Source organism: Pseudomonas sp. LBUM1656 (genome assembly GCF_059716065.1).
In genome coordinates this window covers 4,688,262-4,744,868 of sequence record NZ_CP166800.1, presented here as the reverse complement: position 1 = coordinate 4,744,868, position 56,607 = coordinate 4,688,262, and the positions used below count along the sequence as shown (strand labels likewise).

Annotated in this window: 51 protein-coding genes, 4 tRNA genes and 1 pseudogene (2 of these 56 running past the window's edge); 39 read left to right on the top strand and 17 right to left on the bottom strand. The window is 60.4% G+C overall.

Features of this window, described 5'->3' with window-relative positions; translation table 11 throughout:
• Together ACA072_RS21375 and ACA072_RS21370 are read right to left on the bottom strand one after the other, a co-directional pair.
• Positions 1–789, bottom strand: partial view of an ABC transporter substrate-binding protein gene (locus ACA072_RS21375; protein WP_497620412.1) — the 5' portion only. 144 nt of this gene lie to the left of the window's left edge; 789 of the gene's 933 nt are visible here — the first part of the coding sequence; the start codon lies at positions 787–789; its stop codon lies off the left edge, out of view.
• Positions 790–2,913, bottom strand: a complete 2,124-nt coding sequence (locus tag ACA072_RS21370; protein WP_497620410.1) for a TonB-dependent receptor plug domain-containing protein — start codon at positions 2,911–2,913, stop codon at positions 790–792. It abuts the gene before it with no gap.
• 196 nt (positions 2,914–3,109) lie between these two features.
• Between ACA072_RS21370 and ACA072_RS21365 the strand changes: the two genes are divergently transcribed.
• From ACA072_RS21365 to ACA072_RS21320, 10 genes are all read left to right on the top strand, one after another.
• Positions 3,110–4,135, top strand: coding sequence for an NAD(P)H-dependent glycerol-3-phosphate dehydrogenase (locus ACA072_RS21365; RefSeq protein ID WP_497620408.1), 1,026 nt, complete (start codon positions 3,110–3,112; stop codon positions 4,133–4,135).
• Positions 4,136–4,167: 32 nt separating this feature from the next.
• On the top strand, positions 4,168–4,515 hold the full coding sequence (locus tag ACA072_RS21360; protein WP_010457073.1) for a DUF4389 domain-containing protein: 348 nt from the start codon (positions 4,168–4,170) through the stop codon (positions 4,513–4,515).
• Entirely contained in the window at positions 4,512–4,964 is a 453-nt protein-coding gene (sixA, locus tag ACA072_RS21355; protein WP_497620406.1) for a phosphohistidine phosphatase SixA, read from the top strand. The genes ACA072_RS21360 and sixA overlap by 4 nt, the downstream gene beginning before the upstream one ends.
• Positions 4,965–5,173: 209 nt before the next feature.
• On the top strand, positions 5,174–6,841 hold the full coding sequence (locus ACA072_RS21350) for an AMP-binding protein (protein ID WP_497620404.1): 1,668 nt from the start codon (positions 5,174–5,176) through the stop codon (positions 6,839–6,841).
• 32 nt (positions 6,842–6,873) lie between these two features.
• On the top strand, positions 6,874–7,317 hold the full coding sequence (locus ACA072_RS21345; RefSeq protein WP_497620402.1) for a hotdog fold thioesterase: 444 nt from the start codon (positions 6,874–6,876) through the stop codon (positions 7,315–7,317).
• 336 nt (positions 7,318–7,653) lie between these two features.
• Positions 7,654–8,460 (top strand): alpha/beta fold hydrolase, encoded by an 807-nt coding sequence (locus ACA072_RS21340; protein ID WP_497620401.1) that lies wholly within the window; start codon positions 7,654–7,656, stop codon positions 8,458–8,460.
• Positions 8,457–9,311 (top strand): alpha/beta hydrolase, encoded by an 855-nt coding sequence (locus tag ACA072_RS21335; protein ID WP_497620400.1) that lies wholly within the window; start codon positions 8,457–8,459, stop codon positions 9,309–9,311. The genes ACA072_RS21340 and ACA072_RS21335 overlap by 4 nt, the downstream gene beginning before the upstream one ends.
• 50 nt (positions 9,312–9,361) lie before the next feature.
• Entirely contained in the window at positions 9,362–10,021 is a 660-nt protein-coding gene (locus tag ACA072_RS21330) for a glutathione S-transferase family protein (protein WP_497620399.1), read from the top strand.
• An 8-nt stretch (positions 10,022–10,029) separates the two neighbouring features.
• On the top strand, positions 10,030–10,836 hold the full coding sequence (locus ACA072_RS21325; RefSeq protein ID WP_497620397.1) for a DUF4892 domain-containing protein: 807 nt from the start codon (positions 10,030–10,032) through the stop codon (positions 10,834–10,836).
• Between the two features lie 68 nt (positions 10,837–10,904).
• Positions 10,905–11,960 (top strand): AI-2E family transporter, encoded by a 1,056-nt coding sequence (locus ACA072_RS21320; RefSeq protein ID WP_461975868.1) that lies wholly within the window; start codon positions 10,905–10,907, stop codon positions 11,958–11,960.
• A gap of 152 nt (positions 11,961–12,112) precedes the next feature.
• Here the strand turns inward: ACA072_RS21320 and xopAW are convergent, their stop codons facing one another.
• From xopAW to ACA072_RS21305, 3 genes are all read right to left on the bottom strand, one after another.
• Positions 12,113–12,949: a XopAW family type III secretion system calcium-binding effector gene (gene xopAW / locus ACA072_RS21315; RefSeq protein ID WP_497620394.1), complete on the bottom strand. Its 837-nt coding sequence runs from the start codon at positions 12,947–12,949 to the stop codon at positions 12,113–12,115.
• A gap of 139 nt (positions 12,950–13,088) precedes the next feature.
• A complete protein-coding gene (locus ACA072_RS21310) occupies positions 13,089–14,138 on the bottom strand; it encodes a sensor histidine kinase (protein WP_497620392.1) in 1,050 nt (349 codons plus the stop codon).
• A complete protein-coding gene (locus ACA072_RS21305) occupies positions 14,138–14,896 on the bottom strand; it encodes a response regulator (RefSeq protein WP_077749216.1) in 759 nt (252 codons plus the stop codon). The genes ACA072_RS21310 and ACA072_RS21305 overlap by 1 nt, the downstream gene beginning before the upstream one ends.
• Before the next feature lie 293 nt (positions 14,897–15,189).
• On the opposite strand from ACA072_RS21305, the gene pyrF reads away from it, so the two are divergent.
• Entirely contained in the window at positions 15,190–15,888 is a 699-nt protein-coding gene (pyrF, locus tag ACA072_RS21300; RefSeq protein WP_497620390.1) for an orotidine-5'-phosphate decarboxylase, read from the top strand.
• Between the two features lie 168 nt (positions 15,889–16,056).
• On the opposite strand, the gene ACA072_RS21295 is transcribed toward pyrF, so the two are convergent.
• On the bottom strand, positions 16,057–17,061 hold the full coding sequence (locus ACA072_RS21295; RefSeq protein ID WP_497620388.1) for an NADP-dependent oxidoreductase: 1,005 nt from the start codon (positions 17,059–17,061) through the stop codon (positions 16,057–16,059).
• A gap of 236 nt (positions 17,062–17,297) precedes the next feature.
• On the opposite strand from ACA072_RS21295, the gene ACA072_RS21290 reads away from it, so the two are divergent.
• The 4 genes and pseudogenes from ACA072_RS21290 (at position 17,298) to ACA072_RS21275 (ending at position 21,708) form a co-directional block, all read left to right on the top strand.
• The gene (locus ACA072_RS21290; RefSeq protein ID WP_497620386.1) at positions 17,298–18,059 is read left to right on the top strand and encodes an SDR family oxidoreductase; all 762 of its coding nucleotides are present in this window, start codon (positions 17,298–17,300) and stop codon (positions 18,057–18,059) included.
• 184 nt (positions 18,060–18,243) lie between these two features.
• A complete protein-coding gene (locus tag ACA072_RS21285) occupies positions 18,244–19,635 on the top strand; it encodes an aminotransferase-like domain-containing protein (protein WP_497620384.1) in 1,392 nt (463 codons plus the stop codon).
• Between the two features lie 108 nt (positions 19,636–19,743).
• A pseudogene (locus ACA072_RS21280) lies at positions 19,744–20,847 on the top strand (HAMP domain-containing protein); the annotation flags it as partial.
• Positions 20,827–21,708, top strand: a complete 882-nt coding sequence (locus ACA072_RS21275; RefSeq protein ID WP_497625026.1) for a methyl-accepting chemotaxis protein — start codon at positions 20,827–20,829, stop codon at positions 21,706–21,708. The pseudogene ACA072_RS21280 and the gene ACA072_RS21275, both read left to right, overlap by 21 nt.
• A gap of 649 nt (positions 21,709–22,357) precedes the next feature.
• On the opposite strand, the gene ACA072_RS21270 is transcribed toward ACA072_RS21275, so the two are convergent.
• Positions 22,358–23,128, bottom strand: a complete 771-nt coding sequence (locus tag ACA072_RS21270; protein ID WP_497620382.1) for a hypothetical protein — start codon at positions 23,126–23,128, stop codon at positions 22,358–22,360.
• 378 nt (positions 23,129–23,506) lie between these two features.
• On the opposite strand from ACA072_RS21270, the gene ACA072_RS21265 reads away from it, so the two are divergent.
• The 4 genes from ACA072_RS21265 to ACA072_RS21250 all read left to right on the top strand — a co-directional run bounded on the left by ACA072_RS21265 (position 23,507) and on the right by ACA072_RS21250 (position 23,921).
• Positions 23,507–23,582: transfer RNA gene (locus ACA072_RS21265), tRNA-Glu, on the top strand.
• Between the two features lie 3 nt (positions 23,583–23,585).
• A tRNA-Gly gene (locus ACA072_RS21260) sits at positions 23,586–23,661 on the top strand.
• Between the two features lie 105 nt (positions 23,662–23,766).
• A tRNA-Glu gene (locus tag ACA072_RS21255) sits at positions 23,767–23,842 on the top strand.
• 3 nt (positions 23,843–23,845) lie between these two features.
• Positions 23,846–23,921 (top strand) — tRNA-Gly (locus ACA072_RS21250).
• Between the two features lie 147 nt (positions 23,922–24,068).
• Here ACA072_RS21250 and ACA072_RS21245 read toward each other — a convergent pair.
• From ACA072_RS21245 to ACA072_RS21230, 4 genes are all read right to left on the bottom strand, one after another.
• A complete protein-coding gene (locus tag ACA072_RS21245) occupies positions 24,069–25,808 on the bottom strand; it encodes a dipeptidase (protein WP_497620380.1) in 1,740 nt (579 codons plus the stop codon).
• A gap of 196 nt (positions 25,809–26,004) precedes the next feature.
• Complete coding sequence (locus ACA072_RS21240; RefSeq protein ID WP_497620379.1) at positions 26,005–26,643, bottom strand: LysE family translocator; 639 nt, start codon at positions 26,641–26,643, stop codon at positions 26,005–26,007.
• Between the two features lies 1 nt (position 26,644).
• A complete protein-coding gene (locus tag ACA072_RS21235; protein ID WP_497620377.1) occupies positions 26,645–27,415 on the bottom strand; it encodes a 2OG-Fe(II)-dependent halogenase WelO5 family protein in 771 nt (256 codons plus the stop codon).
• 93 nt (positions 27,416–27,508) lie between these two features.
• Positions 27,509–28,135, bottom strand: a complete 627-nt coding sequence (locus ACA072_RS21230; protein WP_497620375.1) for an alanyl-tRNA editing protein — start codon at positions 28,133–28,135, stop codon at positions 27,509–27,511.
• A 90-nt stretch (positions 28,136–28,225) separates the two neighbouring features.
• Here ACA072_RS21230 and ACA072_RS21225 point away from each other — a divergent pair, with 90 nt between their 5' ends.
• A complete protein-coding gene (locus ACA072_RS21225; protein WP_497620373.1) occupies positions 28,226–29,215 on the top strand; it encodes a LysR family transcriptional regulator in 990 nt (329 codons plus the stop codon).
• Between the two features lie 190 nt (positions 29,216–29,405).
• Here the strand turns inward: ACA072_RS21225 and ACA072_RS21220 are convergent, their stop codons facing one another.
• Positions 29,406–29,813, bottom strand: a complete 408-nt coding sequence (locus ACA072_RS21220) for a PA2817 family protein (RefSeq protein WP_027924016.1) — start codon at positions 29,811–29,813, stop codon at positions 29,406–29,408.
• 65 nt (positions 29,814–29,878) lie between these two features.
• Entirely contained in the window at positions 29,879–32,326 is a 2,448-nt protein-coding gene (locus ACA072_RS21215; RefSeq protein WP_497620371.1) for an acyl-CoA dehydrogenase, read from the bottom strand.
• Positions 32,327–32,574: 248 nt separating this feature from the next.
• On the opposite strand from ACA072_RS21215, the gene ACA072_RS21210 reads away from it, so the two are divergent.
• The 4 genes from ACA072_RS21210 to ACA072_RS21195 all read left to right on the top strand — a co-directional run bounded on the left by ACA072_RS21210 (position 32,575) and on the right by ACA072_RS21195 (position 35,743).
• Positions 32,575–33,234, top strand: coding sequence for a transglutaminase-like domain-containing protein (locus ACA072_RS21210; protein WP_497620369.1), 660 nt, complete (start codon positions 32,575–32,577; stop codon positions 33,232–33,234).
• 43 nt (positions 33,235–33,277) lie between these two features.
• Positions 33,278–33,901, top strand: coding sequence for a glutathione S-transferase family protein (locus ACA072_RS21205; RefSeq protein WP_497620368.1), 624 nt, complete (start codon positions 33,278–33,280; stop codon positions 33,899–33,901).
• Positions 33,902–34,034: 133 nt separating this feature from the next.
• Complete coding sequence (locus ACA072_RS21200) at positions 34,035–34,967, top strand: ABC transporter ATP-binding protein (protein ID WP_497620366.1); 933 nt, start codon at positions 34,035–34,037, stop codon at positions 34,965–34,967.
• The gene (locus ACA072_RS21195) at positions 34,964–35,743 is read left to right on the top strand and encodes an ABC transporter permease (protein WP_497620364.1); all 780 of its coding nucleotides are present in this window, start codon (positions 34,964–34,966) and stop codon (positions 35,741–35,743) included. The genes ACA072_RS21200 and ACA072_RS21195 overlap by 4 nt, the downstream gene beginning before the upstream one ends.
• 61 nt (positions 35,744–35,804) lie before the next feature.
• Here the strand turns inward: ACA072_RS21195 and ACA072_RS21190 are convergent, their stop codons facing one another.
• Both ACA072_RS21190 and ACA072_RS21185 read right to left on the bottom strand, forming a co-directional pair.
• Positions 35,805–37,106: a transposase gene (locus tag ACA072_RS21190; RefSeq protein ID WP_497618676.1), complete on the bottom strand. Its 1,302-nt coding sequence runs from the start codon at positions 37,104–37,106 to the stop codon at positions 35,805–35,807.
• A gap of 120 nt (positions 37,107–37,226) precedes the next feature.
• A complete protein-coding gene (locus ACA072_RS21185) occupies positions 37,227–37,745 on the bottom strand; it encodes a DUF2062 domain-containing protein (RefSeq protein ID WP_497620362.1) in 519 nt (172 codons plus the stop codon).
• A 135-nt stretch (positions 37,746–37,880) separates the two neighbouring features.
• Here ACA072_RS21185 and ACA072_RS21180 point away from each other — a divergent pair, with 135 nt between their 5' ends.
• From ACA072_RS21180 to ACA072_RS21125, 12 genes are all read left to right on the top strand, one after another.
• Entirely contained in the window at positions 37,881–40,115 is a 2,235-nt protein-coding gene (locus ACA072_RS21180; protein WP_497620360.1) for a DNA internalization-related competence protein ComEC/Rec2, read from the top strand.
• A 98-nt stretch (positions 40,116–40,213) separates the two neighbouring features.
• Positions 40,214–40,849, top strand: a complete 636-nt coding sequence (pocA, locus tag ACA072_RS21175) for a flagellar polar localization protein PocA (RefSeq protein ID WP_162556235.1) — start codon at positions 40,214–40,216, stop codon at positions 40,847–40,849.
• Positions 40,846–41,277: a flagellar polar localization protein PocB gene (gene pocB / locus ACA072_RS21170; RefSeq protein WP_109633873.1), complete on the top strand. Its 432-nt coding sequence runs from the start codon at positions 40,846–40,848 to the stop codon at positions 41,275–41,277. Before pocA ends, pocB begins: the two co-directional genes overlap by 4 nt.
• A complete protein-coding gene (gene lpxK, locus ACA072_RS21165; protein ID WP_497620358.1) occupies positions 41,277–42,287 on the top strand; it encodes a tetraacyldisaccharide 4'-kinase in 1,011 nt (336 codons plus the stop codon). Before pocB ends, lpxK begins: the two co-directional genes overlap by 1 nt.
• 25 nt (positions 42,288–42,312) lie before the next feature.
• Positions 42,313–42,498 (top strand): Trm112 family protein, encoded by a 186-nt coding sequence (locus ACA072_RS21160; protein WP_010461887.1) that lies wholly within the window; start codon positions 42,313–42,315, stop codon positions 42,496–42,498.
• Positions 42,495–43,259, top strand: a complete 765-nt coding sequence (gene kdsB / locus ACA072_RS21155) for a 3-deoxy-manno-octulosonate cytidylyltransferase (RefSeq protein ID WP_497620356.1) — start codon at positions 42,495–42,497, stop codon at positions 43,257–43,259. The genes ACA072_RS21160 and kdsB overlap by 4 nt, the downstream gene beginning before the upstream one ends.
• Complete coding sequence (locus tag ACA072_RS21150; protein WP_497620354.1) at positions 43,259–43,723, top strand: low molecular weight protein-tyrosine-phosphatase; 465 nt, start codon at positions 43,259–43,261, stop codon at positions 43,721–43,723. Before kdsB ends, ACA072_RS21150 begins: the two co-directional genes overlap by 1 nt.
• Positions 43,720–44,739 (top strand): UDP-N-acetylmuramate dehydrogenase, encoded by a 1,020-nt coding sequence (murB, locus tag ACA072_RS21145; RefSeq protein WP_497620353.1) that lies wholly within the window; start codon positions 43,720–43,722, stop codon positions 44,737–44,739. Before ACA072_RS21150 ends, murB begins: the two co-directional genes overlap by 4 nt.
• Positions 44,740–44,983: 244 nt before the next feature.
• Complete coding sequence (locus ACA072_RS21140; RefSeq protein ID WP_497620352.1) at positions 44,984–45,454, top strand: (2Fe-2S)-binding protein; 471 nt, start codon at positions 44,984–44,986, stop codon at positions 45,452–45,454.
• Entirely contained in the window at positions 45,451–47,772 is a 2,322-nt protein-coding gene (locus ACA072_RS21135) for a xanthine dehydrogenase family protein molybdopterin-binding subunit (protein WP_497620351.1), read from the top strand. Before ACA072_RS21140 ends, ACA072_RS21135 begins: the two co-directional genes overlap by 4 nt.
• A complete protein-coding gene (locus ACA072_RS21130; RefSeq protein WP_497620350.1) occupies positions 47,772–48,755 on the top strand; it encodes an XdhC family protein in 984 nt (327 codons plus the stop codon). Before ACA072_RS21135 ends, ACA072_RS21130 begins: the two co-directional genes overlap by 1 nt.
• Complete coding sequence (locus tag ACA072_RS21125) at positions 48,752–49,342, top strand: nucleotidyltransferase family protein (protein ID WP_497620349.1); 591 nt, start codon at positions 48,752–48,754, stop codon at positions 49,340–49,342. The genes ACA072_RS21130 and ACA072_RS21125 overlap by 4 nt, the downstream gene beginning before the upstream one ends.
• Positions 49,343–49,590: 248 nt before the next feature.
• Here ACA072_RS21125 and rne read toward each other — a convergent pair whose 3' ends face one another.
• Positions 49,591–52,806, bottom strand: a complete 3,216-nt coding sequence (gene rne / locus ACA072_RS21120; RefSeq protein WP_497620347.1) for a ribonuclease E — start codon at positions 52,804–52,806, stop codon at positions 49,591–49,593.
• Positions 52,807–53,505: 699 nt separating this feature from the next.
• Here rne and rluC point away from each other — a divergent pair.
• Genes rluC through sppA form a run of 3 tightly spaced genes read left to right on the top strand, consistent with a single transcriptional unit; the run spans position 53,506 to position 56,131 of the window.
• Entirely contained in the window at positions 53,506–54,468 is a 963-nt protein-coding gene (gene rluC, locus ACA072_RS21115; protein ID WP_497620345.1) for a 23S rRNA pseudouridine(955/2504/2580) synthase RluC, read from the top strand.
• Positions 54,455–55,117, top strand: coding sequence for an HAD-IA family hydrolase (locus ACA072_RS21110; RefSeq protein WP_497620343.1), 663 nt, complete (start codon positions 54,455–54,457; stop codon positions 55,115–55,117). Before rluC ends, ACA072_RS21110 begins: the two co-directional genes overlap by 14 nt.
• A gap of 24 nt (positions 55,118–55,141) precedes the next feature.
• Positions 55,142–56,131 carry a signal peptide peptidase SppA gene (gene sppA / locus ACA072_RS21105; RefSeq protein ID WP_497620341.1) on the top strand — a complete coding sequence of 330 codons (990 nt, stop codon included), beginning with the start codon at positions 55,142–55,144 and terminating at the stop codon, positions 56,129–56,131.
• Positions 56,132–56,178: 47 nt separating this feature from the next.
• Here sppA and ACA072_RS21100 read toward each other — a convergent pair whose 3' ends face one another.
• On the bottom strand, positions 56,179–56,607 hold the 3' portion of the coding sequence (locus ACA072_RS21100; protein ID WP_497620340.1) for a Maf family protein. It continues 150 nt past the right edge of the window; only the last 429 of its 579 coding nucleotides appear in the window; the start codon falls outside the window, past its right edge; the stop codon is at positions 56,179–56,181.

Genomic DNA, 56,607 nt, shown 5'->3' with positions numbered 1-56,607 from the left:
CCGATCGAGCAATTCGTCGAGCACTTCCAGCCAATCGTTCTGATCGCTGTAGGTGCTGACCAGGCTACCGGCCTTGACGAACGCGGCGTTCGGGCCGACCAGCGCCAGTTGCCGCGAGTAGCTGCTCAACAGCAGGTTTTTTGCGGTTTTCGGGTTGTACAAATCGGCATCGTCGAGGCCCAGCAGCACGTCGCAGTTCTTCAGCAGATCCTGTAAAGGGCGGCTGTCGTTGGTGTTGTCCCATCGCTCGGCGATCACTTCAAGGCCCAACGCTTGCGCCGACAGACGCAATTCCTTGAGCAGGAATTCGCTGTGACTGTCGTACAGCACGCCGACGCGTCGGGCCTCGGGCAGGATGAGCCGGGTCAGACGCAATTGCCGATCCAGCGGCGGGTCGCTCCAGAGCAGGCTGAGGTGCGATGGAAAATCAGCACCGAAGCGTTGGTGGGCTTGCAGGCGACTGATTCGCAGCACCAGCGTCGGCGGGCCTTGTGTCTCTTGCAGGCGCCAGTCGAGGCTCGGCAGATCGAGCAGGATCAAACGAGTATCGACGGGTAGGTTGCCGGGCTTCGGCAGGCTGTCCAGTGCCTGGAAACGCACGCTGTCGGCAGGGCGCATGCCGCTCAGCGCCTGCACAAAAGATTGCACGCCGGGACTGTCTTCGAGGCCGGTCAGCAGAATGTCGGCAGCCCGTACCGGCAGGCTGCCGAGCAGGCCGGCAAATACCAGGCACAACCCTGCCAGCAGGCGGCCAGGGTTTGGCGACTTCCGCGACCGGCGATGCAGCATTTAAAACGTCAGCTCCGCGCTGAAGTAGAGCACCCGACGCTCGTCGTAGTTGTTGTCGGCGAAGGTGGTGGGTTGATGGTCGAGGCGTTGCTGGAGCACGCCGGCCAACTCCAGATTCGCCTTGCCCAGGTCGATGCGTTTGGCGATGCGTGTGTCGACGCGTTCGAAGCGATAGCCGTTGAGGGCGTCGTCGCCGTAATAGAAGAGGGCGCTGTTCCAGCCGTGACCCCAATTGCGCAACCAACCGGCGGAACCGCTGTTGCGCGCCGTCAGTTGCTCATCCTGCGGATTGCTCGCCTCGGCATCGACGTAGGCGTAAGTCAGGCGCAGCCGGTCGTTGCTGCTCAGGCGCCAGTCCAGCTGGGTTTCCGTGCCCTTGAAACGCGAGCTGTTGGAGTTGCTGGCGATGTACTGATTGTTGCGCAGCGGTTCGCTGATCATGCCGCTGATTTCGTCGTAGAACAGCTTCACATCGACCGTCAGCCCAAGCTCTGCGAAGTAACCGTTGTAGCCCAGCTCGCGGGAGCGCATGCGTTCCTGTTCGAGGTCGCCGGGGCCGCGGGTCTTGACGAAATAGCGGGCGCTGGTCTGGCCGTAGGCACTGGGCCGCAGGTTGGTGACCTGGTAGCTCCAGTTGACGTTGTTCTCAAACATGTCCGGGGAACGGATCGCTTCCGAGTACACCGCGCGCAGGCCGTGGCGCGGGTTGATCAGGTAATTGACCGCCACCCGCGGAGTCAGCGAGCTGCCGGTCAATTGCGTGTCTTCGAACATGGCGCCACCCTGCAGCAACCAGTGCTCGGTGGCGCGCCACTCGAGTTGGCCGAATGCCCGCCAGGTGGTGTCGTCGAGCGTGCCATTGAAGTAGGTCTCGGAATCTGCCCGGTCGTAACGATAGTTCAAGCCGCTGACCAGTCGCAGACTGTCGGACAGGCTGAGGGTGTCTTGCAGTTCGAGGTCGTAACGCGACTCCCGGGCGCTCTGGTCGATGTCGCCACAGAGGGTTTGCCGGGCGCCGTTGCGCCATTGCGTCAGCACTTGATTACCCAGCGCACGCTCCGCCACCGTGCCGGCCGGTGCGCCGGGCCCGGTAAAGCGCTCGATGTTGCGCGCCAGGCGTTCGGTGTAGTTCGGGTTGAGCTGCCAGAGTTCGGTCAGTTCCGGGCTGAACGAGACTTCGGCATCACAGGCGCGCCAGGTCTGCTGACGGTCCCAGTGCTGGGCCGAACCCTGGATATAAAGGCTGTGATCAGGATTGATGTCGAGGTTCCAGCGCAGCGAGCCGGCGTAATCCTTGGCAACCACGTCGGAATTGTTCCCGGCATCAGTAATCCCGGAGAACACCGGGCGGTAGGTATAAGGCCGCTGGTTGGTGCCGTCCTTGGCGTTCAACTGCCAGTCGATGCTCTGGTTTTCACTCAGCGTCTGGCTGACGGCCAGGTTGAAGCGGTTCAAGCGGCGGCTGTCGCGGTAATCGGCACCGTTGCGGTGGGTGTCGAAGCCGTCATCTTCCTGGCCGGACAACGACAGGCGCAGGTCACCGCCATCCCACCCCGTGCCCTGGCTGGCATAAAAGTCGTTGATGCCGCGCTGGCCACGGGTGACTTTCATCCGCGTGCCGTGGCTGTCGGCCGGGTTGCGGGTGATGATGTTGACCACCGCCATCAGCGCATTGGCACCATAGCTGACGGTGTTGGGGCCGCGGAAAACCTCGATGCGCTCGATGTCTTCCATGGCCACCGGAATATCACTCCAGTCCACCGTGGCCAGGCCGGCGCGGTACACCGAACGGCCGTCGATCAGCACCTGCATGCGCCGCGCTTCGGTGGCATTGGTGCCATGGTAGTTCACCGTCGCCTGGTTGCCGCTGATGTTGCCGACCATCATGCCCGGCACCAGCCGCAGCAATTCGCTGATGTCTCGCGCGCCGCTGGCGTCGATCAGCTCGCTGTCTATCACCGTCATGCTTCCCGGGACGGCGGCCGGCGACTGCTTCAGGCGGGTGGCCGTGAGCACTTGCGGCAGCGGTTCGTTGTCGAGAAACAAGTCGTCGGCCAGCAATGGCGAGCTGAAAAGCAGTGCCAGAACCAGTGGCGAGCGAGGTGAAGGGGAGCCAAACGACACGAAACGTCCTTGATAACGATGAGTTGGCGCGCATGTTAACCGAGCTGGTCGACTTTTCCATTCACGATGCCGGCATTTTCCTAGGATTTATTGGTCTTCTTCCTACAAATGTCGGTAATTGATGCGGGGGCTGGCCGCCACTGGGACGCTCCGTATAATGCCGACATCGCCACTGGTATGGATTAACGGATTGCATATGACTGAACAGCGCCCAATTGCGGTCCTGGGAGGCGGAAGTTTTGGTACCGCCGTGGCAAATCTGCTGGCCGAGAACGGGCATCAGGTCCGGCAGTGGATGCGAGACCCCGAACAGGCCGAGTCCATTCGGGTCAATCGCGAGAACCCGCGTTACCTCAAAGGCATCAAGATACTTCCGGCAGTAGAACCGGTGACGGACTTGCAAGCGACCCTGGACGCCTGCGACCTGTGCTTTGTCGCGCTGCCGTCCAGCGCGCTGCGCTCGGTACTGGTCCCGCACGCCGACCGTTTGAGCGGCAAACTGCTGGTCAGCCTGACCAAAGGCATCGAAGCCAACACCTTCAAGCTGATGAGCGAGATCCTCGAGGAAATCGCCCCGCAAGCGCGCATCGGCGTGTTGTCCGGGCCCAACCTGGCCCGTGAAATCGCCGAACACGCGCTGACCGCCACGGTGGTCGCCAGCGAAGACGAAGAACTCTGCCAACGAGTCCAGGAAGCGCTGCATGGCCGTACCTTTCGTGTGTACGCCAGCGCCGACCGCTTTGGCGTGGAGCTGGGCGGGGCGCTGAAAAATGTGTACGCGATCATCGCCGGCATGGCCGTGGCGCTGGGCATGGGCGAAAACACCAAGAGCATGCTGATTACTCGCGCGTTGGCGGAAATGACGCGCTTCGCCGTGAATCAGGGCGCCAACCCGATGACCTTCCTGGGGCTGGCGGGCGTGGGAGACTTGATCGTGACCTGCTCGTCGCCGAAAAGCCGCAACTACCAGGTCGGGTTTGCCCTCGGCCAGGGGTTGAGCCTGGAAGATGCGGTCACGCGTCTGGGCGAAGTCGCCGAAGGCGTGAACACGCTCAAGGTGCTCAAGGCCAAGGCGCAGGAAGTAGGTGTCTATATGCCGCTGGTCGCCGGATTGCACGCGATCCTGTTCGAAGGGCGCACTTTGAATCAAGTGATTGAACTGTTGATGCGCGGCGAACCCAAAACCGATGTCGACTTCATTTCCACCAGCGGTTTCAACTGATCACGCTTTCCAGAAAAAGCAGGGAGTTGCACATGAACGATCCGAAAACAGAGGCCACCTACGAGTCCATTCTGCTGCGGGTGTTATGGATGATCGTCTTCTTGCTGGTCTGGCAAGTGGCGCAGTTCATCCTCGGCGCGGTGGTGCTGGTGCAACTGATCTATCGTTTGATTTATGGCGCCCCGAGCGCCAGCCTGATGAACTTCGGCGACAGCCTGAGCCAGTTCCTGGCGCAGATCGGTCGTTTCGGCACCTTCCACAGCGACCAGAAACCCTGGCCGTTCGCCGACTGGCCGACGCCGCGTACACCGGAAGGCGAAGCGCCGCACGCCGTGCCGCCAGCGCCACATCCGGCCCGAGATGAGGAGCCGAAACTATGAAACTCTGGGTATTGCGTCATGGTGAAGCCGTGCCTTACGGCTCGTGCCCCGATTCCGAGCGAGCGCTGACGGACCATGGTCGCGAAGAAGTGCTGCGCAGCGCTGCCGAGTTGATCGCGCAACCCATTACCGCGATCTATGCCAGCCCTTTCCTGAGAGCGCAGCAGACCGCGCAGCTGGTGCGTGATGCCTTGGGTTTCGAACCGGAGATTCGCACTGTGGAATGGCTTACCCCGGGAGTCGACCCGGACAAAGTGGCCGAGCAGTTGGTGTCAGTGAGTAATGTCCTTTTGGTCAGCCACAATCCGCTGGTGGGTAACTTGCTCAGCTATCTGCAGCATGGCGCCGGATATCCACCGGAAAAGGTCAGTACTGCCGGTCTGGCCGAGCTTGAGGGCAATGAACTGCTGATAGGTTCGATGAAGCTCAACAGCATCAAGCACCCGTAGTATTTGTTGAAAACGACCCTTTGTGGGAGCGTGGCTTGCCCGCGATGGCATCACCGCGGTCGAACTTATGCACCACGGTGATGCCATCGCGGGCAAGCCACGCTCCCACAGGGTTTGGCGGTGTTGCTGGTTTTTGTGTGAAATAGTCAACCAAGCAACCGCTTGGTTGACTACGCTTGCTCCAGACCAAAAATAAAGGAGCGAGTCGCATGTCTGCTGCTTTTCGTTTGCCGCTGGACGTCTTCTACGAGCGTGAAGCCCGTCATCCCCGCCAGCGGTTTCTGGTCCAGCCTACCGGCGGCGGACAAGTCGAGACCCTGACCTGGGCCGACGTCGGTCATCAGGCTCGCTGCGCCGCACACTGGCTGCGGGCCCGCGAGTTGCCCCAAGGCAGCCACATCGCCCTGATCTCGAAAAACTGCGCCCACTGGATCATCGCCGACCTGGCGATATGGATGGCGGGCCATGTTTCGGTGCCCCTGTACCCGAACCTCACCGCCGAATCCGTCGCACAAGTGCTCGAACACTCCGAAGCGGCGCTGGCGTTCATCGGCAAGCTCGATGACTGGCCGGGCATGTCCCGCGGGGTCAGCACCGATCTGCCGACCATCAGCCTGCCACTGCATCCGCCTGGCACTTTTGATTTCAGCTGGGCCGACTTGCAACGCAGCTCACCGATCCAGGACGACCCCAAACCCGCTGCCGATCAATTGGCGACCATCATTTACACCTCCGGCACCACCGGGCTGCCCAAAGGCGTGATGCACAGTTTCGGCAACCTGGGGTTCGCCACCACCCGCGGCACTCAACTGTTTGGCCTCAACGAGTCGGACCGCCTGCTGTCCTACCTGCCGCTGTGCCACGTTGCCGAGCGGATGTTTGTTGAGCTGGCATCGATCTATACCGGGCAAACCGTGTTCTTTGCCGAAAGCCTCGACACCTTCCTCACGGATTTGCAGCGCGCACGGCCGACCGCATTGTTTGGCGTGCCGCGGATCTGGACCAAATTCCAGATGGGCGTGTACAGCAAGATCCCGGCAAAACGCCTCGACTTCCTGCTCGGCCTGCCCTTCATCGGCAAGCGGGTAGGGCACAAAGTGCTCGTCGGATTGGGGCTGGATGCGTTGCGCGTGGCGTTGTCCGGCGCCGCGCCCGTGCCGCAGACCTTGCTGCTGTGGTACCGCAAACTGGGGCTGGATGTGCTGGAGGTCTACGGCATGACCGAGAGCTGCGGTTATTCCCACATCGGCCGCCCCGGCGACAACAAACCCGGCTGGATCGGCAAGCCTTGCCCGGAAGTTGAAGTGCGGATCGCCGACTCCGGCGAAGTCATGGTGCGCAGCGGCGCGACCATGCTCGGTTATTTCAAGGAACCCGAGAAAACCGCTGAGACCATCACCGAGGACGGCTTCCTGCGCACCGGTGACAAGGGTGAGCAAGATGCCGAAGGCAACCTGCGCCTGACCGGGCGGTTGAAGGAAATCTTCAAGACCAGCAAAGGCAAATACGTCGCCCCGGCGCCGATCGAAAATCGGCTCGCGGTGCATTCGCGGATCGAACAGGTGTGCGTGGTCGGCGATGGTCTGATTGCACCGCTGGGGTTGTGCGTGTTGTCGGCGGCCGGTCAGCAGGACGCCGGCGGAACGGCGCGTGCAGGGCTGCATTCAAGCCTGGAAAAACTCCTGGAGGAGGTCAATGGCGTGCTCGACAAGCACGAACGCTTGCGCCGGTTGGTGGTGGTCAAGGACAGTTGGGCCGTGGAAAACGGCTTCTTGACGCCGACCCTGAAGATCAAGCGCAACGTGATCGAAGCGGCGTACGGCGCTCGTTTCGAAGAATGGAGCGAGCGCAGCGAGGCGGTGCTGTGGCAGGATTGAGCCACGAATAAAACCAACAAAGGAAAGCAACGATGAGTCTGTGGCGTACCACTCCCAACGTCGAGCAGTTGAACGCAATCCAGAAAAACACCATCGGCGAAGTGCTGGATATTCGCTTCGAAGCCTTTGATGAAGAGTCCCTGACCGCGAGCATGGTCATCGACCACCGCACTCACCAGCCTTACGGTTTGCTGCACGGCGGCGCCTCGGTGGTGCTGGCCGAGACGGTCGGCTCCATGGCCAGTTACCTGTGCATCGATGCCAGCAAATTCTATTGCGTAGGTCTGGAAATCAACGCCAACCACTTGCGAGGGCTGCGCAGCGGGCGGGTAACGGCAGTGGCCAAGGCGATTCACATTGGGCGCACGACCCATGTCTGGGATATCCGTTTGAGCAGTGATGAGGGCAAGGCCAGTTGCGTGTCGCGGCTGACCATGGCGGTTGTGCCGCTGGGCGAGAATCCACCGACTCGCTGAACACAATCCCCTGTAGCAGCTGTCGAGCCCCAGCGAGGCTGCGTTCGGCGCGGTAGCAGCTGTCGAGCCCCGGCGAGGCTGCGTTCGGCTGCGCAGCAGTCGTAAACCCTACTACCTCGATTTTCCTGAAACACCGTGGTGGATGAATTTACGACTGCTTCGCAGCCGAACGCAGCCTCGCCGGGGCTCGACAGCTGCTACACGGATCTTCATCAGGTTTGAGTCTTGCGACATGTCCCTGACCGGACTGTCATCATTCCTGGCACTTACAGTCATTGCCGCAAGCCCGCGTCTTACGGACAATCAACCCCTGTTCTCGCTCATGGATTTGCCGGTATGTCGCAACAGATATTTTTCGCCCACGCCAATGGGTTTCCTTCGGGCACCTACGGCAAGTTGTTCGCGGCGCTGGCGCCCGAGTATCAGGTGACGCATCTGGAACAGCACGCCCACGATCCGCGTTTTCCGGCGGACGACAATTGGCGCAACCTGGTGGATGAGCTGATCCATCACCTCAAGCAGCAACCGGAACCGGTCTGGGGCGTCGGCCATTCCTTCGGTGGCGTGCTGCACCTGCACGCGGCATTGCGTTGCCCTGAACTGTATCGCGGCGTGGTGATGCTCGATTCGCCGGTATTGACCCGTGCCGATCAATGGGTCATCCGTGCCGCCAAGCGTTTCGGTTTCATCGACCGACTGACGCCCGCCGGCCGCACGCTGGGACGCCGGGAAGAGTTCGCCGATCTGCAAGCGGCGCGCCTGTATTTCTCGGGTAAAACCCTGTTCCGTAGCTTCGATCCGGAATGCTTCGACGCGTACCTTCAACACGGTTTGCAAAAAGTCGGCGACAAGCTGCGCCTGCGTTTCGACCCGGCCACGGAAATCAGTATCTACCGTGGCGTCCCGCACACCAGTCCGGGCCAGGCACGGCAGTTGAAAGTGCCACTGGCGGTGGTGCGCGGGCACAAGAGCCGGGTGGTGATGCGTCATCACGCAAGCTCCGTCGGGCGCATGCCGCTGGGTGAATCCCTGACGATGCCCGGCGGCCACATGTTCCCCCTCGAACGTCCGCAAGAAACCGCCATGCTGCTGAAAAACCTGTTCAGCCGCTGGGAAGGTCGTCGCCAGCAGGACTGCGCATGAGCCACGTCGTCGAAGAAGTTCGCCTGAGCCTGCCGCACATCGAGCTGGCCGCGCACCTGTTCGGCCCTGAAGACGGCTTGCCGGTGATTGCCTTGCACGGCTGGCTGGATAACGCCAACAGCTTTGCCCGGCTGGCGCCGAAGCTCAAAGGTCTGCGCATCATCGCCCTGGACATGGCCGGTCACGGTCATTCCGGGCATCGCCCGACCGGTGCCGGCTACGCGATGTGGGACTACGCCCACGATGTGCTGCAAGTCGCCGAACAGCTGGGCCTGAAGCGTTTTGCACTGATGGGGCACTCCATGGGCGCGATCGCTTCGTTGATCATTGCCGGGTCGATGCCGGAACGCGTCACGCATCTGGCGTTGATCGACGGCATCATTCCTCCTACGGACAAAGGCGAGAATGCCGCCGAACGCATGGGCATGGCCCTGCAAGCGCAGCTGGATTTGCAGGAAAAACGCAAACCGGTCTACAACACCCTGGACCGCGCCATCGAGGCACGAATGAAAGGCCTGGTGGCGGTGAGTCGCGAAGCCGCCGAGCTGTTGGCCCAACGGGGTTTGATGCCGGTGCCGGGCGGTTACACCTGGCGCACCGACAACCGTCTCACGTTGCCATCGCCGTTGCGTCTTACCACCGAGCAGGCGATGGCCTTCGTCCAGCGAGTCAGTTGTCCTGCGTTGTTGGTGGTTGCCGCAGACGGCATGCTCGCCAAACATCCCGAATTGCTGGAGCGTCTACCCTTTAGCCGTGAACAGCTGCCAGGCGGTCATCATTTGCACCTGAATGACGAACCCGGCGCCGACCTTGTCGCAGACTGTTTCAATAGGTTCTTCGCCGTTCCTTGACTTGCGCCGGGCAACTGTCGAGGCTGGGCGGGTTGAAATGGGAGACAACCATGATAGATCTCTACACCGCTGCGACCCCGAATGGCCACAAGGTCTCTATCGTGCTCGAGGAACTCGGCCTGCCCTACACGGTGCACGCCTTGAGTTTCGACAAAAAGGAACAGAAGTCACCGGACTTCCTCAAGATCAATCCCAATGGCCGGATACCGGCGATTGTCGACCGCGCCAACGGTGATTTTGCCGTGTTCGAATCCGGCGCCATCCTGATTTACCTCGCTGAACTGAGTGGCAAACTGCTGCCCAGGGACCCGAAAGGGCGCTCGGTCGTCCTGCAATGGCTGATGTTCCAGATGGGTGGGATCGGGCCGATGCAAGGCCAGGCCAACGTCTTTTTCCGCTACTTTCCGGAAAAACTCCAGGGCGCCATCGACCGCTATCAACATGAAACCCGTCGCCTCTATGAAGTGCTCGACACGCGCCTGCAAGCCGTGGAGTTTCTGGCGGACGAGTACAGCATTGCCGACATCGCCACCTTTCCTTGGGTGCGTGGCCATGAGCGGTCCGGTGTCGAGGTTGAAGGTTTGCCGGCCTTGCAGCGCTGGATGGCAACCATGGAAGCGCGTCCGGCGGTCCAGCGCGGTTTGCTGGTGCCCGAGCGCATCGATGATGCCAGTGTCGTCAAGGGCGCCCAGGCCATGCTGATCCGATGAGTCTATCCATGCGTTCATTCAGTGTGCTGGCGCTGTGTTGTTTCAGTCCCTTGTCGTTTGCCGCCGATGTCCCGGGCAGTCAGGACTTGCCTATCGTGCCGCGCATGGCCGATGCGCAGATCGTCGACTATCGTCCGGCCGCCGAGCTCGAGCGGATTTATCCGCTGGGTTCGATCCGCAAGATCAGCGGGCAGTTGCGTTTCGATGGTCAGGTCAGCGCGCGGGGGCAAACCACTTCGGTGACCTACGAGTTGCCTCCGGAACACTCCTCCAACGATGCCTTCACGGCGGCGCGCGAAGCCTTGCAGAAGCAGGGCGCCGAGTTGCTGTTCTGGTGCCAGGCGCGTGATTGCGGGGAAAGCAGCCTGTGGGCCAACGAAGTGTTCACCAACGCCAAGCTTTATGGTGCCGATGATCAGCAGGCGTATTTGCTGCTGCGACTGGCGGCGCCACAGGACAACACGCTCGTTGCGCTTTACAGCATCACTCGCGGTAATCGCAAAGCGTATCTGCACGTCGAACAATTCGACGCTGCTGCGCCGCTGGGTGATTTGCTGCCGACCTCGGCGACGCTGCTGCGAGAGCTCAAAAGCACCGGTGAACTCGATTTCCCGACGCTGAGCGCTGATCCCGACGACGCCTGGCTGCGTTTGATTTCTCGCGGCTTGAACCTCGACACCACGTTGCGGGTCAGTGTTTCCGGAGCCAAGGCCGAAGCCTGGCGTCAGGCGCTGATCGGGCAGGGCGTGCGTGCGGCACGGATGGAAGCCGGCAACGTCGAAGGCTCTGGCCTGCACATCGAACTGTTGCGATAAGCTGTATCAGGCGGACGCGCCCGGTGCGTTCGCCTATTCTTTTCTGACTGATTCTTTCGAGACTTCACATGCCCAATAACGATCGGCTGTTGGTGCAGATCCTGCTCCTGGTGCTGTTTGGCGCGAGCTTCTGGGTGATGGCGCCGTTCTGGTCGGCGCTGTTCTGGGGCGCGGTGTTGGCGTTCGCCAGTTGGCCGTTGATGCGGTTGCTGACCCGTTGGCTCAACGGCCGCGAATCCCTGGCCGCGCTGGTGCTGACACTGGGCTGGATGTTGCTGGTGGCGGTGCCGCTGGTGTGGCTCGGGTTTAACCTGGCGGACCATGTGCGTGATGCCACTGCGTTCATCAAGGATGTGCAGATGGACGGTTTGCCGGAAGCGCCGACCTGGCTGGGTGGTGTTCCCTTGGTGGGCGAGCGGTTGGTCGTGATCTGGAACAGCATCGATCAGCAAGGCGCGGCGATGATGGTGGCGATCAAGCCTTATCTGGGTCAGGTCGGCAACTGGCTGCTGGCACGAAGCGCGCAGATTGGCGGCGGCATTCTCGAGCTGACATTGAGCATCGTCTTTGTATTCTTCTTTTATCGCGACGGGCCGCGGCTGGCGGCGTTTGTCCATGGTTTGCTGGAACGGCTGATCGGTGATCGTGCCGGGTACTACATCGAACTCGTGGCCGGGACCGTGCAACGGGTGGTGAACGGGGTGATCGGCACGGCAGCGGCGCAGGCGGTTCTGGCGTTGATCGGGTTCCTGATTGCCGGGGTGCCCGGGGCGCTGGTGCTGGGCATCGTGACCTTCATGCTCAGCCTGATTCCGATGGGCCCACCGCTGGTGTGGATTCCGGCCACGGCGTGGCTGGCCTGGAAGGGCGAGTACGGAATGGCGGTGTTCCTGGGATGCTGGGGCACGTTCATCATCAGCGGCGTCGACAACGTGCTGAAGCCGTACCTGATCAGCCGGGGCGGGAATTTGCCGTTGGTGATCGTGTTGTTGGGTGTGTTTGGCGGGTTGATTGCGTTCGGGTTTATCGGGTTGTTTATCGGGCCTACGTTGCTGGCGGTTGCGTACAGTCTGTTGACGGACTGGAGCAAGAGTCATGCGCGGGTAGACGATCGCCGGCCCTAAGATTTTCGGTGGGGCTGAGGGCCTCTTCGCGAGCAAGCCCGCTCCCACAGGGTTCAGTGATGTTCACACTTTATGTGCTTCACCTGAATCCTGTGTGGGAGCGGGCTTGCTCGCGAAGCAGGCGACGCGGTCTGTCAGGCTAAACGCTTGGCTCAGGTCGCGACGTTCAGGTATTTGCCCACCGTCGCCACGTTATCGAGCGAATACTGCTTGCTCAGATTGGCGATCATTTTGTTCAGCGCTTCATTGACGTTGAACTCGTCGCTTGTTTTCTCACTACCTGTTTGCAGCGCCGCTTTCAACTCATCGCTGCTGACCCCGCCACTGCTGTCACTGTCCAACACCTTGAGCAACGCGGCGCTGGTGTCGGTGCTGGTCGAGGAAGTGCCGTTGCTCGCCTGCAACGCGCTGCTCAATTCGCTGGCGGTCACGCTGCCATCGCTGTCCGTATCCAGCTGGCTGAACAGCTCTTCGCTGGACACCTGCTGTGGCGGCGGTGGCGGCGGGGTGAGGCTGGCGGCGAGTTCGTCCTTGCTGACGGTGCCGTCCTGGTTCTTGTCCAGGGCCGAGAAGATTTCTGTGCTGTCGGTGTCGCTGCCAGCGTTGCTCAGACCGCTGCTCAATTCGTCGCCGCTGATCACGCCGTCACCGTCGGCATCCAGGGCACTGATGAGTGCGTCGGCCAGTTCGGTGTTCGGTGCCTGGCCATGGGGCGGTGGCGGTGGCGCCATCGCCGCCATTTCCTCGCTGCTCAGGCTACCGCTGTCGTCGCTGTCCAGGTCGCCAAAGTTCTTGCTCAGGCTGACCAGAAGACCATCGTCGGTTTTCTGCGACAGGGCGCTTTTGAGCTCGTCCTGATCCACCGCGCCGTCGCTGTTGCTGTCGAGCTTGGCGAACAGTTCTTTCTGAAACTGCTGGCTGCGGGCGCTGTTGGTTGTGGTGCTGTTGGTGCTGGTATAGCTCGTGTAATTGCTGACGCTACCAATCATTGGGCTCACTCCCTGGAATGGAAAAACCGGCGGGTGCACCGGCTTATGCAGCGTCAAGGGGCAAGGTGTCGTGGGTGTGTGAGGTTTGTACCGAGTGGTACACACAGGCATCAGGCCAGACAGGGGGTTGGTGTATGTCTCAGGTGCGGGGCAGGTGGATGACGGCGGAGAGACCGCCACCGGGTGTTTCTTCCAGGCTCAACTGCCCGCCCAGTCGTTCAGCCGCTTCGCGAGCAATGGTCATGCCCAGGCCGACGCCGCCCGAATTGCGATTACGCGAACCTTCCAGGCGAAAGAACGGCTCGAACACCGCTTCACGTTTGTCCGGCGCGATACCCGGGCCGTGGTCGATAACGCGGATCACCAGTTGCTCACGGTTATCTTCGAGCGTTATTCGCGCATGCCCGGCATAGCGCAGGGCGTTGTCCAGCAAATTGTTGATGCATGAGCGCAGGGCCATCGGCTGCACTTGCAGCGGCGCGCAGTGGCCGCTGGCCTGGACGTCGGCACCTTGGTCCTGGGCGTTTTCGCTCAAGGATTCCACCAGCGCCTGCACGTCCATCCATTGTTCGGCTTCGCTGGTGCGCTGTTCGTGCAAATAGGTGAGGGTGGCGTCGAGCATGCTGATCATGTCGTCCAGATCCTGGCGCATCTGGCCCTGCAGCTTGTCGTCCTCGATCTGCTCCAGCCGCAGCTTGAGACGAGAGAGCGGCGTGCGCAGATCGTGGGACACTGCGCCGAGCATTCTTGAGCGCTGCTGCACCTGCTCGATAATGCGTTTCTGCATCAGGTTGAAGGTGTGGGCCGCCTGCCGCGCCTCCCTTGGGCCGGACTCATCCAAAGGCGGACTGTCGAGGTTTTCGCTCAAGCGCTCGGCGGCGTCACTCAGGCGCTGGATCGGCCGAGTCAGCAGTTTGGCGCCGTACCACGCGGCAATGATCAGCGAGACAAACTGGAACGTCAGCGGCACCAAGGGGCCGCCAAACCACGGCCGCGGTGGCCGGTTTTCGAAGCGCGGGTCCATGGGCGGTCGCTGTCCGCCCATGCCTTCGGAAAACGCCGGCGGCGGTGGAGGCGGCGGCGGGCCGTAATGGTGAAACCAGGCAAACGCCAACAGGTGCGCCAGGATGATCGCCAGCAGCAGCACGCCAAACAGACGGCCGAACAGCGTATCGAAGCGCGCCCGCATCAGCCGATGTCCCTCGCGTCGAACAGATAACCCTCGCCGCGAACGGTCTTGATCAACTGCGGGGCTTTCGGGTCATCGCCGAGCTTCTGGCGCAGGCGCGAGACCAGCAGGTCGATGCTGCGATCAAACGCTTCAATCGAACGGCCGCGGGCGGCGTCCAGCAGTTGTTCACGGCTGAGCACCCGACGCGGACGTTCGATGAACACCCAGAGCAGGCGGAATTCGGCGTTCGACAACGGCACCACCAGGCCATCAGCGGCGATCAACTGACGCAGCACGCTGTTCAGCCGCCAGTTGTCGAAGCGAATATTCGCACGCTGTTCAGTGCGGTCGTCGCGCACTCGACGCAGAATGGTCTGAATCCGCGCGACCAGTTCTCGTGGTTCGAAGGGCTTGGCCATGTAGTCGTCGGCGCCCAGTTCCAGGCCGATGATCCTGTCGGTGGGTTCGCAGCGGGCAGTGAGCATCAGGATCGGGATGTCCGATTCAGCGCGCAGCCAGCGGCATAGCGACAAACCGTCTTCGCCGGGCAGCATCAGGTCGAGTACCACCACGTCGAAATGCTCCGCTTGCAGCGCCAGGCGCATCGCGGCGCCGTCGGTGACTCCGCTGGCGTGGATGTTGAAGCGGGCCAGGTAGTCGATCATCAACTCGCGGATCGGGACGTCATCGTCGACGATCAGGGCGCGAATGCTCCAGCGTTTGTCGTCCGCGGGCGCTTTTTGATCGTCGTTCAGAGGTGCTGGGGTGCTGTGCATGCGTGCGTTCATCTGCCAGGTAGGCTGCCAACCACAAAGATGGGCTGCGAGGTTGTGGTTTCAGCATAGGCGTCCGGCCCGGAGGCGGGAAGTGCTGTAAGGACGTGTTGCGGCTGCCGAGGGTAGCGAAGAAGGGTGTTGTGGGCGTGTCGTGTGTGTATCGAGCTCGACACAATCGGCGCAGGGGCTAGGCTTGCTTGAGTCTTCGGGACGATTTACCGATCATCGGGTCCCGCAGTGGCGCTGGTTCCGCTACAATGCGCGCCGATTTCGTCCTGCCTGAGAGCCCGCTCATGTCCGTCTGCCAGACTCCTATCATCGTCGCCCTGGATTTCCCCACCCGTGACGCCGCACTGAAGCTGGCCGACCAGTTGGACCCGAAGCTGTGCCGGGTCAAAGTCGGTAAGGAGCTGTTCACCAGCTGCGCCTCGGAAATCGTCGGCACCTTGCGTGACAAGGGTTTCGAAGTGTTCCTGGACCTCAAGTTCCACGACATCCCGAACACCACCGCCATGGCAGTAAAGGCAGCGGCGGAAATGGGCGTGTGGATGGTCAACGTTCATTGCTCCGGCGGTCTGCGCATGATGGCCGCCTGCCGCGAAGTACTCGATCAGCGTACCGGCCCGAAACCACTGTTGATCGGCGTGACCGTGCTGACCAGCATGGAGCGTGAAGATCTGGCGGGTATCGGCCTGGACATCGAGCCACAGGAGCAGGTGCTGCGCTTGGCGGCACTGGCGGAAAAAGCCGGAATGGACGGTCTGGTGTGCTCGGCCCTGGAAGCCCAGGCCCTGAAATCGGCGCACCCGTCGCTGCAATTGGTGACTCCGGGGATTCGACCGGCGGGCAGTGCCCAGGACGATCAGCGCCGTATCCTGACTCCGCGCCAGGCGCTGGATGCCGGTTCTGATTATCTGGTGATTGGTCGTCCGATCAGCCAGGCGGCGGATCCGGCCAAGGCGTTGGCAGCAGTCGTGGCCGAACTGTCCTGACCAGGCACCGCAAATCCAAATGTGGGAGTGGCGGTGCGACGATTCGACTTGCTCGCAAAGGCGGTGTATCAGTCACTATTGATGTTGACTGACACTCCGCATTCGCGAGCAAGTCGAATCGTCGCACCGCCGCTCCCACATTGGTTTTGTGTTGAATCAACTATTGGGTCAGACCTTCAGTACCAACTTCCCGAAATTCTCGCCGCTGAACAACTTCATCAGCGTCTCCGGGAACGTCTCCAGCCCTTCAACAATGTCTTCCTTGCTCTTGAGTTGCCCCTTGGCCATCCACCCGGCCATTTCCTGTCCGGCGGCGGCGAACTGCGCGGCGTAATCCATCACCACGAAGCCTTCCATCCGCGCGCGATTGACCAGCAACGACAAGTAGTTGGCCGGGCCCTTGACCGCTTCCTTGTTGTTGTACTGGCTGATCGCGCCACAAATCACCACCCGCGCTTTCATGGCCAGGCGACCCAGTACCGCATCGAGAATGTCGCCGCCGACGTTATCGAAATACACGTCGACGCCTTTTGGGCATTCGCGTTTCAGGCCGGCATGCACGTCTTCGTTTTTGTAGTCGATGACGCCGTCAAACCCAAGTTCGTCGATCAGGAATTTGCACTTGTCCGCTCCGCCCGCAATGCCGATCACGCGGCAGCCTTTGATCTTGGCGATCTGCCCGGCAATGCTGCCCACTGCACCGGCGGCGCCGGACAGCACCACGGTGTCACCTTCCTTGGGTGCGCCGACATCGAGCAGCGCGAAGTACGCGGTCATCCCGGTCATGCCCAGCGCGGACAGGTAACGCGGCAGCGGGGCCAGTTTCGGATCGACCTTGTAGAAACCCCGTGGCTCGCCGAGGAAATAATCCTGCACGCCCAAGGCACCGTTGACGTAGTCCCCGACCGCAAACCCGGGATTGTTCGAGGCAACGACTTTGCCTACACCCAATGCGCGCATGACTTCGCCGATACCGACCGGCGGAATGTAGGACTTGCCCTCGTTCATCCAGCCACGCATGGCCGGGTCCAGGGACAGGTATTCGTTTTTGACCAGGATCTGACCCGTAGCCGGTTCGCCGACTGGCACTTCCTGATAGGTAAAGGTCTCGCGGGTAGCCGCGCCCACCGGACGTTTGGCGAGCAGGAACTGGCGATTGGTCTGGGAAGTCATGACAGGCACTCAAGATGAATGAAGCTTTGTTGATAGCCCTTCATGATCGATGCCGCAAGTTTGGCTGATGCGGCGAATGCACATCGATCCAGTGCAGTGATAGTCAGTGCCGCCGTTCTATCACTGCAACTCATGGTCGCCCAACCGGGCTTTTGATAGTGCTGCCGTGTCACACACGCCTGTGGCTAGACTGCGAACACGCGATCCCCCGCATTCATCTCTTCGAGGACATAACAATGAGCATGACGTTTTCCGGCCAGGTCGCTGTGGTGACCGGCGCTGCCAACGGTATCGGCCGCGCGACCGCCCAGGCATTCGCCGCCGAAGGGTTGAAAGTGGTGGTGGCGGACATGGACACCGCCGGGGGCGAAGGCACCGTGGCACTGATTCGTACAGCGGGCGGCGAAGCGACCTTCGTGCGCTGCAACGTCACTGTGGAAAGCGATGTAAAAAATCTGATGGACGAGGTGGTGAATACCTACGGCCGTCTGGACTATGCCTTCAACAACGCCGGCATCGAGATCGAGAAAGGCAAACTGGCTGAAGGCACGATCGATGAGTTTGACGCGATCATGGGTGTCAACGTCAAAGGCGTCTGGCTGTGCATGAAGTACCAGTTGCCATTGCTGCTGGTCCAGGGCGGTGGTGCGATCGTCAACACTGCCTCGGTGGCAGGCCTTGGTGCGGCGCCGAAGATGAGCATTTACGCGGCGTCAAAACACGCGGTGATCGGTCTGACCAAGTCGGCGGCCATCGAATACGCCAAGAAAAAGATTCGCGTGAACGCGGTGTGTCCGGCGGTGATCGACACCGATATGTTCCGCCGTGCCTATGAAGCGGACCCGAAGAAGGGCGAGTTCGCCAATGCCATGCACCCGGTCGGCCGCATCGGCAAGGTCGAGGAAATCGCCAGCGCGGTGCTGTATCTGTGCAGCGATGGTGCAGCGTTTACCACAGGTCACTCCCTGGCCGTGGACGGTGGTGTTACGGCGTTCTGACACACAAGGTTTGCAGCGTAGGAAAGAGCCCGCACACGTGCGGGCTTTTTCATGGTTTCGTGAAAGGGACGAACAATGTGTTTCAAATGGTTAGAACCGAGGGTTTTGGCGGCGTTGTCGCACATTCGATCCAGCAGACCTGTGATTAACTGTTTTCCGCAAATGGACAGGAGTTTGCTTGCTCATGGAATTGAGAATCGATCGACAGGCATTGGTGCCGGTCGTACAGCAAATCGTCGACGCGTTGGCCGTCTGGCTCCGTCAGAGCGAGGTGCTGCCCGGGACGCGTTTACCTTCTGCGCGGCACATCGCGCGGGCCAATCTGCTCAGTCAATCCAGCGTCATCGAAGCCTGTGAGCGGCTGGTGACGCAAGGCGTTCTGGCTTCGCGGCATGGCGCCGGTTTCGTTGTTGCCACGCCGGCTGTGGCCGTTCCGGAACAACAGGATTGCCCGTGGTTCGAAGGGGCGCAAGTGCAGCAGGGCGGGCACTCGAGCGAACTCAAGCTGGGCTGTGGCGGGTTGCCCGAAAGCTGGCGCGAAACGGACGACCTGAGCTACGCGATTCGTCAGGTCAGCCGGACCGACATGGCCGGGTTGTTCAACTACAGCACGGCACTGGGCCTGCCTGCCTTGCGCCTGCAAATCCTCAAACGCCTCAAACAGCTCAGTATCGAGGTGGACGAAAACCGTATTCTGACCACCGCAGGTGCCAGTCAGGGGCTCGACCTGATCGTACGTACCTTGCTCAAGCCGGGTGATTGCGTGGTGGTGGAAAGTCCGGGGTATCCGTTGTTATTCGACTTGCTCAGGCTGCATGGCGTGACCATGATCGAGGTGCCGCGCAACCCGCGCGGACCCGACACAGCGCAGCTTGAAGCGTTGCTGTTGAAGCACAGGCCCCGCGCGCTATTCATCAACAGCTTCTACCACAACCCGACGGGCAGCTGCCTGGCGCCCGCGGTGACGCAGCAGGTTTTGCAATTGACCAAAACCCATGGCGTGCTGGTGATTGAAGATGACGTCTATGCAGATTTGCATTGTGGCCCGGGCACTCGCCTCGCCGCGTTGGGTATCGATGACAACGTCATCTACGTCGGCAGCTACTCGAAAACCCTCAGCAGTTCATTGCGGGTCGGCTTTGTCGTGGCCGGTGAAGGGGTGATATCGCGACTGGCCGAGGTCAAGATGATCAGCAGCATGGGGGCCTCGAGGTTCTGCGAATCGGTGCTGGCTTGCCTGTTGACCAGCGGCGCATACCGCAAACTGGTCCAGCGTCAGCGCCAGCGTTTGAACATGGACAGAGAGGCTGCGTTGCAAGTGCTTGAAGACGCTGAATGGGAGGTTTTCGGCAAGCCGGCCGGCGGCCTGTTCATCTGGGCGCGATCGCGCATGTCCGACTACGCTCAGGTGCGCAAACAGGCCCGGCGCTGCGGTGTGCTGCTGTCTTCTGCCACAGCCTTCAGTCCTGGGGGACAGGCCAGTGACTGGCAACGCATCAACGTGGCTTATGCCTGCGATCCCCGCGCTCGGGCGTTTTTTCAGGCAACCGCTGCGAATCGACCTAAAACGTTCTGAAAACGACGTGGGCGTAGCTTTTTGCCATTATTCCGACGCCAGAGACTTGTGCTGGCGAATGCCCGTTGCGAATCTGCGTCAACAGACTATGTCAGGGGACTAAGTGCAATGATTTCGGCCGTGCAAGGACGTTTTGCCAACCTCGGTATGGCAAAAAAAATGGGTGTCGGGTTTGTATTGGTGCTGCTGCTGACGGCCCTGGTGGCAGCCATCGGCGTTTGGTCCCTGCAAACCATCAGTCAGCGCTTCGACGGGCTCAAGCAGATGTCGTCGCTCAACAGCGGTTTGCTCAAGGTGCGACTGCTTGAACAGGAATACGCCTTGCACGGCAACCCGAAAACCGCCGATGCCCTGCGCCAGGGTGTTGATGGCCTGATCGCCTTGGCCACGCAGCTCAAGGCTGCGTCAGCGGCCAACGTGCCGGTGATGAATGACGTCGAGCAGTCCCTGGGGGCCTATCGCAAGGCTTTCGACGAATTCGTCTCGCTGAGTCAGGCCAAGGACCTGGCCCTGGAAATGGCCAGCTGGTCGGTGTCCAGCGTGGCCAATAACCTTGATGTCCTGCAAGCAGGGCTTGCCGATGACGGCGCCTATACCTTGAAGGAGTCCGAAGGCAAGGATGGAGGGCAGTTCATCGAGCAGGCCAATCAGGTCAGCCAGGTGTCGCGGTTGATGCTGCAGGCCATGAACGAAGCGCGTGTGCGTCTGGACCAGAGCCGCAAGGGCGATGACAGCGCCGGGCAGGGCAAGATAGAACAGGCCGAACAGGCGCAGGTTCAGGCCGAGCAGTTGAAGACCACGGTCAAGGATGAGGGCTATCAGACGGTCCTCAATGAAGTGGCGGGTCACATCAACAGTTTCAGCGAGAAACTGACGGAATACACCGGCCTGTTGGCCCAGGAAAAAACTGTCTACGAGCAACTGCACCAGCGTGCGGCGCAAGTGGTGGAGCGGGTCGATCAGGCTTATGTCGCCGAAGACCAGTCGATGCAGGCCGAGCTGAAAAAGAATTCGATGCTGATCATCGGCTCCTCAGCCCTGGCGTTGCTGGTCGGGTTGATTGCAGCGTGGGTGATTACCCGGTTGATCGTGGCGCCGTTGCGCAGTGTGATTCGTGTCGCTCAGCAGATTGCTGCGGGTGATTTGAGTGCGACGGTTGAAGTGACGCGCCGTGACGAAATCGGCCAGTTGATGCAGGCCATGCAACAGATGGGGGCGGGGCTGAGCACCATCGTCAGCGGTTTGCAGGCCGGTATCGAGCAGTTGGCGAGTTCGGCGCAATCGCTGTCGACGGTGACCGAGCAGACCAACCTTGAGGTCAGTAGCCAGAAGGAAGAAACCGAGCAGGTCGCCACGGCGATGAATCAGATGACGGCGACGGTGCACGATGTGGCGCGTAACGCGGAGGAAGCTGCTCAGGCTGCGCAAACCGCGGACGGTAAGGTTGAAAGTGGCCAGCAAGTGGTGCGTCAGAGCATGGCGCGCATCGAACAGCTGGCAGACTCGGCGACGTCGGCCAGTTCGAGCATCGAAAGTCTGAGTGCGGAAATTCAGAACATTGGCACGGTGCTGAGTGTGATCAAGAGTGTTGCCGAGCAAACCAATCTGTTGGCGCTGAATGCGGCGATCGAGGCGGCCCGGGCCGGCGAGCAGGGCAGGGGATTTGCGGTGGTGGCGGATGAGGTTCGGGCGTTGGCCAAGCGCACTCAGCAATCGACCGAGGAAATTGAGCGCCTGGTGAGTGCCTTGCGTTCGGCGGCGCAGTCGTCGGTGCAGCAGATTCAGAACAGTGGTGAGCTGGTGAAGCTGGCGGTGAGTGATGCATTGCAGACGGAGAGTGCGCTGGGGAGTATTGCGGCGGCGGTGTCGTTGATTCAGCAGATGAACCAGCAGATTGCGGCGGCGGCCGAGGAGCAGAGTTCGGTGGCTGAGGAGATTAATCGCAGTGTGACGAGTATTCGGGCGAGTGCGGATCAGTCTTCGTTGGCGATGCGGGGGAATGCGGCGTCGAGTATTGAGCTGGCGCAGCTGGGGGTTGAGTTGAAGCGGATGGTCGGGCACTTTCGGCTCTGATCTGGGCCCCGCATATGTACACAGATCTACTGTGGGAGCGGGCTTGCTCGCGAAGGCGGCCTGATAGCCGACCTATTTCCCTCATGTGTACATATCCATTCCTGCGGTAACGGCTGCTAATGGTTCCGCCCTTACGGCGTGTCACTTTGGCAAACGCCCCAAAGTAACCAAAGGTCTCGCCCCAAACGTCCGGCCCCTCGCCTAGGCTCGGCGTTCCTTCGCTCCGGTATCCATCCGGGGACACTGCCCTCCGGTCTGCTTCGCGACGACCTACATGCAGCGTGTTCGACTGCGTCGAACGGCGCTGCGCGCCACTCCCCGGATGAACACCTCCACTCAGCCTCCCGAAAGGGGCGGGCAGATCAAAATCAAAAGCAGGCGAGCTAACGCTCGGCCTATTGAGTGGTGAAAAGCGAAGCGCGTACGCCGACCCCCTGTAGGAGCGAGCGGTGCGGCGATCCGACTTGCCCGCGAAGGCGGCCTGACAGCCGACCAAGATCTTGCGGATGTACAAAATTCCACTGTGGGAGCTGGCCTGCCAGCGATGGCGGCCTGACAGCCGACCAATCTCTTCTCCGGCAGTACTCAACCACCAAACCCAACTCAAAAAAAAAACCACCTCGCGGTGGCTTCTTTTTGCTGCTTCGGATCAGTCGTAAATCACTTTCTTCTTCCAGTCCGCATCCGCCTCGACTTCCTTGAGGCCTGCGTTCAACTGGTTGGTCTCGCTTTCAACAGCGGCGATGTTGTCCATCACCATGGCGTTGGCGCGAGCCAGGAGTTTTTCCAGATATTCGAGTTGTTCGGCGTAGACCTGCGGTTCCTGTTGTTTACGCAGGTATTGCACACCGCGTTCAAAAGCGAGGCGGGCCTGGCCTGGCTGGTTTTGTTGCAGGCAGTGCTGGCCGAGGTTGTTGAAGAATTCGATGTGCAGCAGGACCAGGATGTGGCGCACTTCGCGGATCCAGCGCTTGGCTTCGTTGGTCGGCAGGAAGCCGTCCTGCGCGGCGCGGGTGATTTGGCCGTGCAGGGCTTCGAGCAGGAAACGCACGTCCTTGGCCTTGGCTTCGGTCTGGATCGGTGCCGGCGGGTTGTTGACCGGGATCGATTCGCCTTGCGCGGCCAGGGCTTCCAGTTCGCTAATCCGGGCCCTGAGGTTGGCGCTGGTTTTTTCCAGGTTGAGCAAACGCTGGCAAACGTTAAGCTCCAGACGGGTCAACAGCAGCTTGAGCGCCGGTGTCATCAACTGACCGGGGAAGGTCTCGGTGATTTCGCCGCAGCGACGCAAGCGGTCGTTGAGTTCAACCTTGGTACGGGCCCTTTCCAGCTTGTTGTTTTCCACCACATGGTTCATGTAGCCAATGGCGATCAATAGTGCGATCCCGGCTACGACTAGCAGGGTGATCATGAGTGGTGTCACCGGTAAGACCTCTTTATAGGGTTCGCGATCGAGTGTAGTGGCTTGGCATTTGGGCGCATAGGGCCGCTCGACGAGTTGAATCGGTTGTGGCTGTCTTTATATCGGCCGTGGTTCGACTTATATAAATGCTGGCAAAGGTGGATCACATTGCCATCATCTTCGGCGGCGGACTATAACGCCTTGGTGGTTGCCAGAATATAGCCGCCAAAGGTCAGCAGGCGGAAAAGCCGGAATCCCGGCTGAAAGCAGGGCGAAGTCATTGATTTAAATAAATTTATATCTGGGGGTTGACGACCCCTCAATCCATCCATAGAATGCGCGCCACTTACAGCGTAAAGCACACAGCGAAACGCGGTAGGGAGTGAATGTTGTACGTGTGTCCCCTTCGTCTAGTGGCCTAGGACACCGCCCTTTCACGGCGGTAACAGGGGTTCGAGTCCCCTAGGGGACGCCATAAGCGGGAATAGCTCAGTTGGTAGAGCACGACCTTGCCAAGGTCGGGGTCGCGAGTTCGAGTCTCGTTTCCCGCTCCAATTTTAAGCAGCGTTGCTTTCGGGCAGCGCTGAGTGAAACCAGAGCCGACATCTTAAGATGCGGATTTGGGCACTGAAATACACACCATGTGTTTCAGTTAGCGTGTCCCCTTCGTCTAGTGGCCTAGGACACCGCCCTTTCACGGCGGTAACAGGGGTTCGAGTCCCCTAGGGGACGCCATTTGCGGGAATAGCTCAGTTGGTAGAGCACGACCTTGCCAAGGTCGGGGTCGCGAGTTCGAGTCTCGTTTCCCGCTCCATATTTAACGAAAACGCCGCTCAGTGATGAGCGGCGTTTTTGTTTGTGCGTCATCCATGAAAAAGGACCTCAAGGTCCTTTTTCTGTTTGTGCTGGAATCAAAAAGACCACGCGTCGGACCCGCCATAGCAGCGGGTCCGAAAGGCGATCAGAGCTTCGGCAACTGCCCGATGCGCCCCATCATCTCCGTCACGATCTGCAGGTCCAGCAGGAACTGGTCAACCGTCTTGAACTCGTTGTCGGTGTGCCCGGTGTATTTGACCTCGGGCCGGGCCAGGCCGAATTGCACGCCATTGGGCAATTCATGGACCGAGGTGGCGCCGGCGGAGGTGCCGTACTTGTGTTCCATACCCAGGTTTTCGCTGGCCACAGCGAGCAAGGCCTTGACCCATTCGCCTTCAGGATTTCGGTACATCGGCTCGGCGATCGAGTAATCGAAGGCCACCGCAACGTCGGTCTTCTTGCTCCAGGCGCCAAGCTTGTCGGCGATTTCGGTCTTGAGGGTTTCCGGGGACTTGCCCTTCGGCACCCGCAGGTTGACCGCGAGCTTGAAGGTTTTGTCATCCATGGCCACATAAGTCAGCGACGCGGTCAGTGGCCCCATGAAGGCATCGGAAAAACCGACCCCCAATTGGCTACCCAGGTAATCCAGCCCCCAGTTGTCCGCAGCGTAACGGGCGGCATCGGTGATGTGGTTGTGCTTGAGCGCGACCTTGCCGTCGAGGCTGTTGATGAAGACCAGCATTCTGGACACCGGGTTGACGCCGGATTCGGGCTCCGAGGAGTGGGCGGAAACGCCGGTGACCGTCAGCTTCACGTCCTTGCCATCGACCTTGGCGGTGACGTCGAAGTTGCCGCCATTGCTTTTGGCGTAATCGGCGCCGGCCTTCTGCAGGCTGGCGGCCAATTCAGCAGGCTTCTCAGTCAAAAGGGTGACGACCGATGTCGACGGAATCTGATTGGTGGCCATGCCGCCGGTCATCGAGATGATTTCGGCGCCCGTGCCCTCAGCCTTGCGCTTGGCAAAGTTCGCCATCACGGTGCCGTAGCCTTTCTCCGCAATTACCACGGGGTAGCCGCCATCCAGCGCCAGGTTGTAGTTGGGCGTCGGGTTGTGTTCGAAGTAATAAGGAATGGCGTCGCCGGTGGTTTCTTCGGTAGTGTCGACCAGCAGCTTGAAATTGCGCGCCAGCGGCAACTTCTCCTCCTTGATGATCTTCATCGCATAAAGCGCTACCACGATGCCGTTCTTGTCGTCCTCGGTGCCCCGGCCATACATGCGGTCGCCGATCAGGGCGACCTTGAACGGGTCGAGTTTGGTGCCGTCTTTCAGGACCCAGTTCTCCGGCGTCACCGGCACTACGTCAGCATGCGCGTGAATGCCCACGACTTCATCGCTGCTGCCTTCAAGGGTGATTTCATAGACGCGATTGTCGATGTTGCGGAAGTTCAGGTTGAAGGCCTGGGCCAGGCCCTTGATCTTGTCGGCGATCTTGATGAATTCGGGATTGTCGTGCTGATCAACGCCGTCCACGCGGAAGGTCGGGATGGCCACCAACTCGCGCAGGGTCTCGGTGGCAGCGGCGCCGTATTTAACCCGTGCGTAGAGGCCAAGCAGGCGATGGATTTCGTTCTGCTGCTCTGGCGCAAGGGTTTTGTTGCCGAGGAAGGCGCTGATGGCCGGACCGAGATTGTCGGTTTTACCGAGGTCACTCTTGGCCAGGCCTCCCAGGAATTGCCGGAAATCCGTGACCGATGCGTCGCTGAAGGACTTGAGGATCGCCGCGCTTTGTTGCGGAGTGATGTTGGCCTGCGCTGTCAGGGTAAACGACGAAAGGCTGGCCAGAATCAGGGTTGACGCAGCCAGGTGCTTGAGTGAGAAATTCATTGCTGGGGGCATTCCTTTGCAGGCAGTTTGTGAGAAGTTTCTGATCGTTAAGACAGAAACGTTTCCAACCTAACACTGTAACGGAGTGTTGCGGGAGCCCCGAAGTGGGATCTGTCGCACAGAAATGCGAAAGCGGCGCAGAAACGAAAAAGGCCCGTCAGTCTGACTGAGCGGGCCTTTTGCATGGGCGCAGGTTTTACATCGACAGAATCAGGCGTCCGGCGAACAGGATCAAAATCACCCCCATGGTGCGTTCGAACCAATGCCCCATGCGCATGAACAGCAATCGCACCCGGGCGCTGGAAAAGAACAGCGCGACGATCACGAACCACAGCGCGTTCACAAAACACATCCACACTCCATACAGCGCCTGGACCTTGAGCGGTGTGGTGGCGCTGATGATCGTGGTGAAAATCGCCAGGAAAAACAGCGTCGCCTTGGGGTTGGTCGCGTTGGTCAGAAAACCGGTGGTGAACGCCTTCAGCAGTGTTTGCTCGACAATCGGCTCCTCCGCGACTTTCTCACCTTCAAGCGCGGACTTGGGTTTACTGCGCAACAGGCAGACACCGAGGTACAAAATGTAGGCGCCGCCCACCACCTTGGCCACGGTTAACAACCAGGGCGTTGTGTGCATCAGCGCCCCGACCCCGAGCAGGGTGTAAAGCACGTGCACGGAAATCCCCGCACCGATGCCCAGCGCCGTGCAGATCCCGACCAATCGGCCGAATCGCACACTTTGACGGATGGTCACCGCGAAGTCCGGCCCGGGTGCGACCACCGCCAGAAAGTGAATGGTCGCCAGCGCCAGGAACTCGCCCAGGTAATTCGAAAACATCTCAACTCCAAAAAGTAAGGGGTGAAGCATTGCCGCGATAACCGACAAAGAACGAAAGGCTCAGCCGCGGATCCGCTACGCCCGGCGTCACCGAGTGCATGCAGCGCGAATTGAACATGATGAAATCACCCGGCTCAGGACGAATCTCCAGGGTCGGAGTACCGAGCAAGGCCGGGTCGATGCCGTAGCTGTCGCCACGCATTTCGTCGAATTGATCCGGGGAAATGTCGTGGTCCCACATCTGCAAGGCGCCACCTTCGCTGGGCATGTTCAGGTAAACGTTGCAGGCGAACTGTGCTTCCAGGCTTTTGGCCTGGTAACTGTCCGGGGCGTCCTTGGCGAAAATGTCGTGATGGGCGAGGAAGCACACACCCGGTTTCACCACGCGGGACAATCCGACATACATCTTGCGACCGTAGAGATTCTCCAGATGCGCACCCGCTGGCCAGGACTCGTCGAGCATGCAGCGCAGGGTGTCGACCGGGGACGAGTAGGGTGCGCAGCGTTTGCGCAACTCCTCGATGTTGCGCGAGGCATGATCGAAATAATCCTCGATCAGCAGTGGCTGGTTTTCCGCTTCATAAAACGCCATGCCGATGCGGCCGATGCTCGGCGCATTGATATAGCCTTCGAAGCCCGGGGCGAGGATCTTGTCGCCAATCTGAATCGCCAGCGGCCGGGGCAACAGGCCTTTGACGCGGATGGCGAGGACTTCTTCGTTGGCCAGTTTTTTTATGCACGTCTCATCGAGACGCTCGACGTCAAGCATCATGTCTTAGGTCCATCTATCAGATAGTCAACAGAACCCGCGAATGCAGGCTCTCCCGGGCGTCAGGCGATGACGGGGACGCCATCGCCAAAATGCTCAATCCACGCTGTAGTGGACTGACAGCGTTCCCTTTTTCAGTGAAAGGGAAGCGATCGTGACCGTGCCCAAATCCTTCAGGCTACGTACATGGGTGCCGCCGCAGCCGTAGGCGGGCAGTTCACCGAAACCAATTTCCCGGGCGCCTTCGCGCATCGACGTCAGACGTGGCAGATCCTGCGCAACCCATTGCTCGATGGCGTGATGAATCATCTCGGCCTCCACCTCTTTTGCCGACTCTGCCGGTTTGAATTGCACGCGACCTTCGCCCGGCCAGTGATGAGCCTTGATCGGCATCCAGCCCAGGGCCTGGACAAAATGACCGATCAGGTGACCGGCTGAATGCATGCGCGAATTGAACTGGCGACGTGGCTCGTCTACCCGAATCTGCGTCATGCCGAGCTTCACCGGGTGGTCGACAAAGTGAATGATCCGGTCCGGATCCTGGACCACGCGCAGGACCTGGCTTTCGCCGATCCAGCCGGTATCGCAAGGCTGACCGCCACCCTGGGGGTGAAACAGCGTGGCGCGCAGCACCACCGCAAACTCGTTCTCCTGGGGCGTGCATTCCAGGACTTCCACATTGGCCTTGAGGTCATCACTATGGAAAAAGAGGCGAAGCGTCATATTCCATGTCCTCATTAAAGTTTCTTTTTTTATTATATGAAGCGTGGAATTGCGTGATAATCCGTTCAAACATCAAAGGACTGTTGCGCTGTGAGCATAAATCTTCCACTGCCTCTGCTCGGTGAAATGGCGATCTTCGTCAAGGTTGTCGAGACCGGCAGCTTTTCCGAGGCGGCTCGTCAGCTAGGGTCTTCACCTTCGGCGGTGAGTCGCAGCATTTCCCGTCTGGAAAAGGCGCTGGCCACGCGTTTGCTGCAACGAACCACGCGCAAACTGCGCTTGAGTGACGGTGGTGAAGAGGTGTTCAAGCGTTGCCAGGAGATGGTCAGCGCGGCCAAATCCGTGATGGAAATCAGCGGGCAGTTCACCCATGAAGCGGAAGGATTGGTGCGGGTCAGTGTTCCGAAGGCGGTCGGTCGATTTGTAATTCACCCGCATATGCCGGAATTTCTGCGCCGTTATCCCAAAGTGGATGTGGAGCTGTTGCTGGAGGATCGGCAGGTGGATCTGATAGACGACAACGTTGATCTGGCGATTCGCATTACTGATCGGCCACCTGCCGGGTTGGTCGGGCGGCAATTGCTGACCATCGACCATTTGCTCTGCGCAACACCGCAGTACCTGGCCGAACATGGCACGCCGACGCATCCCCACGACTTGCTCAACCATAGCTGCATCTACCTGGGCGAAACCCCGAGCGATGCGCGCTGGAAATTCAAGAAAGGCACCAAGGCTGTGACGGTCGGTGTACGCGGGCGGTATGCAGCGAATCACACGGGCGTGCGACTGGGTGCGGTGTTGCAGCACATCGGGATTGGCAGTCTGCCGTACTTCACCGCGCGTTATGCGCTGGAGCAGGGGTTGATCGTGCAAGTGCTGCCGGACTGGACCTTTCTCGCGTCTTACCATGGCGGCGCCTGGTTGCTGCATTCGCCGACGCGGTATTTGCCGCCGAAGTTGCGGGTGTTTATTGATTATCTGGTGGAGTGCCTGGAGAAGGAGCCGACGTTGGGCAAGCCGGGGAAGGCGGGTAAGGTCGCCGCGGAGTATGAGTTTCCCGAGAGTGATGGGTTAATTTGACGGGCCTATTCGCGAGCAAGCCCGCTCCCACAGGAGATTGGAGGTAAACAAAAACTTTGTAAGCAACCGAGATTACTGTGGGAGCGGGCTTGCTCGCGAATAGGCCCGCCCTGACACCCCATCACTCGGCAATGTCACAAAAAGGCCCGCATGAATAACCATGCGGGCCTTTTGCATTACTGATCGGAAATCAGTGCTTGCTGTCGTCGTTCGACATCGCCAGCAGCTGTTTTTCCTGGTTCCAGTCGAAAGGTTCGTCGTTCTGTTCGGCTTCGAAACGACGCTCTTCCAGTGCCTGGTACAAATCGATTTCATCATCGGGCATGTAATGCAGGCAGTCACCGGCGAAGTACCACAGCAGGTCGCGCGGGACCAGGTGGGCAATTTGCGGATAACGAGTGATGACCTGGCACAGAATGTCCTGGCCCAGGTATTGGCTTTCGATCGGGTCGACCGGCAGCAACGCACGCAGTTCGTCGAAGCGCTCCAGGAACAAGGCATGGCTTTCTTCGGGAACCTGTTCGGCCTCACCTACGGCGACCAGGATGCTGCGCAGGTGGTCGAGCAAGACAAGATGATCGGCAACGACGTTGGACACGAGATAAGTCCTCAAGAGCAAAACGGGCGCGGGAGTATAAAGCCCCCACGCCCCTTTTTACAGGATCAGCGGACCTTTCCGTCGGCCAGCGCCAGCTCTTCTTTGTCGAAATCATCGACATCGATCACCTTGCGCCGCGCGGTTTCGGCTTCACGCAGGGTCTGCGCTTCCACCGCCTGCAACACCCCAGCCTCCAGCGCTGCATCGATGACGTGTTCACCGGCAGTCGGTTTGACCTGACCGCTTTTGAGCGCCACGTGCAGTTTTTTCTGCAACGGCTGCGCCGCGTTCAACAGGTTGCAGGCATGTTGCAGGGCACCGACCGCGTCATCCGCCGATTGCGGACGATAGCAACCGCCAAGCAGTTCTTCGAGGGTTGGATCGCCCTTGGCCCGGCCAATCACCGCCGCAACTTCGGCGCCGAGTTTGTCCGATGGCCCTTTGTGACGACGGCCAAATGGGAACACGATCACTCGCAACAGGCAGCCCAGCACCTTGTTCGGGAAGTTGCTCAGCAATTCATCCAGCGCACGTTCCGACTGGCCAAGGCTTTCTTCCATGGCCCAGGTAAACAGCGGCGCCATGTGTTCCGGCGAGTCGAGGTCGTGGTAACGCTTGAGCGCGGCGGAGGCGAGGTACATGTTGCTGAGCACATCCCCAAGGCGCGCCGACAAACGTTCGCGCCGTTTCAGTTCACCGCCCAGCAGCATCATGCTGAGGTCGGCGAGCATGGCGAACGCGGCGGCCTGACGATTAAGCGCGCGGAAATAACCCTGACTGAGCTTGTTCCCAGGCGCGTGTTCGAAATGCCCGAAGCCGAGGTTCAGCACCAGCGTGCTGGCAGCGTTGCTCACGGCGAAACCGATGTGCTTGAGCAGCAGGCCATCGAACTCGGTGAGTGCCTGATCCTTGTCTTCACGACCGGCGAGGGCCATTTCCTTGAGTACGAACGGATGGCAGCGAATGGCGCCCTGACCGAAGATCATCAGGTTGCGCGAGAGAATGTTCGCGCCTTCCACGGTGATGAAGATGGGGGCGCCATTCCAGCTGCGACCGAGGTAATTGTTCGGGCCCATGATGATCGCCTTGCCGCCGTGAACATCCATGGCGTGGCTGATGCACTCGCGGCCGCGTTCGGTGAGGTGGTACTTGAGAATCGCCGACAGCACCGACGGTTTCTCGCCAAGGTCGACCGCGTTGGCGGTCAGCATTCGGGCGGCGTCCATCATCCAGGCGTTGCCGCCGATGCGCGCCATGGCTTCCTGAATACCTTCGAACGCCGACAGTGGCACGTTGAATTGCTCACGCACCTGCGCGTACTGACCGGTCACCAGACTGGTGAATTTGGCCGCACCGGTGCCGACCGCAGGCAGAGAGATCGAACGCCCCACCGACAGGCAGTTCATCAGCATCATCCAGCCTTTGCCGAGCATCTCCTGGCCACCGATGAGGAAGTCCAGCGGCACGAAGACGTCCTTGCCGGAGTTCGGGCCGTTCATGAAGGCGGCACCCAGCGGAAGGTGGCGTCGGCCGATTTCAACACCGGCGGTGTCGGTCGGGATCAGCGCCAGGCTGATGCCCAGGTCTTCCTTGTCACCCAGCAAATGGTCCGGGTCATAGGCCTTGAAGGCCAGGCCGAGGAGGGTGGCCACCGGGCCCAGCGTGATGTAACGCTTTTCCCAGTTGAGGCGCAGGCCAAGAGTTTCCTTGCCTTCCCATTCACCTTTGCAAATGATCCCGGTGTCGGGCATGGCGCCGGCATCGGAGCCGGCCAGGGGACCGGTCAGTGCGAAGCACGGGATGTCGTCACCCCGGGCCAGCCGTGGCAGGTAATGATTGCGTTGTTCGTCGGTGCCGTAATGCAGCAGCAGTTCGGCGGGGCCAAGCGAGTTGGGGACCATCACGGTGGAGGCGAGGTCGCCACTGCGGGTCGCCAGTTTCATCGCGACCTGGGAGTGGGCATAGGCCGAGAAGCCCTTGCCGCCAAACTCCTTTGGAATGATCAGCGCAAAGAAGCCGTTTTCCTTGATGTGGGTCCAGGCTTCGGGCGGCAGGTCCATGTCTTGCCCGATCTGCCAGTCGGTGACCATGGCGCAGAGTTCTTCGGTCGGACCGTCGATAAAGGCCTGTTCCTCTTCACTCAGCTGCGCTTTTGGATAAGAAAGCAGCTTGTTCCAGTCCGGGCGACCGCTGAACAGTTCACCGTCCCACCACACGGTCCCGGCGTCGATCGCATCGCGTTCGGTCTGCGACATCGGCGGCAGGGTTTTCTGGAACCAGCTGAACAGCGGCGCGCTGAAGAATTTACGGCGCAGGTCGGGCAGCAACAACGGCGCCGCCACCGCAGCGATCAGCACCCAGAAAACCAGCAGCAGCCAGCCTGGAGCGTGACTGAAGGCACCCATCGCGACAATATAGGCAGCGACGATGCACAGGGCGGGCAGGGGAGCGATGCGACGGTGGGCTAAATAAGCTATCCCGAGAACCAGAACCAGTATCCACAACAGCAGCATATTTAATCCTCCGTGAACCAGGGCAAAACCAACCTTCAGAGCTTAGACGGCATCCGCAAAACAGGGTGGTCGGAGCGAGGTGATTGAATTCGTGGGAAACCATCGATGAGTTTTGTAGGTTGGGTTGGCAACACGCCCGGGAAATCGTTCGTTTCCTACGCGGCTATGCGCCCATGTTTGGCCGAAACGTCGTTATCTCTGTGCTGGAGGTGTCGCTAGACTCGTGGCTTCCCCAGGAGATTGTTCTCATGCACGAGTATCTGAGTCCCGGCCGCTTCATCGATAGTGACCACCCCTGCGTGGTGGAGTTCGCCGAAAAGCATCGGGGCGCCAGTCGCGATCCGCTTGATCAGGCGATCAACCTCTATTACGCGGTGCGCGAAGCCGTGCGCTACAACCCCTATACGTTCAGTCGCGACCCTGAAACCTTGCGCGGCAGTTATGCACTGGCGGCCGGGGAGAGTTATTGCGTGCCCAAGGCCACGCTCCTGGCCGGTGCCGCGCGACATTGCGGCATCCCGGCGCGGATCGGCCTGGCGGACGTGCGCAATCACCTTTCGACCCCGCGTTTGCTTGAGTTGCTCAAGAGCGATGTGTTCGCCATGCATGGCTATACGGAACTGTATCTGAATGGTCGCTGGGTCAAGGCGACGCCGGCCTTCAACCAGCAACTCTGCGAACTGTTCAATGTGGCGCCGCTGGAATTCGACGGCATCAACGACAGCGTTTTTCATCCCTTCAACCGCGACGGCGAGCAACTGATGGAGTACCTGATCGACCACGGCCAGTTCACCGACGTGCCCGAAACGTTCTTTTTCGAGCACCTGCAAAAGTGCTATCCGCATCTGTTCAGCGACACATTGCCGGCGTTGCTGGGTGACATGCAGAGTGATTTGAGCCGCGCCTGATCCGGCGTATGCTGCCTGCGCATTCATCCATAAAGAGGCGGTCATGCTGAAGATCTGGGGTCGGAAAAATTCGTCGAATGTCAGAAAGCCATTGTGGGCCGCCGAGGAACTGGGGCTGGCCTATGAAGCCATCGATGCAGGTGGCGCCTTTGGTGTAGTCGATACGCCGGAATACCGGGCGATGAATCCAAACGGCCGCGTGCCGGTGATCGAAGACGACGGCTTCGTGCTCTGGGAATCGAACGCCATCGTGCGTTATCTCATGGCCAGTCACGCCGATGACACGGCCTGGTATCCGGCGGATCTGAAAGCCCGCGCCGCCGCTGACAAGTGGATGGACTGGACCACCTCAAGTTTTTCCGGTCCGTTCCGCACCGTGTTCTGGGGCGTGTTGCGCACACCGGAAGACAAACAGGACTGGCCCGCCATCAATGCTGCGATCAAGGAATGCGATGACTTGTTGGCAACGGCCGACCAGGCATTGGCGGCCAAGCCGTATCTGTCCGGCGACGAAATCGGCATGGGCGACATCCCCCTTGGCAGTTTCATTTATGCCTGGTTCGAGATGCCGATCGAGCGCGCACCGCAGCCCAATCTTGAAGCCTGGTACGCACGGCTGAAACAACGCCCGGCGTATAAAAAAGCCGTTATGACCGCGTTGACTTAATACTCACTATCGACACACTTGACTGTACTTGTGTGGCGGCGACAAGCACCATTGCGCTCACGCGCCGCGGTTGCATTGCTCGCCGCCCGCCCTTAGTTATCCCTTTCTTCCCTTCTTGGTGCGTAAATCCGATATGAGTTCCGCTCTGTCCATCCGGCAGCTAACCAAAACCTACGGCAACGGTTTCCAGGCCCTGAGTGGTATCGATCTGGACGTCGCCGAAGGTGACTTTTTCGCTTTGCTCGGCCCTAACGGTGCCGGCAAATCCACGACCATCGGCATACTCTCGACCCTGGTGAACAAGACCAGCGGCACCGTGAATATCTTCGGTCACGACCTGGACAAAAATCCTGCGCAGCTCAAGCGCTCCATCGGCGTGGTACCCCAGGAATTCAACTTCAACCAGTTCGAAAAAACCTTCGACATCGTCGTGACCCAGGCCGGTTACTACGGCATTCCGCCGAAGATTGCCAAGGAACGCGCCGAGCAGTACTTGACCCAGCTCGGCCTGTGGGACAAGCGCGATGTGCCCTCCCGTTCGTTGTCCGGCGGCATGAAGCGTCGACTGATGATCGCCCGCGCACTGGTTCACGAACCGCGCCTGCTGATCCTCGATGAACCGACCGCGGGGGTGGACATCGAACTGCGTCGCTCGATGTGGAGCTTCCTCACCGAGCTGAACCAGAAAGGCATCACCATCATCCTCACCACCCACTATCTGGAAGAGGCTGAGCAGTTGTGCCGCAACATTGGCATCATCGACCACGGCACCATTGTCGAGAACACCAGCATGAAACAGCTGCTCGGCCAGCTGCATGTGGAAACCTTCCTGCTCGACCTCAAGAACACGCTGAGCGTCGCGCCGCAGTTGCTCGGTTACCCGACCAAGCTGCTGGACGGCCACACCCTTGAAGTTCAGGTCGACAAGGCTATGGGCATCACTGCGCTGTTCACTCAACTGGCGCAGCAGAACATCGAAGTCCTGAGCCTGCGCAACAAAACCAATCGCCTCGAGGAGTTGTTCGTGTCCCTGGTGGAGAAAAATCTGTCGAAGGTGGCGGTATGAGTTCCGAGCTGCAACCCAACCTCGTTGCCCTCAACACCATCGTTTACCGCGAGGTGAAGCGCTTTACCCGGATCTGGCCGCAGACCCTGCTGCCGCCGGCGATCACCATGGTTCTGTACTTCGTGATCTTCGGTAACCTGATCGGTAAGCAGATTGGTGGCATGGGTGGTTTCACCTACATGGAGTACATCGTGCCGGGCCTGATCATGATGTCGGTGATCACCAACTCATACGGCAACGTGGTCTCGAGTTTCTTTGGCAGCAAGTTCCAGCGCTCCATCGAGGAATTGATGGTGTCTCCGGTGTCACCCCATACGATTCTGATCGGCTACACCTTGGGCGGGGTGCTGCGCGGGTTAATGGTCGGGGTCATCGTGACGCTGCTGTCGTTGTTTTTCACCGATTTGCAGGTGCATCACCTGGGCGTGACCATTCTGGTGGTGGTGCTGACGGCGACGATCTTCTCGCTGCTGGGCTTCATCAACGCCGTGTTTGCACGCAACTTCGATGACATCTCGATCATCCCGACTTTCGTGCTGACGCCACTGACGTACCTGGGCGGGGTGTTCTACTCGATCAGCTTGCTGCCTCCGTTCTGGCAGACCGTGTCCCTGGCGAACCCGGTGTTGCACATGGTCAACGCCTTCCGCTACGGCATTCTTGGCGTTTCGGACATCAGGATCAGCGTGGCGATTACCTTCATGCTGGTGGCGACGGTTGTGTTGTACATCGGCTGCGCACGGTTGCTGGTGAGTGGGCGCGGGATGCGTACTTAAGAAAGACCTAGTCGACTTCATCGCGGGCTTGCCCGCGATAGCCATCGGTATCTACACATCTCTAAAGTCTTCGGCTGGCCACCCAGCCGATGGCTTCTTTAGCAAAACCCGCCAGTTCCTGGGGAGTGTATTGCTCCAGCGTCTCGCACATGGCCAACAGCATGTACAAACCGGCCAGCACCGCAGAAGCCGTTACCGGCTGCGAGCGCTTCATCTGCCGACCGGACAGACGGACCAAAAAGTCCCGTGTTTGCTCAGCAAACTCACCCTCTGCCCGCATCAGACGCCAACTAACTGCACACGCCTGACTAGCGATCAGCAGCCGTTTGAACACGGCTTCACCGCTCTCTTGCTGCCAGTTTTCTAGCTGATGCCCACCCCCTTTAAGCAGTTTGAAGTAGGACTCGATACGCCAGCGCCAGTAATACCAGAGCGCCAATCGTTCACCCGCGACCTCTTGTTCAAGGTTGCTCAGCAAATACCATTCGGCCAGCAAATGACCGTCCGCCCCCGTGATTCGGCTAACGATCAACCGCGCCGGTAATGGCTCTCCAGATTTATGCCGCGTCTTGCGCTCGGTTCTGTCTTTGAGAAACGGCTGAGCTTTGCGAGTCAGTACGACCGAGGTTTCCCCGATCCATTGAATCGCGGGCTTGCCTTTGTATTCAACCTTGCGGGTTTCTTTGTAAATGAGCCCCTTGCCGATCTGGCTTAGCGGCTGAGATTGGCCTTCATAACTCGCTGTAGAGCCCGCTTTTACGCGTAACAGCCAGTTCCAGTTCTCAGCTTGCCACTGCCTCATGTGAGCCACAGAGTCAGCTTCTCGATCCACAATATGGACCAGAGGCTTGGCAAATTTTTGCTGCTCCAACCAAGCAATACGAGCGGTTAGCTCATCCAGATGTTTTTCAGGGGCCAGCACTTCTTCGGTTCGCGTGCTGAGCACGCCGTCCCTGGTCGCTAGATTCTGAGCAGGAGTACAGATCGGTGCACCGTCACGATCCGTGACTAGCAGACTGCTTTGCAGCTCGTAACCGATGTCGCCCCGGTGGGTCATTTGCAGGCGATCAGCCTTGCTGTGGTGGTGCATGTAATTGAGCCGAGACCAGTCATGCATGACCAAGGCATAGTCATCACAGTCGTCCCGACAGCCTTCGTGGGCCAACGCCAGCAGCGGTTTAACCAGATCAACGGGCCTGACTCGGTCATTGCTCAAAAATCGCCAAAGGGCTTGCGTCTGTGCAAAAGCCTTGTCGCTTCGCGGCAAGGCTTTCATCCCGGCGGCCAGCGCCGGTAATCCATTACTGTGTCCCATGACTAACTCGTCGTATCGTTTTGCCAGTCGGGCATCTAGCCCGGTCATTTGATATCCATGCCGTCCTTTTATAGACCAGGATCGGGAGATGTGTAGATACCGATGCCGCGATAGCGCCTGCTCAGGCACCACAAAAAAAACGGCCTCCAATGGGAGGCCGTTTTGCATTTATTGCATTCGGTTTTTCTTGCGCCGCTTCCACTGCCGGCTGACCCACCACCGCCAATACATCATCACCAGGCAATAGGCGAGGGCACCCAGCACCAGCCCCGTCACCACCGATCCCAACAAAAACGGTTGCCACAAGGTAGACAGTTCGCCGCTGATCCATTCCCAGGTCAGCTCGTCCGGCAAATGCCTGGCCGGTACATCCATCAACCACGCTCCCGTCTGATAAGTGCAGAAGAACACCGCCGGCATGGTGATCGGGTTGGTCAGCCAGACCAGGCTGACCGCAATGGGCATGTTGCCCCGGACCACGATCGCAAGGACGGCTGCGACCAGCATCTGCAACGGAATGGGCAGGAAGGCCGCGAACAGACCCACCGCCATGGCCCGGGCGACCGAGTGACGGTTGAGGTGCCAGAGGTTCGGGTCATGCAGCAGGGTGCCGAGAAAGCGTAAGGATTTGTGTTCCCTGATGCTGGTCGGGTCTGGCATGTAACGTTTGAATAAGCGCCGGGGCATAAGGCTTCTCGGTCGGTTAAGGCGGCAAGTATGTCTGGATTCTATGAACCGCCCATTCAGACTTTGTGACAATTAATAACCGTGCGCGTGCGTTCGGGCAGCTATGCCTAGGGTGGGACTCTCAAGGACGGGCGTATGCGCACAGGGATGATGGCGCTGGCGTTGGGTCTGCTGGCCCTGCGTTTTTTACCGGTTTTACCGCCGGTCTGGTTATGGATGGTGCTGCCTGTCGTGGGTTTGATGCTGCTGCCGTTTCGGACTTACCCGTTGGCGTTTTTCCTGTTCGGCTTCAGTTGGGCGTGCGCGAGTGCGCAATGGGCGCTGGATGATCGCCTGCCGCTGAAGCTCGATGGCGAGACTCGCTGGGTCGAAGGTCGGGTGACGGGCCTGCCACAGAATGCCGAAGGGGTGGTGCGCTTCGTGCTGACTGACAGTCAGTCCCGAAGCACGCGGCTGCCCCGGCATTTGCGTCTTGCCTGGTATGACGGACCACCCGTCAACAGTGGCGAACGCTGGCGACTGGCGGTCAAATTGAAGCGTCCTGCCGGGCTGCTCAACCCGCATGCCTTCGATTACGACGCCTGGCTGCTGGCGCAACGCATCGGCGCTACCGGGACAGTCAAGGATGGCCAGCGGCTGGCCGCCGCCCAATGGGCGTGGCGCGACAGCATTCGCCAACGCTTGCAGGCGGTAGATGCCCAAGGCCGGACAGGGGCGCTGACGGCCTTGGTATTGGGCGACGGCGGCGGGCTGAGCCGCGAGGATTGGCAGGTGCTGCAAGACACCGGCACCGTGCACCTGCTGGTGATTTCCGGACAGCACATCGGGCTGCTGGCGGGGCTGGTGTATCTGCTGATCGCCGGGCTGGCTCGCTATGGTCTGTGGCCGAGCCGTTTGCCCTGGCTGCCATGGGCCTGCGGACTGGCGTTTGCGGCTGCGCTGGGTTACGGATTGCTGGCCGGTTTTGAGGTGCCGGTGCGTCGGGCCTGCCTGATGATTGGACTGGTGCTGTTGTGGCGTCTGCGTTTTCGTCATCTCGGTGCCTGGTGGCCGCTGTTGCTGGCGCTCAACGGCGTTTTAGTGCTCGACCCGCTGGCGAGCCTGCAGCCGGGTTTCTGGTTGTCCTTCGCTGCGGTGGCGGTGTTGATCTTCACCTTCGGGGGACGTCTGGGCCCCTGGCGCTGGTGGCAAACCTGGACCCGAGCGCAATGGCTGATCGCAATCGGTTTGTGCCCATTGCTGTTGATACTCGGATTACCGATCAGCGTTACCGGGCCGGTGGCCAATTTGCTGGCGGTGCCCTGGGTCAGTCTGGTGGTATTGCCGCCGGCTTTGCTCGGGACCTTGTTGTTGCCCATTCCTTATGTGGGCGAGGGATTGCTGTGGTTGGCGGGCGGTCTGGTCGACCTGTTGTTCAAGGGGCTGGCATTGATGGCCGGGCGATTACCCGCCTGGGTCCCGGTCGCGGTGCCGGTGTGGATTTGGGCGCTTGGCATGCTGGGGGCCTTTCTTCTATTACTGCCCAGCGGTGTGCCGTTGCGCCCGTTGGGTTGGCCGCTGCTGTTGTTGCTGGTTTTTCCACCTCGCCCGATGCTTGCCGAAGGCACCGCCGAAGTCTGGCAACTGGACGTCGGCCAGGGCCTGGCCATCCTCGTGCGCACCCGCCATTACACATTGCTGTACGACACCGGGCCGCGTTTTGGTGATTTCGACCTTGGCGAGCGGGTGGTGTTGCCGTCATTGCGCAAACTGGGCGTGGCCGGGATCGACCTGATGCTCATCAGCCACGCCGATGCCGATCACGCCGGTGGCGCACGCGCGGTAGTTAACGGATTACCGGTGGCGCGGGTCCTGAGCGGAGATCCCGAGGCGCTGCCGCTCGAACTGCAAGCCGAGGGCTGTGAAAGCGGCCGGCAATGGACCTGGGACGGTGTGAACTTCCAGCTCTGGCAATGGACATCCGCCCACGACAGCAATCAAAAGTCCTGTGTCCTGCAGATCGAAGCCAATGGCGAGCGATTGCTGTTGACCGGCGACATTGATGCCGCTGCCGAACGGGCGCTGCTCGACAGCCCGCTCGCCGTGCCGACCGATTGGCTGCAGTCACCGCACCACGGTAGCCGCAGTTCCTCCTCGATGGCGCTGCTCGCCGCGATACAACCCAGGGCTGTGCTGATTTCCCGGGGTCAGGGCAATTCCTTTGGTCACCCGCATCCCACGGTCATGGCGCGCTATCGAAAACGCGCAATGGCGATCTATGACAGCGCCGCGCATGGCGCCATTCGTCTGCAACTGGGACGCTTCAAGCCGCCATGGACGATGCGTCTGGAACGGTATTTCTGGCGCGATCCGCCACCGCCCGACCCATAACCACAAGTTATGAAAGCCCGACCGGATGCGACATCACGGTCTTCGGTGCATCCAGCCCCTATGTTAGAGTGGCGCACTTTTTCGAGGGGACTGTCACTGTGTGGGAATTGGTCAAATCCGGCGGCTGGATGATGCTGCCGATCATTTTGAGTTCCATCGCGGCCATGGCGATTGTCGCCGAGCGTCTCTGGACCCTGCGAGCCAGCCGTGTGACCCCGGAGCATTTGCTCGGGCAGGTCTGGGTGTGGATCAAGGACAAGCAGCTCAATAAAGAAAAACTCAAGGAACTGCGCGCCAACTCTCCGTTGGGCGAGATCCTGGCGGCGGGCCTTGCCAACTCCAAGCATGGTCGCGAGATCATGAAAGAGTGCATCGAAGAAGCCGCCGCGCGGGTGATTCATGAACTCGAGCGCTACATCAATGCGTTGGGCACCATCGCCGCCATGGCCCCGTTGTTGGGCCTGTTGGGCACGGTGCTGGGCATGATTGATATTTTCAGTGCGTTTATGGGCACCGGCATGGGCACCAATGCCGCGGTGCTGGCGGGCGGTATTTCCAAGGCGCTGATCACCACGGCCGCCGGCCTGATGGTCGGTATCCCGGCAGTCTTCTTTCATCGATTCCTGCAGCGTCGCATCGATGAGCTGGTGGTGGGCATGGAGCAGGAAGCGATCAAACTGGTCGAGGTGGTGCAGGGCGACCGTGATGTGGACCTGGCCGAGGGCAAAGCGTGAAATTCCGCCGCAAACCGCGGGAAACGGTGGACATCAACCTCGCGTCGCTGATCGACGTGGTGTTTATCCTGCTGCTGTTTTTCGTGGTCACCACGACGTTTACCCGTGAAACCCAGTTGCGTGTCGATCTGCCGGAAGCGGTCAGCGGTTCGCCCGCTGAAGACCAGCAGGTCAAGCATCTGGACGTGGCCATCAGTGCCGAAGGCGCGTTCTCGGTGAACAATCAGGTATTGCCGAAGAACGACCTGGCCACATTGATGGACGCGTTGCAGAAAGAATCCAACGGCGATACCAATTTGCCGCTGTCGATCAGCGCTGACGGCAAGACCCAGCATCAGTCGGTCATCACCGCCATGGACGCCGCCGGCAAGCTGGGTTTCAGCCACTTGCGCATGACCACGGTCGAAGCGGCACCGCCCGCGCCCTGATGGCCATGTCCGATCGCTTGCTCGCCGCGTGGTACCAAGGTCATCCGGCCCTGAAGCTGTTACAGCCACTGGAGTGGCTGTATCGGCGCGTGGTCATGAACAAGCGCAAGCGCTTTCTGGCGGGCGAGGGCGAGATCTATCAGCCGCCCGTGCCGCTGATCGTGGTCGGCAACATCACCGTTGGCGGCACCGGCAAGACACCGCTGATTTTGTGGATGATCCAGCACTGCCAGCGCAGCGGCTTGCGGGTCGGCGTGGTCAGTCGGGGTTACGGCGCCAAGCCGCCACAATTGCCGTGGCGCGTCGAAGCCGATCAGAGCGCGGACATTGCCGGCGACGAACCGCTGTTGATCGTCCAGCGCACCGGCGTGCCGTTGATGATCGACCCGGATCGCAGCAGTGCCGTCAAAGCGTTGCTGGCGAGTGAGCCGCTGGACCTGATTCTGTCCGATGACGGCATGCAGCATTACCGACTGGCCCGTGACCTGGAACTGGTGCTGATCGATGCCGCCCGAGGCCTGGGCAACAAACGCTGCCTTCCGGCCGGCCCCTTGCGTGAACCGATCGAACGCCTGCAAAGCGTCGACGCGGTGCTGTACAACGGCGCCGCCAATGATCGCGAAGACGGTTTTGCCTTCCAGTTGCAACCCACCGAACTGATCAACCTGCAAAGCGGTGAACGTCGTCCCCTCGACCACTTCCCCGCAGGTCAGGCATTGCACGCCGTGGCCGGGATCGGCAATCCGCAGCGTTTCTTCACGACCCTCGAAACGCTACACTGGCAGCCAGTGCCGCATGCGTTTGCCGACCACGCCGAGTACAGCGTGCAGGCCTTGAATTTCACACCGTCATTGCCGTTGGTGATGACTGAAAAGGACGCGGTGAAGTGCCGTGCCTTCGCCGCCTCCGATTGGTGGTACCTGGCGGTCGATGCTGCGCCATCGCCGGCCTTCGTGGCCTGGTTCGATACGCAGCTGATGCGCCTGTTGCCGGCTCGTCTTTTGCCTTAACTCCGTTCTAATCCAGGGAATGCTCATGGACACCAAATTGCTCGATATCCTCGCTTGCCCGGTCACCAAAGGCCCGCTCAAGCTCAGCGCCGACAAGACCGAGCTGATCAGCAAGGGCGCCGGCCTGGCTTACCCGATTCGCGACGGCATCCCGGTGATGCTCGAAACCGAAGCACGCACCCTGACCACCGACGAGCGTCTGGATAAATGACCACAGCCTTTACCGTTGTCATTCCATCGCGTTATGCCTCCACCCGCCTGCCGGGCAAACCGCTGCTGCTGATCGCCGGCAAGCCGATGATCCAGCATGTCTGGGAACAGGCGAGCAAAAGCAGCGCCGAACGTGTGGTGGTCGCCACTGACGACGCGCGCATCGTCGAGGCCTGCAAAGGTTTTGGCGCCGAAGTGGTGCTGACCCGCGAAGATCACAACTCCGGTACCGATCGCCTGGCGGAAGTCGCCGCGAAACTGGGCCTGGCCGCCGACGCCATCGTGGTCAACGTCCAGGGGGACGAGCCGCTGATCCCGCCGAGCGTGATCGATCAGGTCGCGGCCAATCTGGCGGCGCACACCGAAGCGCGCATGGCCACCCTGGCCGAGCCGATCGAAGACGTCGAAACCCTGTTCAATCCCAACGTGGTCAAGGTCGTCAGCGACCTCAATGGCCTGGCGCTGACTTTCAGTCGCGCCACCTTGCCGTGGGCCCGGGACGCGTTCGCCAAAAGCCGCGAGCAATTGCCTGAAGGCGTACCGTATCGCCGCCACATCGGCATTTATGCCTACCGCGCCGGTTTCCTGCAGGACTTCGTCAGCTGGGGCCCGTGCTGGCTGGAAAACACCGAATCCCTGGAACAGCTGCGTGCCCTGTGGCACGGCGTGCGGATTCACGTCGCCGACGCCTTGATCGCACCGCCCACCGGCGTCGACACCGTCGAAGACCTTGAGCGCGTTCGTCGCCTGCTGGAGGCCTGATGCGCGTTCTGTTCGTATGCCTGGGCAACATCTGCCGTTCTCCGACGGCCGAAGGGGTGTTGCGGCATAAATTGCGCGAAGCGGGGCTGGCCGATCACATCGAAGTCGCCTCCGCCGGCACCGGCGACTGGCATGTTGGCAAGGCACCGGACAAGCGCAGCCAGGCCGCCGCCAGACTGCGCGGTTACGACCTGTCCGCCCAGCGTGCCCAGCAAGTGACCCGCGCCGATTTCACCGCCTACGACCTGATTCTGGCGATGGACAACAGCAACCTGCGCCACCTCAAGGCCCTGCAACCGGCCAAGGGCAGGGCCGAACTGGACCTGTTCCTGCGTCGCTACGAGTCGGGCGTCGATGAAGTGCCGGATCCGTATTACGACGGCGACCAGGGTTTCGAGCAGGTGCTGGACCTGATCGAACGCGCCAGTGATCGGCTGGTGATCGAATTGAAGGGACGGTTATGAGTTTGCAGGTTCAACCCCGGGTTTCGCTCAAGCCGTTCAATAGCTTTGGTGTCGACGTTCAGGCCCGGTTGTTCGCCGAGGCCCACAGCGACGCCGATGTGCGAGAAGCCCTTGCGTATGCGTCGGCCCATGACGTGCCATTGCTGGTGATCGGTGGCGGCAGCAACTTGCTGCTGACGGCTGATGTCCAGGCACTGGTGTTGCGCATGGCCACTCGCGGGATTCGGATCCTGAGCGATGACGGCAGCAAGGTCGTGATCGAAGCCGAGGCCGGCGAACCTTGGCATCCGTTTGTGCAGCACACCCTGGCGCAGGGGTTGTCGGGGCTGGAGAACCTCAGCCTGATTCCCGGCACCGTGGGCGCTGCGCCAATGCAGAACATCGGCGCTTATGGTGTCGAGATCAAGGACGTGTTCGCTGGGCTGACTGCGCTGGACCGCCAGACCGGCGAGCTGCGGGATTTCACCCTGGAAGAATGCAACTTCGCCTACCGTGACAGCCTGTTCAAACAGGATCCGGGGCGCTGGTTGATCCTGCGCGTGCGTTTCACGCTGGATCGCGCCGCGCATCTGCACCTGGAGTACGGCCCGGTTCGCCAGCGCCTGACCGAGCAAGGCATCGATCACCCGACCGCCACCGATGTTAGTGAGGCCATCTGCAGCATTCGTAACGAAAAGCTCCCGGACCCGGCTGTCCTTGGCAATGCCGGCAGCTTCTTCAAGAACCCTCTGGTGCCGGCCGCGCTGGTCGCACAGCTGAAAACGGAATACCCGGATCTGGTGGCCTACGCGCAACCCGATGGGCAGATGAAGCTGGCGGCGGGCTGGTTGATCGAGCGAGCCGGTTGGAAAGGCTTTCGTGACGGCGATGCCGGCGTGCATAAGTTGCAGGCACTGGTGCTGGTCAACTACGGCAGCGCCACCGGCCTGCAATTGCTGAACCTGGCGCAGCGCATTCAGAAAGACATTTCGGAACGTTTCAAAGTCGACCTGGAAATGGAGCCGAATCAGTATTGAGGCTACGCTTTAATGACTGATCTCAAAGCCCTGCACAGCATCAACTGTGCAGGGCTTTTTTGTTAATGCTGGGTTAACTTAGCCCCCTAACGATGCAAACGTTTGCTCCACCAAAGGCCCGATGCTGACGCAATCGTCCGCATAAGAGAGCCTCACTAGCCTGAGCCGATCTGCGTGATGCCAACCGCCACCCCCTGGCGGCAGATTGCTCGACCCCATAACAAACAACTATGCGGGCGTGCCCATGATTACCCTGAAGCTCAATGGTCAAGACCATCAACTCGACGTCACCGAGGACATGCCGCTGCTCTGGGCGATCCGCGACGTGGCCGGTTACAACGGCACCAAATTCGGCTGCGGCATGGGCCTGTGTGGTGCCTGCACCATTCATATCGAAGGCGCTCCGGCGCGCAGTTGCATTACGCCCATCGGTTCGGTGGTCGGCCAGAACGTCACCACCATCGATAACTTGCACGCCGACCCGGTCGGGCAAATCGTGCAACAAGCCTGGCTCGACACCGCCGTGGCCCAATGCGGTTTCTGTCAGGGCGGGCAGATCATGTCGGCGACTGCGCTGCTCAAGACCAACCCGAATCCCAGCGACGCCCAGATCGAAGAGGCGATGGTCGGCAATATTTGCCGGTGCGGCACTTATAACCGCATCAAGACCGCCATCCGCCAGGCATCCACTCACCTGAAGGAGGCCAAGGCATGAGCCAGTTACCGAATGACTTTGCGCTAAGCAACCTCAGCCGCCGCGGCTTCCTTAAAGGCGTCGGTGCGACCAGCGCGTTAGTTCTGGTTGCCAGTTGGGGCTGGCAAGATGCGTTCGCTGAAGAAAAAGAGAAAAAATTCGGCGCCGACGGCATGCCCAATGGCTGGGTCGATGATCCGAAGGTTTACATCAGCATTGCCGCAGACGGCATGGTGACGGTGGTCTGCAACCGTTCGGAAATGGGCCAGGGTGTGCGCACCAGCCTGACCATGGTGGTGGCTGACGAGCTGGACGCCGATTGGGCGATGATGAAAGTGCAGCAGGCACCAGGCGATGAAATTCGCTTCGGTAACCAGGACACCGATGGCTCGCGCAGCATGCGTCACTGGTACGAACCGATGCGTCGTTGCGGTGCGGCCGCGCGGACCATGCTTGAACAAGCGGCTGCCGAGCAGTGGAAAGTGCCGGTCAGCGAGTGCCATGCGCAGCTGCACAAAGTGGTGCACCAACCAACCGGCCGTGAACTGGGCTATGGCGCCCTGGCCGCCGCTGCGGGTGCGCTGGCAGTACCGGCCCGTGACAGTCTGCGGCTCAAGCAGCCGTCGGAATTTCGCTACATCGGCAAGGAAGGCAGCAAAGCTATCGACGGTGTCGACATCGTCAATGGCCGCGCCATTTATGGGGCCGACGTGCATTTTGACGGCATGCTCTACGCGGTGATTGCGCGTCCGGCGGTCTATGGCGGCACGGTCAAATCCGTCGATTCCAGCGCCGCAATGAAAGTCCCGGGCGTGATCAAAGTAATCCAGATCGAAGGCCGTCCGCTGCCGTCCGAGTTCCAGCCATTGGGTGGCGTGGCCGTTGTGGCCAGCAACACCTGGGCCGCGATCAAGGGCCGCGAAGCGCTGAAAATCGAGTGGGATGATGGTCCCAACGCCAGTTACGATTCGATTGCCTACCGCAAGGAACTGGAAGCCTCCTCCCTCAAACCCGGCAAAGTGGTGCGCAATACCGGCAACATCGACGACGCCATGAAAGGTGCCAGCAGCACCCTCGAAGCCTCCTATTACCTGCCACACCTGACGCAGGCACCGATGGAGCCGATGGTTGCCATCGCCCGGTTCAAGGACGGTGTGTGCGAAGCCTGGGCCCCGAGTCAGGCGCCACAAGTCACCCGCGAACGAATTGGCGAACGCCTCGGCATTCCATTCGATAAAGTCACGTTCAATGTCACCTTGCTGGGTGGCGGTTTCGGTCGCAAGTCCAAACCGGACTTCATCATCGAAGCGGCGATCCTCGCCAAGGAGTTCCCCGGCAAGGCCGTGCGGGTGCAATGGACCCGTGAAGACGACATCCACTGCTCCTACTTCCACACCGTGTCCGCCGAATACCTGAAGGCCAGCCTGGACAAGGACGGCCTGCCATCCGGCTGGTTGCACCGCACCGTAGCCCCGAGCATCACCGCGCTGTTCGCCCCGGGCATGAACCACGAGGCGGCGTTCGAATTGGGCATGGGCTTCACCAACATGGCTTACGCGATTCCCAACGTGCGCCTGGAAAACCCGGAAGCGGCGATCCATACGCGGGTCGGCTGGTACCGCTCGGTGTCGAACATTCCCCACGGCTTTGCGATCCAGAGCTTTGTCGATGAACTGGCGCACAAGGCCAAACAGGATCCTCTCAAGTACCAGATCAAATTGCTCGGCCCGGACCGTCAGATCGATCCGCGCACTTTGAGCGAAGAGTGGAACTACGGCGAATCCCCCGAGCGTTATCCGATCGACACCGGGCGGATGCGTACCGTGCTGGAAACCGCCGCCAAGGCTGCCGGTTGGGGGCGTGAGTTGCCCAAGGGCCGTGGCTTGGGCCTGGCGGTGCATTACAGCTTCGTTACCTATGTGGCGGCGGTGATCGAGGTCGAAGTCAAAGATGACGGCACGCTGATCGTGCACAAGGCCGACATTGCCGTGGATTGCGGTCCGCAGATCAACCCCGAGCGGATTCGCGCTCAGTTCGAGGGCGCCTGCGTCATGGGCCTGGGCAATGCGGTGGTGGGGGAAATCAGCTTCAAGGACGGCAAAGTGCAGCAGGACAACTTCCACATGTACGAAGTGGCGCGCATGTCACTGGCGCCGAAGGAAGTGGCAGTGCATCTGGTCACGCCACCGGGCGTTGTGCCGTTGGGCGGTGTCGGTGAGCCAGGCGTGCCGCCGATTGCGCCGGCGTTGTGTAACGCGATCTTCGCCGCCACTGGCCAGCGCATCCGCAGTTTGCCGGTTCGCTATCAGCTGCAAGGTTGGCAGAAGGCCCAGGCCTGATGGACAGCGCGGATCTGAACGTCCTGCGCAGTGTGCTGGAATGGCGCCGCGCCGGTCAGCGGGTGGTGTTGTACAGCGTGGTCCAGACCTGGGGCACCGCGCCCCGGGCGCCTGGCGCGATGCTGGCGTTGCGTGAAGATGGCGTGGTGATCGGCTCGGTGTCCGGTGGGTGTGTGGAGGATGATTTGATTGCCCGGTTGCACGATGGGCGGATTCCGCCTGACGGGCCGCCGGTGCAGCTGATCACGTACGGCGTCACCCGTGAGGAGGCCGCACGCTTTGGTTTGCCGTGCGGCGGCACGTTGCGCCTGACCGAGGAGCGGGTCGGCGATCCGGATTGGGTCGCTGAGTTGCTGGCACGCTGCGAGGATCATGAAATCGTGGCTCGCTCGCTGGATATTGCGACCGGTGAAGTAGTTTTGCAGGCGGCGAACAAAAGCGATGTACTGAGCTTCGATGGCAACACGCTGCGCGCCATCTACGGTCCGCGTTGGCGGCTGTTGCTGATCGGTGCGGGGCAACTGTCCCGGTACGTCGCCGAGATGGCGCGGCTGCTGGACTTCGAAGTGCTGATCTGCGATCCGCGCAGCGAGTTCGTCTACGGCTGGGAAGAGCAGCACGGCCGTTTCGTCTCGGGCATGCCGGATGAAGCGGTGCTGAACATCCAGACTGACGAACGCACAGCGATTGTCGCCCTGACCCACGATCCGCGCCTGGATGACATGGCGCTGCTGACGGCGCTGGATTCCAAAGCTTTTTATGTCGGTGCGTTGGGCTCGCGGGTCAATAGCCAGAAGCGTCGGGAAAACCTGGCTCAGCTAGGCTTGTCACCACAGGCCATCGAGCGGCTGCACGGCCCGATCGGTTTGCACATCGGCAGCCACAGTCCGGCGGAAATCGCCTTGTCGCTGCTGGCCGAGATTGTGGCGATCAAGAACGGCGTCGAACTCAAGCAGAAGAAGCCGTTGCAGGAGGTTGTATGAGCGGGTCCATCGGCGTCATTGTGCTGGCGGCGGGGCAGGGCAGTCGTTTCAGGCAGGTGGCGGGAGAGGATAAGGACAAGCTGCTGGCGGACTGTGCCGGTCGCGATGGCGCTGTTCGCTCGGTGATCGAACACGTGCTGGTGAATTTGCCGGCCAGCCTTGGGAAACGCGTGCTGGTGACCACCGAAGATCGCCCGCAAGTGATGCGCATGGCTCAAGCGTATGGCTTCGAGATTGTGGAAGTCGAGTCGACCGGGATGGGCGACAGCATTGCGGCCGGGGTGAAGGCGTGTCCAGAGCTCAGTGGCTGGTTGATTGTGCTGGGGGATATGCCGTTTATCTTGCCAGCGAGTATTGAGCGGGTGGTGGCGGGGATTGTTGATGATTGCGTCAGTGTGCCGGTGCAGGCGGGTGAGTACGGGCATCCGGTCGGGTTCGGTCGCGATTTTGGGCCGGGGTTGATGGCGTTGTCGGGTGATCATGGGGCCAAGCCGTTGTTTGCCCAGGGCCGGGTGGTTGAAGTGCCGGTGGATGATGCCGGGGTGTTGTGGGATGTGGATACACCAGAGAGGCTGGTTTTCGCCTGATCCACCGCCATCGCGAGCAGGCTCGCTCCCACATTGTATTGGCGGTGTGATCACTATTTTGTCATCACCGCCGACCCCTGTAGGAGTGAGCCTGCTCGCGATAGCGGTTTCACATTCGACATTGATGCAAGCTGATCCACCGCAATCGCGAGCAGGCTCGCTCCCATAGGGGGGGGCGCGGTGATGCTAACGGACATAAAAAAGCCCCGCCTGGATCACCAAGCGGGGCTTTTTAGTGGCCGATGGAATCAGACGAGCGGTTTAGGCTCGTGTTCTTTTTCCAGGGCTTGCTCGTGTTGCTCGACCGCTTCCTGAACAGAACGCGGTGCTTCTTCGATGACCGACTCGGCAGCAGGTGCCGCTTCGATCACTTCAGCCACAACCGGTGCAGGCTCGTCAGCGACAGGCGCTTCAACCGGAGCAGCAGTGGCAGCCAGTTCGGCTTCCTTCTGCAGACGCTCGGCTTCACGCTTGCGACGACGCACTTCACGCGGGTCGTTCGGCGCACGGCCATTTTCGGTCAGGGCGCTGACAGGGGCGGCTTCAACGACCGGTGCAGCCACTTCGGCTACAACCGGCGCTTCAACCACCGGAGCAGGCTCGGTAGCGGCAACCACTGGCTCGAAGACCATGGCTTCAGCCACTGGGGCTTCAGCAACCGGTGCAGGCGCTTCAACGGCAACCGGCTCGGCAACCCAGTTGAACGCGGTTTGTTCTTCACGAACTTCGCGGACAGCTTCGGTCACAGTTTCGCTGGAGGTTTCGACCACTGGCTCGGCAGCAAACACTGGCTCGGCCACTGGAGCGGTTTCAGCAACCGGCTCAGCTTCACGAACCGGCGCCACTTCGATTTCCGGAGCGGCAGTGGCTTCGACCTGAGTCGTCGCTTCGACCACTGGCGCTTCGACCGGAGCCGTTTCCAGAGTGGCGGCCGTTGCGCGTTCGGCTTGCTCGTTGGCTTGCGCTTCAGCAGGGGCGCTGATCACGGTGCTGGCAACGGCTGCGGTAACAGCCAGGCCGGCGGCCAGGTCAGACGTGCTTGGCGATTCGTTGCTGTCGCCCGCTTCGCTGCCTTCGGCGGATTCGGATTCTTCCGAACCTTCGATCACATTGCCGTTGGCATCGCGTTGACGCTCGCGACGGTTGCTGCGACGACGCTGGCCACGGGAGCGGCGGCGTGGACGATCGCCTTCGGCGTCATCCTGACCGTCTTCCTGCAGTTGCTCTTCGTTGGTCACCAGTTCTTCTTCAGCAACGGCGGCAGCGGCTTGCTCGGTACGTGGCTGACGTTCTTCACGCGGTGGGCGCGGAGCACGTTCTTCACGTGGCTGGCGAGCCGGACGCTCTTCAGCGGTCGCCGCAGCGGCCGGAGCGGTGGCGTCCAGAGGTTCGCGCAGTTCACGCACTCGTTCTTCGCGCTCGCCACGTGGCTTGCGGTCTTCGCGAGGCGCGCGCGGTGCACGTTCTTCACGAGGTGCGCGTGGTGCGCGCTCTTCACGTGGAGCACGTTCTTCGCGGGCTACTGCTGGCGCTTCTTCGCGGGCTTCGCGTGGTTGACGCTCTTCGCGTGGCTCACGTGGAGCGCGTTCTTCACGCGGTGCACGTTCCTCACGAGGCTTGCGCTCTTCATCGCGGCGACCATTACGGTTGCGGCTCTGCTGACGACCGTTGCGACGCTCTTCGTTACGGGCTGGACGCTCGGTAGTCGCTGGCTTTTCAACCACAACCGGGGCAGCAGGCTCTTCTTTGGTCGCGAACAGGCTGACCAGCGATTTCACCAGGCCTTTGAACAGGCTTGGCTCTGGCACAACGGCTGGCGCGGCAACCGGAGCGGCAACGACTTCGGTAGGAACCGGAGCGTTGGCGCGGGCCGGTGCTGTCTTGACCGCGGCTTCCTGGCGAACCAGGGTGCGGGTCGCAGCGGCTGGCTGGACTTCTTCGACTTCGGCAGCGGCAGCAGCGATTTCGTAGCTGGACTGGCCGACCGCGGCTTCCGGGCTGTCATCGCGCAGACGCTGAACTTCGAAGTGCGGCGTTTCGAGGTGATCGTTCGGCAGGATGACGATGCGGGCACGGGTGCGCAGTTCGATCTTGGTGATCGAGTTGCGTTTTTCGTTGAGCAGGAACGCAGCGACCGGAATCGGCACTTGTGCACGAACTTCGGCGGTGCGGTCTTTCAGGGCTTCTTCTTCGATCAGGCGCAGGATCGCCAGGGACAGCGATTCAACGTCACGGATGATGCCGGTGCCGTTGCAACGCGGGCAAACGATGCCGCTGCTTTCGCCCAGGGATGGACGCAGGCGCTGACGGGACATTTCCAGCAGGCCGAAGCGCGAGATGCGACCGACTTGCACGCGAGCGCGGTCGGCTTCCAGGCATTCGCGGACTTTCTCTTCCACGGCGCGCTGGTTCTTGGCAGGGGTCATGTCGATGAAGTCGATGACGATCAGGCCGCCGATGTCGCGCAAGCGCAACTGACGGGCGATTTCTTCGGCGGCTTCAAGGTTGGTCTGCAGGGCGGTTTCTTCGATGTCGCTGCCTTTGGTGGCGCGCGCCGAGTTGATGTCGATGGACACCAGAGCTTCGGTCGGATCGATAACGATGGAACCACCGGAAGGCAGTTCAACGACGCGCTGGAAAGCGGTCTCGATCTGGCTTTCGATCTGGAAACGGTTGAAGAGCGGAACGCTGTCTTCGTACAGCTTGATCTTGCTGGCGTACTGCGGCATTACCTGGCGAATGAAGGTCAGGGCTTCGTCCTGGGCTTCAACGCTGTCGATCAACACTTCGCCGATGTCCTGGCGCAGGTAATCGCGGATGGCGCGGATGATCACGTTGCTTTCCTGGTAGATCAGGAATGGCGCGGAGCGATCCAGCGAGGCTTCTTTGATGGCGGTCCAGAGTTGCAGCAGGTAATCGAGGTCCCACTGCATTTCTTCACTGCTGCGGCCCAGGCCGGCAGTGCGAACGATCAGACCCATGTCAGCCGGGGCAACCAGGCCGTTCAGGGCTTCACGCAATTCGTTGCGCTCTTCACCTTCGATGCGACGGGAGATGCCGCCGGCACGCGGGTTGTTCGGCATCAGCACCAGGTAACGACCGGCCAGGCTGATGAAGGTGGTCAGGGCTGCGCCCTTGTTGCCACGTTCTTCTTTTTCGACCTGAACGATGACTTCCTGGCCTTCGCTCAGGACGTCCTTGATGTTGACGCGGCCTTCGGGGGCTTTCTTGAAGTATTCGCGGGAGATTTCTTTGAGGGGCAGGAAGCCGTGGCGCTCAGAGCCGAAATCGACAAAGGCAGCCTCAAGGCTTGGTTCGATGCGAGTAATCCGGCCTTTATAGATATTGGCCTTTTTCTGCTCGCGTGCACCGGATTCGATGTCCAGGTCGTAGAGGCGTTGGCCATCTACCAGTGCAACACGCAACTCTTCGGGTTGAGTTGCGTTAATCAGCATTCTTTTCATGTAGTACCGTCGGTTTCCGGGCTGCCGGAAACGGCGTTCGGCACACACGACTTCTCACGGTCGGTGTCAGGTGCGTCGGGAGTGGTTGGCCATTCCCGTGTCCAGCGATGTCCGGCCAATTGGGCCGTTATCGCGACGTACGCGTCCTGCTTGCTGTGGCTACTTAAGCACTCAGTCAGGAGGAGGAATCAACCAGCGGCTGTGGACGAGATGAAGCGTCTTGATAAAGCCTATTGCTACACAGTCCAGCGGTTGTGCATCTCCACCCTACACGTATCCCTGATAATTCGGGTGCTGCCGCGCGCAGAATCCGCAGCGGGTTGGCATTTACCGTGAGCTCCGAAGGGGGAGGTCACGCATCATGGCTAATTTAGGCGTTGTTTCCGAAGCGTTCGCTCGGGGTCGTCCGTAGCTGACTGCACTTTGTGAACTGGCCGTGAATATGGCTCGCAAGGCGAGTGAAAACTCTGCTTTGCGGTTTGATTCAGGCCTCATGTCACCTGCGCTTGTTACAGCTGCAAACTCCACCGTTACGTAGCGAAAGCCCCGTAGGACGGCCTCGCGCCCTGGTGAATTGCGTTGGTCAGGGCCGGTTTTTGACCGTTAGTCCGCTGTCCAGGCCGCTTTTGGCGGCGTTCGCGACTATAGCAGCAATGATTAAGTGCTTCAATTCCATAAAAAATTGTTATCATCCGCGGCATGACGACTACTGCCCCTTCGACCCCAGCCGTACAACTGCTGGAGGTCTCGCCGGAATATGCCGGCCAACGTATTGATAACTTCCTACTCGCTCGGCTCAAAGGCGTGCCCAAGACCTTGATTTACCGCATTTTGCGTAAGGGCGAAGTGCGGGTGAACAAAGGCCGGATCAAGCCCGAATACAAGCTGCAGGCGGGTGATATCGTGCGCGTGCCGCCGGTTCGCGTGCCTGAGCGTGACGAACCTGTGCCACTGGCCCAAGGCCTGCTGCAACGCCTCGAAGCCTCGATTGTCTTTGAGGACAAGGCGTTGATCGTGATCAACAAGCCTTGCGGCATCGCGGTTCATGGCGGCAGCGGCCTGACTTACGGGGTGATCGAAGCCTTCCGTCAGTTGCGTCCCGACTGCAAGGAGCTCGAACTGGTTCACCGTCTCGACCGTGACACCTCCGGCCTGCTGATGATCGCCAAGAAGCGCAGCATGCTGCGTCACTTGCACACGGCATTGCGCGGCGATGGCGTCGACAAGCGCTACATGGCGCTGGTCCGCGGTAACTGGGCGGCCTCGATCAAGCAAGTCCGGGCGTCGCTCGGCAAGAGCAATCTGCGCTCCGGCGAGCGCATGGTCGAGGTCGACGAGGAGGAGGGCAAGGAGTCCGTGACCGTGTTCAAGGTCCTGCGTCGTTTTGGCGACTTTGCCACCATGGTCGAAGCCAGGCCGATCACCGGTCGAACGCACCAGATCCGCGTCCATACCCTGCACGCCGGGCATTGCATTGCTGGCGACACCAAGTATGGCGATGAAGGTTTCAGCAAGGAAATTCGTGACCTGGGCGGCAAACGCCTGTTCCTGCACGCCTACCTGCTGACCGTGCCGCTGCCGGACGGTGGTGAGTTGAAGTTGCAGGCGCCAGTGGACGACATGTGGGCCAAGACCGTGGAGCGCCTGAGTGCACCCCTCTGATTACAAACTGCTGATTTTCGATTGGGACGGCACGCTGGCTGATTCCATAGGTCGGATTGTCGAAGCGATGCATGTCGCGTCCGAACGGTCCGGGTTTCAGTTGCGGGATGATTTTGCGGTCAAGGGCATTATCGGTCTGGGTCTGCCTGAGGCCATTCGCACGTTATATCCGGAAATTGGCGATGCCGAGCTGGTAGCGTTCCGTCAGCACTACGCGGATCATTACATCGCCGCCGAAGCCGTGCCTTCGCCGTTGTTCGAAGGCGTGGTCGAGTCGATGGAGGCGTTTCGCGCCGAGGGTTATCATCTGGCTGTGGCCACAGGCAAGGCTCGTCGCGGGCTGGATCGGGTGTTGAAAGCTCACGGCTGGGAAGATTATTTCGATATCACCCGCGCCGCCGACGAAACCGCCAGCAAGCCCCATCCGCTGATGCTTGAGCAGATCCTTGCGCATTGCGAGGTTCGCCCGGAGCAGGCGCTGATGGTTGGCGATTCGTCCTTCGACTTGCAGATGGCGCGTAACGCCGGCATGGATTCGGTGGCGGTCAGTTATGGCGCTCAATCGATCGATGCGCTGAAGCTGTTCGAGCCGCGACTGGCCATTGATCGTTTTTCAGAATTGCATGCCTGGCTGGGTCAGCGGGCTTAACAGGTTTTTGCTGGGGTAGATGTCATGACCGACGAATGGAAAGCGCCCGCCAAGGCGAGTGCAGAGAGCGGTGACGAAAAAAGCTGGAAGCTGCTGGAAAAGACCCTGCTGGCCAGTGTCCAGGAACAGCGCCGGTCTCGTCGCTGGGGGATTTTCTTCAAGCTGCTGACCTTTGTGTACCTGATTGGCGCGTTGATTCTGTTCACGCCGCTGATGGACATGGAAAAAAGCGCGACCCGCGGTTCCCACTACACGGCGTTGATCGACGTGACCGGCGTGATCGCCGACAAGGAGCCGGCCAGCGCTGACAACATCGTCGGCAGTCTGCGCGCGGCTTTCGAGGACGAGAAGGTCAAGGGTGTGATCCTGCGCATCAACAGCCCTGGCGGCAGTCCGGTGCAATCGGGTTATGTGTATGACGAAATCGCTCGTCTGCGCGGCTTGCACCCGGATACCAAGGTGTACGCAGTGATCTCCGATCTGGGTGCGTCCGGTGCGTACTACATTGCCAGCGCGGCGGATCAGATCTACGCCGACAAGGCGAGCCTGGTCGGTTCCATTGGTGTGACAGCGGCCGGTTATGGCTTTGTCGGCACCATGGAGAAGCTTGGTGTCGAGCGTCGGACCTACACGTCCGGCGAGCACAAGTCCTTCCTTGATCCGTTCCAGCCGCAGAAACCTGAGGAAACCAGGTTCTGGCAGGGCGTGCTGGATACCACGCACCAGCAGTTCATCAATAGCGTGAAGAAGGGTCGTGGCGATCGTCTCAAGGATAAAGAGCATCCGGAGCTGTTTTCTGGATTGGTCTGGAATGGCGAGCAGGCGTTGCCGCTGGGTCTGATTGATGGTCTGGGGAATGCCAGTTCGGTGGCGCGTGATGTGATTGGCGAGAAAGAGCTGGTGGACTTCACCGTTCAGGAATCGCCGTTCGATCGATTCTCGAAAAAGCTCGGTGCCAGTGTGGCTGAGCAACTGGCGATGTGGATGGGCTTTAACGGTCCGTCGTTGCGCTGACTCACTGGATGCAGAAAAAACCGGTCCAAGTGGCCGGTTTTTTGTGTTCAGGGGATTTGCACGCCTTCGGCCAGCAGCATGTCGATCAGGCGAATCAGCGGCAGGCCGATCAGGCTGGTGGCGTCAGGGCCTTCGGTGCTTTGAAACAGGCTCACCCCCAAACCTTCAGCCTTGAAGCTGCCAGCGCAGTCGTAGGGCTGCTCGGCGCGCAGGTAGCGTTCGATGCGTGTCGGGTCGAGGGCGCGCATGTGGACGGTGAAGGGCACGCAGTCGACCTGGTAATCGCCCGTCTGGCTGTTGAGCAGCGCCAGGCCAGTCAGGAAGGTTACGCTGGCGCCGCTCGATGCCAGCAGTTGTTCGCGGGCCTTCTCGAAGGTGTGGGGCTTGCCGATAATCCGCTCGCCGAGGACTGCGACCTGATCTGAGCCGATGATCAAGTGGGCGGGGTGGCTGTCGGCCAGTGCCTGGGCTTTTTC

Bases quoted from the DNA above. Each gene is read 5' to 3' on its own strand.
- ACA072_RS21180 (WP_497620360.1), top strand. From the start codon at position 37,881: ATGCGCACAGGGATGATGGCGCTGGCGTTGGGTCTGCTGGCCCTGCGT.
- sixA (WP_497620406.1), top strand. From the start codon at position 4,512: ATGAAACTCTGGGTATTGCGTCATGGTGAAGCCGTGCCTTACGGCTCG.
- ACA072_RS21275 (WP_497625026.1), top strand. From the start codon at position 20,827: ATGCAGGCCATGCAACAGATGGGGGCGGGGCTGAGCACCATCGTCAGC.
- ACA072_RS21210 (WP_497620369.1), top strand. From the start codon at position 32,575: ATGCACGAGTATCTGAGTCCCGGCCGCTTCATCGATAGTGACCACCCC.
- ACA072_RS21140 (WP_497620352.1), top strand. From the start codon at position 44,984: ATGATTACCCTGAAGCTCAATGGTCAAGACCATCAACTCGACGTCACC.
- ACA072_RS21290 (WP_497620386.1), top strand. From the start codon at position 17,298: ATGAGCATGACGTTTTCCGGCCAGGTCGCTGTGGTGACCGGCGCTGCC.
- ACA072_RS21340 (WP_497620401.1), top strand. From the start codon at position 7,654: ATGTCGCAACAGATATTTTTCGCCCACGCCAATGGGTTTCCTTCGGGC.
- sppA (WP_497620341.1), top strand. From the start codon at position 55,142: ATGACCGACGAATGGAAAGCGCCCGCCAAGGCGAGTGCAGAGAGCGGT.
- ACA072_RS21230 (WP_497620375.1), bottom strand. From the start codon at position 28,135: ATGACGCTTCGCCTCTTTTTCCATAGTGATGACCTCAAGGCCAATGTG.
- ACA072_RS21305 (WP_077749216.1), bottom strand. From the start codon at position 14,896: ATGCACAGCACCCCAGCACCTCTGAACGACGATCAAAAAGCGCCCGCG.
- ACA072_RS21235 (WP_497620377.1), bottom strand. From the start codon at position 27,415: ATGATGCTTGACGTCGAGCGTCTCGATGAGACGTGCATAAAAAAACTG.
- murB (WP_497620353.1), top strand. From the start codon at position 43,720: ATGAGTTTGCAGGTTCAACCCCGGGTTTCGCTCAAGCCGTTCAATAGC.
- ACA072_RS21200 (WP_497620366.1), top strand. From the start codon at position 34,035: ATGAGTTCCGCTCTGTCCATCCGGCAGCTAACCAAAACCTACGGCAAC.
- ACA072_RS21245 (WP_497620380.1), bottom strand. From the start codon at position 25,808: ATGAATTTCTCACTCAAGCACCTGGCTGCGTCAACCCTGATTCTGGCC.
- ACA072_RS21195 (WP_497620364.1), top strand. From the start codon at position 34,964: ATGAGTTCCGAGCTGCAACCCAACCTCGTTGCCCTCAACACCATCGTT.
- ACA072_RS21125 (WP_497620349.1), top strand. From the start codon at position 48,752: ATGAGCGGGTCCATCGGCGTCATTGTGCTGGCGGCGGGGCAGGGCAGT.
- ACA072_RS21285 (WP_497620384.1), top strand. From the start codon at position 18,244: ATGGAATTGAGAATCGATCGACAGGCATTGGTGCCGGTCGTACAGCAA.
- xopAW (WP_497620394.1), bottom strand. From the start codon at position 12,949: ATGATTGGTAGCGTCAGCAATTACACGAGCTATACCAGCACCAACAGC.
- rluC (WP_497620345.1), top strand. From the start codon at position 53,506: ATGACGACTACTGCCCCTTCGACCCCAGCCGTACAACTGCTGGAGGTC.
- ACA072_RS21310 (WP_497620392.1), bottom strand. From the start codon at position 14,138: ATGCGGGCGCGCTTCGATACGCTGTTCGGCCGTCTGTTTGGCGTGCTG.
- ACA072_RS21150 (WP_497620354.1), top strand. From the start codon at position 43,259: ATGCGCGTTCTGTTCGTATGCCTGGGCAACATCTGCCGTTCTCCGACG.
- ACA072_RS21190 (WP_497618676.1), bottom strand. From the start codon at position 37,106: ATGACCGGGCTAGATGCCCGACTGGCAAAACGATACGACGAGTTAGTC.
- ACA072_RS21215 (WP_497620371.1), bottom strand. From the start codon at position 32,326: ATGCTGCTGTTGTGGATACTGGTTCTGGTTCTCGGGATAGCTTATTTA.
- ACA072_RS21345 (WP_497620402.1), top strand. From the start codon at position 6,874: ATGAGTCTGTGGCGTACCACTCCCAACGTCGAGCAGTTGAACGCAATC.
- ACA072_RS21320 (WP_461975868.1), top strand. From the start codon at position 10,905: ATGCCCAATAACGATCGGCTGTTGGTGCAGATCCTGCTCCTGGTGCTG.
- ACA072_RS21350 (WP_497620404.1), top strand. From the start codon at position 5,174: ATGTCTGCTGCTTTTCGTTTGCCGCTGGACGTCTTCTACGAGCGTGAA.
- ACA072_RS21335 (WP_497620400.1), top strand. From the start codon at position 8,457: ATGAGCCACGTCGTCGAAGAAGTTCGCCTGAGCCTGCCGCACATCGAG.
- ACA072_RS21325 (WP_497620397.1), top strand. From the start codon at position 10,030: ATGCGTTCATTCAGTGTGCTGGCGCTGTGTTGTTTCAGTCCCTTGTCG.
- lpxK (WP_497620358.1), top strand. From the start codon at position 41,277: ATGGCCATGTCCGATCGCTTGCTCGCCGCGTGGTACCAAGGTCATCCG.
- ACA072_RS21330 (WP_497620399.1), top strand. From the start codon at position 9,362: ATGATAGATCTCTACACCGCTGCGACCCCGAATGGCCACAAGGTCTCT.
- ACA072_RS21240 (WP_497620379.1), bottom strand. From the start codon at position 26,643: ATGTTTTCGAATTACCTGGGCGAGTTCCTGGCGCTGGCGACCATTCAC.
- ACA072_RS21185 (WP_497620362.1), bottom strand. From the start codon at position 37,745: ATGCCCCGGCGCTTATTCAAACGTTACATGCCAGACCCGACCAGCATC.
- rne (WP_497620347.1), bottom strand. From the start codon at position 52,806: ATGAAAAGAATGCTGATTAACGCAACTCAACCCGAAGAGTTGCGTGTT.
- kdsB (WP_497620356.1), top strand. From the start codon at position 42,495: ATGACCACAGCCTTTACCGTTGTCATTCCATCGCGTTATGCCTCCACC.
- ACA072_RS21360 (WP_010457073.1), top strand. From the start codon at position 4,168: ATGAACGATCCGAAAACAGAGGCCACCTACGAGTCCATTCTGCTGCGG.
- ACA072_RS21160 (WP_010461887.1), top strand. From the start codon at position 42,313: ATGGACACCAAATTGCTCGATATCCTCGCTTGCCCGGTCACCAAAGGC.
- ACA072_RS21135 (WP_497620351.1), top strand. From the start codon at position 45,451: ATGAGCCAGTTACCGAATGACTTTGCGCTAAGCAACCTCAGCCGCCGC.
- ACA072_RS21365 (WP_497620408.1), top strand. From the start codon at position 3,110: ATGACTGAACAGCGCCCAATTGCGGTCCTGGGAGGCGGAAGTTTTGGT.
- ACA072_RS21205 (WP_497620368.1), top strand. From the start codon at position 33,278: ATGCTGAAGATCTGGGGTCGGAAAAATTCGTCGAATGTCAGAAAGCCA.
- ACA072_RS21130 (WP_497620350.1), top strand. From the start codon at position 47,772: ATGGACAGCGCGGATCTGAACGTCCTGCGCAGTGTGCTGGAATGGCGC.
- ACA072_RS21295 (WP_497620388.1), bottom strand. From the start codon at position 17,061: ATGACTTCCCAGACCAATCGCCAGTTCCTGCTCGCCAAACGTCCGGTG.
- pyrF (WP_497620390.1), top strand. From the start codon at position 15,190: ATGTCCGTCTGCCAGACTCCTATCATCGTCGCCCTGGATTTCCCCACC.